This window comes from Pseudomonas sp. MD330_10, assembly GCF_042610415.1.
GTDB classification, from domain to species: domain Bacteria; phylum Pseudomonadota; class Gammaproteobacteria; order Pseudomonadales; family Pseudomonadaceae; genus Aquipseudomonas; species Aquipseudomonas rhodesiae.
On record NZ_JBHGZU010000005.1, the window covers coordinates 175,766 to 233,436 of the forward strand.

The 57,671-nt window shown below is 61.6% G+C and carries 41 protein-coding genes and 1 riboswitch (1 of these 42 cut by a window edge); of the genes, 15 read left to right on the top strand and 26 right to left on the bottom strand.

What is annotated here, in order from left to right; translation table 11 throughout:
• Positions 1 to 128: 128 nt before the first annotated feature.
• Complete coding sequence (thiC, locus tag ACFZPT_RS10200; protein ID WP_034095578.1) at positions 129 to 2,018, bottom strand: phosphomethylpyrimidine synthase ThiC; 1,890 nt, start codon at positions 2,016 to 2,018, stop codon at positions 129 to 131.
• Positions 2,019 to 2,167: 149 nt separating this feature from the next.
• Positions 2,168 to 2,273, bottom strand: a riboswitch (TPP riboswitch).
• A 194-nt stretch (positions 2,274 to 2,467) separates the two neighbouring features.
• Here thiC and ACFZPT_RS10205 point away from each other — a divergent pair.
• Positions 2,468 to 3,907 (top strand): TolC family outer membrane protein, encoded by a 1,440-nt coding sequence (locus tag ACFZPT_RS10205; protein WP_034095577.1) that lies wholly within the window; start codon positions 2,468 to 2,470, stop codon positions 3,905 to 3,907.
• A 139-nt stretch (positions 3,908 to 4,046) separates the two neighbouring features.
• On the opposite strand, the gene waaA is transcribed toward ACFZPT_RS10205, so the two are convergent.
• Both waaA and ACFZPT_RS10215 read right to left on the bottom strand, forming a co-directional pair.
• Positions 4,047 to 5,324 carry a lipid IV(A) 3-deoxy-D-manno-octulosonic acid transferase gene (gene waaA, locus ACFZPT_RS10210; RefSeq protein ID WP_099313053.1) on the bottom strand — a complete coding sequence of 426 codons (1,278 nt, stop codon included), beginning with the start codon at positions 5,322 to 5,324 and terminating at the stop codon, positions 4,047 to 4,049.
• 23 nt (positions 5,325 to 5,347) lie between these two features.
• On the bottom strand, positions 5,348 to 6,238 hold the full coding sequence (locus ACFZPT_RS10215) for a LysR family transcriptional regulator (protein ID WP_099313052.1): 891 nt from the start codon (positions 6,236 to 6,238) through the stop codon (positions 5,348 to 5,350).
• Between the two features lie 101 nt (positions 6,239 to 6,339).
• Between ACFZPT_RS10215 and ACFZPT_RS10220 the strand changes: the two genes are divergently transcribed.
• From ACFZPT_RS10220 to ACFZPT_RS10235, 4 genes are all read left to right on the top strand, one after another.
• A complete protein-coding gene (locus ACFZPT_RS10220; protein ID WP_034095574.1) occupies positions 6,340 to 6,675 on the top strand; it encodes a multidrug efflux SMR transporter in 336 nt (111 codons plus the stop codon).
• An 82-nt stretch (positions 6,676 to 6,757) separates the two neighbouring features.
• Positions 6,758 to 7,927, top strand: a complete 1,170-nt coding sequence (locus tag ACFZPT_RS10225) for an FAD-binding oxidoreductase (protein WP_034111494.1) — start codon at positions 6,758 to 6,760, stop codon at positions 7,925 to 7,927.
• Positions 7,924 to 8,736, top strand: coding sequence for an aldo/keto reductase (locus tag ACFZPT_RS10230; RefSeq protein ID WP_034111492.1), 813 nt, complete (start codon positions 7,924 to 7,926; stop codon positions 8,734 to 8,736). The genes ACFZPT_RS10225 and ACFZPT_RS10230 overlap by 4 nt, the downstream gene beginning before the upstream one ends.
• 41 nt (positions 8,737 to 8,777) lie before the next feature.
• Complete coding sequence (locus tag ACFZPT_RS10235) at positions 8,778 to 9,746, top strand: metal ABC transporter ATPase (RefSeq protein WP_099313051.1); 969 nt, start codon at positions 8,778 to 8,780, stop codon at positions 9,744 to 9,746.
• A 29-nt stretch (positions 9,747 to 9,775) separates the two neighbouring features.
• On the opposite strand, the gene ACFZPT_RS10240 is transcribed toward ACFZPT_RS10235, so the two are convergent.
• From ACFZPT_RS10240 to msbA, 3 genes are all read right to left on the bottom strand, one after another.
• A complete protein-coding gene (locus tag ACFZPT_RS10240) occupies positions 9,776 to 10,711 on the bottom strand; it encodes an NAD-dependent epimerase/dehydratase family protein (protein WP_034095570.1) in 936 nt (311 codons plus the stop codon).
• The gene (gene hldE, locus ACFZPT_RS10245) at positions 10,704 to 12,128 is read right to left on the bottom strand and encodes a bifunctional D-glycero-beta-D-manno-heptose-7-phosphate kinase/D-glycero-beta-D-manno-heptose 1-phosphate adenylyltransferase HldE (RefSeq protein WP_034095569.1); all 1,425 of its coding nucleotides are present in this window, start codon (positions 12,126 to 12,128) and stop codon (positions 10,704 to 10,706) included. The genes ACFZPT_RS10240 and hldE overlap by 8 nt, the downstream gene beginning before the upstream one ends.
• Positions 12,129 to 12,264: 136 nt before the next feature.
• On the bottom strand, positions 12,265 to 14,070 hold the full coding sequence (gene msbA / locus ACFZPT_RS10250; RefSeq protein ID WP_034095568.1) for a lipid A export permease/ATP-binding protein MsbA: 1,806 nt from the start codon (positions 14,068 to 14,070) through the stop codon (positions 12,265 to 12,267).
• Between the two features lie 157 nt (positions 14,071 to 14,227).
• Here msbA and ACFZPT_RS10255 point away from each other — a divergent pair, with 157 nt between their 5' ends.
• A complete protein-coding gene (locus ACFZPT_RS10255; RefSeq protein WP_047881420.1) occupies positions 14,228 to 16,084 on the top strand; it encodes a bifunctional O-antigen ligase/aminoglycoside phosphotransferase family protein in 1,857 nt (618 codons plus the stop codon).
• A gap of 43 nt (positions 16,085 to 16,127) precedes the next feature.
• On the opposite strand, the gene ACFZPT_RS10260 is transcribed toward ACFZPT_RS10255, so the two are convergent.
• From ACFZPT_RS10260 to ACFZPT_RS10285, 6 genes are all read right to left on the bottom strand, one after another.
• Positions 16,128 to 17,009, bottom strand: coding sequence for a glycosyltransferase (locus ACFZPT_RS10260; RefSeq protein WP_034095566.1), 882 nt, complete (start codon positions 17,007 to 17,009; stop codon positions 16,128 to 16,130).
• Positions 17,006 to 18,154 (bottom strand): glycosyltransferase family 4 protein, encoded by a 1,149-nt coding sequence (locus ACFZPT_RS10265; protein ID WP_034095565.1) that lies wholly within the window; start codon positions 18,152 to 18,154, stop codon positions 17,006 to 17,008. The genes ACFZPT_RS10260 and ACFZPT_RS10265 overlap by 4 nt, the downstream gene beginning before the upstream one ends.
• A gap of 59 nt (positions 18,155 to 18,213) precedes the next feature.
• Positions 18,214 to 19,626, bottom strand: coding sequence for a PIG-L deacetylase family protein (locus tag ACFZPT_RS10270; protein WP_047881421.1), 1,413 nt, complete (start codon positions 19,624 to 19,626; stop codon positions 18,214 to 18,216).
• The gene (locus ACFZPT_RS10275) at positions 19,623 to 20,522 is read right to left on the bottom strand and encodes an antimicrobial resistance protein Mig-14 (protein WP_034095563.1); all 900 of its coding nucleotides are present in this window, start codon (positions 20,520 to 20,522) and stop codon (positions 19,623 to 19,625) included. The genes ACFZPT_RS10270 and ACFZPT_RS10275 overlap by 4 nt, the downstream gene beginning before the upstream one ends.
• Complete coding sequence (locus ACFZPT_RS10280) at positions 20,523 to 22,280, bottom strand: carbamoyltransferase (protein ID WP_034095562.1); 1,758 nt, start codon at positions 22,278 to 22,280, stop codon at positions 20,523 to 20,525.
• A gap of 142 nt (positions 22,281 to 22,422) precedes the next feature.
• Positions 22,423 to 22,779 carry a YceK/YidQ family lipoprotein gene (locus ACFZPT_RS10285; RefSeq protein ID WP_034111482.1) on the bottom strand — a complete coding sequence of 119 codons (357 nt, stop codon included), beginning with the start codon at positions 22,777 to 22,779 and terminating at the stop codon, positions 22,423 to 22,425.
• Positions 22,780 to 22,963: 184 nt separating this feature from the next.
• Between ACFZPT_RS10285 and ACFZPT_RS10290 the strand changes: the two genes are divergently transcribed.
• Positions 22,964 to 25,045: a TonB-dependent receptor gene (locus tag ACFZPT_RS10290; protein WP_099313092.1), complete on the top strand. Its 2,082-nt coding sequence runs from the start codon at positions 22,964 to 22,966 to the stop codon at positions 25,043 to 25,045.
• 12 nt (positions 25,046 to 25,057) lie between these two features.
• On the opposite strand, the gene ACFZPT_RS10295 is transcribed toward ACFZPT_RS10290, so the two are convergent.
• From ACFZPT_RS10295 to glnE, 8 genes are read right to left on the bottom strand one after another with little or no spacing between them, the layout of a single operon-like run.
• Positions 25,058 to 26,500, bottom strand: coding sequence for a lipopolysaccharide kinase InaA family protein (locus ACFZPT_RS10295; RefSeq protein ID WP_099313050.1), 1,443 nt, complete (start codon positions 26,498 to 26,500; stop codon positions 25,058 to 25,060).
• A complete protein-coding gene (locus tag ACFZPT_RS10300) occupies positions 26,500 to 27,252 on the bottom strand; it encodes a lipopolysaccharide kinase InaA family protein (RefSeq protein WP_034095559.1) in 753 nt (250 codons plus the stop codon). The genes ACFZPT_RS10295 and ACFZPT_RS10300 overlap by 1 nt, the downstream gene beginning before the upstream one ends.
• Positions 27,249 to 27,983: a lipopolysaccharide kinase InaA family protein gene (locus ACFZPT_RS10305; protein ID WP_034095558.1), complete on the bottom strand. Its 735-nt coding sequence runs from the start codon at positions 27,981 to 27,983 to the stop codon at positions 27,249 to 27,251. The genes ACFZPT_RS10300 and ACFZPT_RS10305 overlap by 4 nt, the downstream gene beginning before the upstream one ends.
• Complete coding sequence (rfaP, locus tag ACFZPT_RS10310; protein WP_034095557.1) at positions 27,983 to 28,789, bottom strand: lipopolysaccharide core heptose(I) kinase RfaP; 807 nt, start codon at positions 28,787 to 28,789, stop codon at positions 27,983 to 27,985. Before rfaP ends, ACFZPT_RS10305 begins: the two co-directional genes overlap by 1 nt.
• The gene (locus ACFZPT_RS10315) at positions 28,786 to 29,910 is read right to left on the bottom strand and encodes a glycosyltransferase family 4 protein (RefSeq protein ID WP_034095556.1); all 1,125 of its coding nucleotides are present in this window, start codon (positions 29,908 to 29,910) and stop codon (positions 28,786 to 28,788) included. Before ACFZPT_RS10315 ends, rfaP begins: the two co-directional genes overlap by 4 nt.
• Positions 29,910 to 30,971 carry a lipopolysaccharide heptosyltransferase I gene (gene waaC / locus ACFZPT_RS10320; protein WP_034095555.1) on the bottom strand — a complete coding sequence of 354 codons (1,062 nt, stop codon included), beginning with the start codon at positions 30,969 to 30,971 and terminating at the stop codon, positions 29,910 to 29,912. The genes ACFZPT_RS10315 and waaC overlap by 1 nt, the downstream gene beginning before the upstream one ends.
• A 1-nt stretch (position 30,972) precedes the next feature.
• Positions 30,973 to 32,007 (bottom strand): lipopolysaccharide heptosyltransferase II, encoded by a 1,035-nt coding sequence (waaF, locus tag ACFZPT_RS10325; protein WP_034095554.1) that lies wholly within the window; start codon positions 32,005 to 32,007, stop codon positions 30,973 to 30,975.
• A 55-nt stretch (positions 32,008 to 32,062) separates the two neighbouring features.
• On the bottom strand, positions 32,063 to 35,002 hold the full coding sequence (glnE, locus tag ACFZPT_RS10330) for a bifunctional [glutamate--ammonia ligase]-adenylyl-L-tyrosine phosphorylase/[glutamate--ammonia-ligase] adenylyltransferase (RefSeq protein WP_034111476.1): 2,940 nt from the start codon (positions 35,000 to 35,002) through the stop codon (positions 32,063 to 32,065).
• Positions 35,003 to 35,385: 383 nt separating this feature from the next.
• Here glnE and aceE point away from each other — a divergent pair, with 383 nt between their 5' ends.
• The 4 genes from aceE to msrA all read left to right on the top strand — a co-directional run bounded on the left by aceE (position 35,386) and on the right by msrA (position 43,423).
• Complete coding sequence (aceE, locus tag ACFZPT_RS10335) at positions 35,386 to 38,031, top strand: pyruvate dehydrogenase (acetyl-transferring), homodimeric type (protein ID WP_003187985.1); 2,646 nt, start codon at positions 35,386 to 35,388, stop codon at positions 38,029 to 38,031.
• 11 nt (positions 38,032 to 38,042) lie between these two features.
• Positions 38,043 to 39,692, top strand: coding sequence for a dihydrolipoyllysine-residue acetyltransferase (aceF, locus tag ACFZPT_RS10340; protein WP_099313048.1), 1,650 nt, complete (start codon positions 38,043 to 38,045; stop codon positions 39,690 to 39,692).
• Positions 39,693 to 40,006: 314 nt separating this feature from the next.
• On the top strand, positions 40,007 to 42,703 hold the full coding sequence (locus tag ACFZPT_RS10345) for a bifunctional diguanylate cyclase/phosphodiesterase (protein WP_047881427.1): 2,697 nt from the start codon (positions 40,007 to 40,009) through the stop codon (positions 42,701 to 42,703).
• Positions 42,704 to 42,775: 72 nt separating this feature from the next.
• Entirely contained in the window at positions 42,776 to 43,423 is a 648-nt protein-coding gene (gene msrA, locus ACFZPT_RS10350) for a peptide-methionine (S)-S-oxide reductase MsrA (RefSeq protein ID WP_034095550.1), read from the top strand.
• 69 nt (positions 43,424 to 43,492) lie between these two features.
• Here msrA and ACFZPT_RS10355 read toward each other — a convergent pair whose 3' ends face one another.
• The gene (locus ACFZPT_RS10355; RefSeq protein ID WP_034095549.1) at positions 43,493 to 44,329 is read right to left on the bottom strand and encodes a 23S rRNA (adenine(2030)-N(6))-methyltransferase RlmJ; all 837 of its coding nucleotides are present in this window, start codon (positions 44,327 to 44,329) and stop codon (positions 43,493 to 43,495) included.
• 175 nt (positions 44,330 to 44,504) lie between these two features.
• Between ACFZPT_RS10355 and ACFZPT_RS10360 the strand changes: the two genes are divergently transcribed.
• On the top strand, positions 44,505 to 45,782 hold the full coding sequence (locus ACFZPT_RS10360) for an O-acetylhomoserine aminocarboxypropyltransferase/cysteine synthase family protein (protein ID WP_034095548.1): 1,278 nt from the start codon (positions 44,505 to 44,507) through the stop codon (positions 45,780 to 45,782).
• On the opposite strand, the gene ACFZPT_RS10365 is transcribed toward ACFZPT_RS10360, so the two are convergent.
• The 3 genes from ACFZPT_RS10365 to putP form a co-directional block, all read right to left on the bottom strand.
• Complete coding sequence (locus ACFZPT_RS10365; RefSeq protein ID WP_099313047.1) at positions 45,768 to 46,493, bottom strand: DUF4123 domain-containing protein; 726 nt, start codon at positions 46,491 to 46,493, stop codon at positions 45,768 to 45,770. The genes ACFZPT_RS10360 and ACFZPT_RS10365 overlap by 15 nt on opposite strands.
• A gap of 33 nt (positions 46,494 to 46,526) precedes the next feature.
• Entirely contained in the window at positions 46,527 to 48,533 is a 2,007-nt protein-coding gene (locus ACFZPT_RS10370; RefSeq protein ID WP_099313046.1) for a type VI secretion system tip protein VgrG, read from the bottom strand.
• A 204-nt stretch (positions 48,534 to 48,737) separates the two neighbouring features.
• Positions 48,738 to 50,222, bottom strand: a complete 1,485-nt coding sequence (gene putP / locus ACFZPT_RS10375; RefSeq protein ID WP_034095545.1) for a sodium/proline symporter PutP — start codon at positions 50,220 to 50,222, stop codon at positions 48,738 to 48,740.
• Positions 50,223 to 50,682: 460 nt separating this feature from the next.
• Between putP and putA the strand changes: the two genes are divergently transcribed.
• Both putA and ACFZPT_RS10385 read left to right on the top strand, forming a co-directional pair.
• Entirely contained in the window at positions 50,683 to 54,636 is a 3,954-nt protein-coding gene (gene putA, locus ACFZPT_RS10380; protein WP_034095544.1) for a trifunctional transcriptional regulator/proline dehydrogenase/L-glutamate gamma-semialdehyde dehydrogenase, read from the top strand.
• A 204-nt stretch (positions 54,637 to 54,840) separates the two neighbouring features.
• On the top strand, positions 54,841 to 56,643 hold the full coding sequence (locus ACFZPT_RS10385) for an acyl-CoA dehydrogenase (RefSeq protein WP_034095543.1): 1,803 nt from the start codon (positions 54,841 to 54,843) through the stop codon (positions 56,641 to 56,643).
• Here the strand turns inward: ACFZPT_RS10385 and ACFZPT_RS10390 are convergent.
• Both ACFZPT_RS10390 and ACFZPT_RS10395 read right to left on the bottom strand, forming a co-directional pair.
• The gene (locus ACFZPT_RS10390) at positions 56,640 to 56,930 is read right to left on the bottom strand and encodes a cell division protein ZapA (RefSeq protein WP_034111467.1); all 291 of its coding nucleotides are present in this window, start codon (positions 56,928 to 56,930) and stop codon (positions 56,640 to 56,642) included. The two genes, ACFZPT_RS10385 and ACFZPT_RS10390, sit on opposite strands and share 4 nt — an antisense overlap.
• Positions 56,927 to 57,157 carry a hypothetical protein gene (locus tag ACFZPT_RS10395; RefSeq protein ID WP_034095541.1) on the bottom strand — a complete coding sequence of 77 codons (231 nt, stop codon included), beginning with the start codon at positions 57,155 to 57,157 and terminating at the stop codon, positions 56,927 to 56,929. The genes ACFZPT_RS10390 and ACFZPT_RS10395 overlap by 4 nt, the downstream gene beginning before the upstream one ends.
• Before the next feature lie 471 nt (positions 57,158 to 57,628).
• Here ACFZPT_RS10395 and ACFZPT_RS10400 point away from each other — a divergent pair, with 471 nt between their 5' ends.
• Positions 57,629 to 57,671 carry the start of a potassium/proton antiporter gene (locus tag ACFZPT_RS10400; RefSeq protein ID WP_034111465.1) on the top strand. It continues 1,700 nt past the right edge of the window, so only the first 43 of its 1,743 coding nucleotides appear in the window; it begins with the start codon at positions 57,629 to 57,631; its stop codon lies beyond the right edge, outside the window.

The window sequence follows — 57,671 nt, forward strand, 5'->3', positions numbered from 1 at the left end:
AGGGGTTTTTTTTTGTGTTTTTTTTTTTTGGGGGGTTTTTTTTTGGGGGGCCCCCCCCCCACACAAATTGGGGGGGGGGGGGGGGTTTCCCCCCCTATAACGGCGGTACAGGCACCGCCGTCTCTGGATCAGACCTTCTTGTACAACTGACTGCCTTCCTGCTTGAACCGCTCCGCCTGCTCCGCCAGGCCCTTGGCCACGTCCACATCCACCGCGTCAATGCGCTGGTTGGCCGCGTACTCACGCACTTCCTGGGTGATTTTCATCGAGCAGAACTTCGGCCCGCACATCGAGCAGAAATGCGCGACTTTGGCCGAGTCCTTGGGCAGGGTTTCGTCGTGGTAGGAGCGCGCGGTGTCCGGGTCCAGGCCGAGGTTGAACTGGTCTTCCCAGCGGAACTCGAAGCGCGCCTTGCTCAAGGCGTTATCGCGGATCTGCGCGCCCGGGTGCCCCTTGGCCAGGTCGGCCGCGTGGGCGGCAATCTTGTAGGTGATGATGCCGGTCTTTACGTCATCCTTGTTCGGCAGGCCCAGGTGCTCCTTCGGCGTCACGTAGCAGAGCATGGCGCAACCGAACCAGCCGATCATCGCCGCACCGATGCCGGAGGTGATGTGGTCGTAGCCAGGCGCAATGTCGGTGGTCAGCGGGCCGAGGGTGTAGAACGGCGCTTCGTCGCAGCATTCGAGCTGCTTGTCCATGTTCTCCTTGATCAGTTGCATCGGCACATGGCCGGGACCTTCGATCATGGTTTGCACGTCGTGCTTCCAGGCGGTCTTGGTCAGTTCGCCGAGGGTTTCCAACTCGCCGAACTGCGCGGCGTCGTTGGCGTCGGCAATCGAACCGGGGCGCAGGCCGTCGCCCAGGGAGAAGCTGACGTCATAGGCCTTCATGATTTCGCAGATTTCGTCGAAATGCGTGTAGGTGAAGTTCTCTTTATGGTGCGCCAGGCACCACTTGGCCATGATCGAACCGCCACGGGACACAATGCCGGTGACGCGCTTGGCGGTCAGCGGCACGTAGCGCAGCAGCACGCCGGCGTGGATGGTGAAGTAGTCGACACCCTGCTCGGCCTGTTCGATCAGGGTGTCGCGGAACAGCTCCCAGGTCAGGTCTTCGGCGGCGCCGCCGACTTTTTCCAGGGCCTGGTAGATCGGCACGGTACCGATCGGCACCGGCGAGTTGCGGATGATCCACTCGCGGGTTTCATGGATGTGTTTGCCGGTGGACAAGTCCATCACCGTGTCCGAGCCCCAGCGGATGCCCCAAGTGAGTTTCGCCACTTCTTCTTCGATGGACGAACCCAGGGCGCTGTTGCCGATATTGCCGTTGATCTTCACTAGGAAGTTACGGCCGATGATCATCGGCTCCAGTTCGGTGTGGTTGATGTTGGCCGGGATGATTGCGCGGCCACGGGCAATTTCTTCGCGCACGAATTCCGGAGTGATGATCTTCGGCACGCTGGCGCCGAAGCTGTGGCCGGCGTGCTGCTGGTCGAGCAAGCCACTGGCCCGGGCTTCTTCGAGCTTCATGTTCTCGCGGATGGCGACGTATTCCATCTCGGCGGTGATGATGCCTTTGCGCGCGTAGTGCATCTGGGTGACGTTGGCACCGGCCTTGGCGCGGCGCGGGTTCTTCACATGGGCAAAACGCAGGGCGGTCAGCTCGGCATCGCTCAGGCGCTGCTGGCCGAAATGCGAGGTCAGGCCGGCCAGCCGTTCGGTGTCGCCACGGGATTCGATCCACGGCGAACGCACATCGGCCAAGCCTTTGCGCACATCGATGATCACATTGGGGTCGGTGTAGGGGCCCGAGGTGTCGTACACGGTGACAGGGGCGTTGATTTCACCGCCGAAATCGGTGGGGGTCACGTCCAGGCTGATTTCGCGCATGGGGACGCGGATATCCGGGCGAGTGCCCTGCACGTAGATTTTTTGCGAGCGGGTAAACGGCTGCACGGAGCCAGAGTCGACCTTGGCCGATTCACTCAAATGCACGGTATTTTTTAGTTTTGTAGTCATCACGGGCTCTCCAACTTATCCAGGCGGTGGATGTTTGTCGGAGCGAACCTGTGACGGACGGACGCACTGGAACCAGTGCTGTGCTTGGCGCACGAGGGCTGCTCGGTAAACGAACAACATCCCGGACGAAGCACAAGAGGACTCGCCGGGTGACGAGAAATCTTGTTCCCTACGCAGGCGCTAACCTGATCAGGTTCAACGGGATCCGGTATTTACCGATCTCAGCCTTCCAACAAGGCACCCCGACAAGAACGCGGCCAGTCTAGACCATGGAATGGGCAAATTGCCAATGGTGCTGCTTTCAGCGTGATGAATGGCATGATTGCAGGATTGTTGCGTCGGGTCGGCGCCACTACACTCGGCTACTGCCCAAGGCTTGACGCTCTGAAACAGTCGCCGTAGCCTTGGCCGTCGAATTATCACCGTAATATTTATTCAGGGATCGCCTCATGCTGCGCAAACTCTCACTGGCTATTGCCGTGTCTTGTGCGACCAACGGAATGGTCTGGGCAGCTGAAGCGCCCTTATCCGCCAGAACCGACCTGGTCAGCGTCTATCAGGAAGCAGTGGATAACAACGCCGACCTGGCCGCCGCCCGCGCGCAATACGGCGCGCAAAAAGAAGTGGTGCCTCAGGCCCGCGCCGGCCTGCTGCCGAACCTCTCAGGCGGCGCCGACATCAACAATGTACGCACCCAGATCGACACACCGGCCGCCACCGCCAACCGCGATGCCCACTCCTGGCGCGCGACCCTCAGCCAGCCGCTGTTCCGCGCCGACCGTTGGTTCCAGTTGCAGGCGGCTGAAGCCACCAATGAACAGGCAGCGCTGCAACTGTCGGCCACCGAACAGAACCTGATTCTGCAGAGCGCCGAGAACTACTTCGCCGTGCTGCGCGCCCAGGACAACCTGGCCTCGACCAAGGCCGAAGAGAACGCTTTCAAACGCCAACTTGATCAGTCCAACGAGCGCTTCGACGTGGGCCTGTCGGACAAGACCGACGTGCTGCAATCCCAAGCCAGCTACGACACCGCGCGGGCCAACCGGATTCTGGCGCAGCGTCAGGTAGAAGATGCGTTTGAAGCACTGATCACCCTGACCAACCGTCAGTACAACTCGATCCAGGGCATTGTCCACACGCTGCCGGTGTTGCCGCCGCTGCCTAACGACGCCAAGGCCTGGGTCGAAACCGCTGGGCGCCAGAACCTCAACCTGCTGGCCAGCAACTATGCCGTCACCGCCGCCGAGGAAGTCCTCAAGCAGCGCAAGGCCGGTCACGCGCCAACCTTGGACGCAGTGGCGCAATACGAAAAAGGCGATAACGATGCGCTGGGGTTCAGCAACCCGAATGCCTTCGGCACGCCCTATCGCGGCGACGTGGAACAACGCACCATCGGCCTGCGCCTGAATATCCCGATCTACAGCGGCGGCCTGACCAGCTCGCAGGTCCGCGAGTCGTACTCGCGCCTGGGCCAGACCGAACAGCAACGCGAAGGCTTGCGCCGCCAGGTGGTGGAAAACACACGCAACCTGCACCGCGCGGTGAACACCGATGTGGAACAGGTACAGGCGCGCCGCCAGTCGATCATCTCCAACCAGAGCGCGGTGGAAGCCACGGAAATCGGCTATCAGGTGGGTACGCGCAATATCGTCGACGTGCTCGACGCCCAGCGCCAGCTCTATGCCTCGGTACGCAACTACAACAACAGCCGCTACGACTACATCCTCGACAACCTGCGTTTGAAGCAGGCCGCGGGCACCTTGAACCCTGGGGATCTGCAGGACCTGGCGCGCTACCTCAAGGCTGACTACAACCCGGACCGCGACTTCCTGCCGCCGGACCTGGCCAAGGCCGCCGCCGAACAGCTCAAGGCCCGCCCGAATAATTAATCACGCTGCTAAATCATGTGTGAGGGGCTTGATCATGCGGGAGGGGCGGTGCGACGATTCGACTTGCCCCCGATAGCGCAAGACAGCCAACACTATTTGGCCTGACAGATCGTCATCAAGGGCAATCCCCTTTCGCCCTTTAAATCGCGATCAATCGGCCCAGACCATTGAGCAAGCGCTCAAGCGCGCCCTGGTTGGCCTGCATCACCTTGAGCCCCGCCTGCGCCATCTTGCGGGCATCCTGGGGCAGCTCGAACAACTGTCGCACGGCTTCGGCCAACCCTTCGGCGTCATCCACTTCGCGCAACGCACCGGCTTCGCGCATCATCGTGGTGATTTCGAGGAAGTTGAATACATGCGGCCCCATGATCACCGGCAGCGCCAACGCTGCCGGCTCCAATGGGTTGTGCCCACCGGTCGCCACCAGGCTACCGCCGACGAAAGCGCTGTCGGCCAGGGCGTACAGAAACAGCAACTCCCCCATGGTGTCGCCCAGCAGCACCGATGTCTGCGCCGTGACGGGCTCGCCGCTGGAGCGCCGAACCGTGGCGAAGCCTTGCTGCTGGCATAGATCGAACATCGGCCCGAAGCGTTCCTGATGGCGCGGCACCAGGATCAACAACGCATTGGGGTAGCTGTCGAGCAGTTGACGATGGGCGGCAAGTACCACTTCATCTTCGCCGGCGTGGGTGCTGGCGGCGATCCACACCGGCCGCTCAGTGGCGCCCCATTGCGCACGCAGCGCGGCGGCGCGGGCCGGCAACTGCGGGTCGATGGTCAGGTCGAACTTGATCGAACCCGTCACTTCCACGGTCTCGGGGCGTGCGCCCAGGTTCAGGAAACGCTGAGCCTCGGCCTGCGTCTGCACGGCAAGCAGGCTCATCTCGGACAACATCGGTGCGGTCAACTTGGCGAAGCGCCCATAGCCCTTGGCCGAACGCGCCGACAGCCGCGCATTGGCCAGCGCCACCGGAATGCCGCGTTGGGCGCAGGCGTGAATATGGTTGGGCCACAGCTCGGTTTCCATGATCACCGCCAGTTTCGGCTGCACGCGATCCAGAAAACGCTTGGCCGCGCACGGCACGTCATAGGGCAAATAGCAGTGCTGGATGCGCGGCTCATTGGCGAACAGGGCCTGGATACGCTCGGAGCCGGTGGGCGTCATGCAGGTGAGCGTGATCGGCAAGTCCGGATAACGCGCCAGCAACCCGCGCACCATGGGCGCGGCCGCGATGCTTTCGCCCACCGAGACGGCGTGCACCCAGATCCCGCCCGGCTGCATCGCCGGCAAACCGTAGGAAAACCGCTCGCCCACGCGCTGGGCATAGGCTGGCGCCTTGCGCGCGCGCAGCCACAGACGTAAAGCCACCAAGGGCAGCGCCAGGTAAAACAGGCAGGTGTAGAGAGTTCTATTCATGGCGGCGGAGTTTATCGGCTTTTTCAGTCGATCGCCCGCAGGCACTCGGCAAAACGTTCAGCGAGAAATCTCGCGGCGGGCCCCAGGGGTTCATCGCGCCGCCAGACCAGCTCCACCACCAGCGCCGGCGGGGTCCATTCACTATCGAGTTCGACCATCAGGTTCTGATACGCGGGGTATTGCACCACATGCCTGGGCAGCCAGGCCCAACCCAGGCCACGGATCAGCCATTCGGCCAGCACGTAGAAGCTGTCGGCCCGCCAGACCTGCGGGCTGGCGGCTTCACTGCCGGGGTAGACACTGGTCTGGGTCGACATCAGCAACTGACGGTATTGCGCCAGGCCCTGACAATCCACGCGATTCTGCGCCGCCAGCGGGTGGTGGCGCCCGCAGACCGTGACCATTTCCACACTGCCCACCACGCGGCGCTCCAGCGCTTCGGGAATTTGATCGTGATAGAACAGCATGCCCAGGTCAGCCTTGCGCTCCACCAGTTTGCGTGCGACATCGCCCTGGGCTGCACTGGAAAGCTGCACTTCCAGATTGGGAAATTGCCCGGCCAAGGCGTCCAAGCTGTCGAGCACTGGCTGGTACAGCATGGCCTCGTCCTGAGCCAGGCGCAGGCAGGCTTCTTCGCCGCGCATCAATGACAAGGCACGACCGTTAAGGCGTTCGCACTGGCGCAACACTTCCCGGGCCTCTTCGAGCAACACCGCGCCGGCTTCGGTCAGCCGCGGCTGGCGGCCGCTGCTGCGCTCGAACAAGCTCACGCCCAGGTCAGCCTCCAGCATTGCAATCCCACTGCTGACCGCCGACTGCGCCTTGCGCTGCCCCCGCGCCACCGCCGAAAAAGAACGCTGCTCGGCAACGTTCACAAATAAGCGCATTTGTTCCAGATTCCATTGAATGCTCATGGAGCAACCTATCTCTCACACTGATAGGTAATGACTTTACCCCATCTAAGCAGCCGCTAAAATGCCGGCCTATTGACCCGCCCTACGCCGAGGATTGACCTATGAATGCCGCCTACTGCTACCTGGCCATCGCCATCTGCTCGGAAGTGATCGCCACGGTATCCATGAAAGCCATTAAGGGCTGGAGCACGCCGATCCCACTGCTGTTGGTGATCGTCGGCTACGGCGTGGCGTTCTGGATGCTGACCCTGGTGGTGCGCACGGTGCCGGTGGGCGTGGCCTATGCCGTGTGGGCCGGGATGGGGATCGTGATGGTCAGCGTGGCGGCGCTGTTTATCTACGGGCAGAAGCTCGACCTGCCGGCGATGCTGGGCATGGGCCTGATTGTGCTGGGGGTGGTGGTGATTCAGCTGTTCTCGAAAACGGCTGGGCATTGAGTCGCGGCCAACGTGTCGCACTGATGAGGCAGCGCAGCGCGCTATACTAGGCGCCCATTTCCAACGCAGAGGTCCCGCGCGCATGCCTATTTCCACCGACGTTCTGATAGTCGGCGCCGGGGTTGCCGGCCTCTGGCTCAACGCGCGCCTGCGCCGCCAGGGGTTTTCCACGGTGCTGGTGGAAAGCGCCACCCTCGGCGGCGGACAAAGTGTGAAGTCCCAGGGGATCATTCACGGCGGCGCCAAATACGCCCTGCACGGCGCCCTCACCGGCGCCTCCGAAGCCATCGCCGACATGCCGCGCCGCTGGCGCGAGGCCCTGGCCGGCAGCGGCGAGCTGGACCTGTCCGGGGTGCGCGTACTGTCCCAGGCGCACTACCTGTGGTCCCCCGGCACCCTCGCCGGCAATCTCACCAGCTTCTTCGCCAGCAAGGCTGTGCGTGGCCGTGTGGATCAGGTCAAAGGCGACGATTTGCCGCCGGCTCTGCAAGACAAGCGCTTCAAAGGCAAGGTCTATCGCCTGGCCGAACTGGTGGTGGACGTGCCGAGCGTGATCGAGCGCCTGGCACAACTGGGCGGTGACAGCCTGCTCGCCGGGCAGCACATCGAACCGCTGCACGACGGCGGCACCTTGGTGGGCCTGAAGGTGGACGGCCGCGAGATTCGCGCCCAACGCATCGTATTGAGCGCGGGCGCCGGCACTGCCGACTTGCTCAGCGCCCTGGGCTTGAGCCAGCCGGCCATGCAGACGCGGCCACTGCATATGATCCTCGCCAAGGGCCCCGGCCTGAAGCCGCTGTATGCCCATTGCCTGGGCGGCGGCACGAAGCCGCGCCTGACCATCACCACGCACCCGGCCGCCAATGGCGAATGGGTGTGGTACATGGGCGGCGACATCGCCGAGGCCGACGGCGTGGCGCGCACGCCGGAAGCACAAATCGCCACCGCACAGAAAGAGCTGGCGCATTTACTGCCCTGGATCGACATGCACCAGACCCGCTGGGCCACACTGCGAGTCGACCGTGCCGAACCGCTGCAGTCGGGCCTGAGCCGTCCCGACAATGCCTTCCTCGCCGAACAGGGCCGCCTGCTGGTGGGCTGGCCGACCAAATTGGCCCTGGCGCCGGATTTCGCCGACCGCGTGCTGCACAGCCTGGAACGCGACGGCATCCAGCCAGGCCCCACGCAACCGCTGCCGGAATTGCCCAAACCCGCCCTCGGCGTACCCGTCTGGGAGACCCTGTTGCCATGAGCCTGCCGACCCTGCACGACCTGCATCGCCCGCTGGGCAACACCGGCCTGCTTGTTTCGCCGCTGGGCCTGGGCACCGTAAAACTGGGGCGCGATCAAGGGGTGAAATACCCCAACGGCTTTCAGATTCCAGGGGATGACGAGGCGCGCATGCTGTTGCGCCAGGCTCGCGAGCTGGGGATCAACCTGATCGACACCGCGCCGGCCTATGGCATGAGTGAAGAACGCCTGGGGCCGCTGTTGCGTGGTCAGCGCCAGGACTGGGTGATCGTCAGCAAGGTGGGTGAAGAGTTCGAAGCGGGTGTCTCCCGTCACGATTTCAGTGCAGCGCATACGCGCCTGTCGATAGAACGCAGCTTGAAACGACTTGAAACGGATTTTATCGACCTGGTGCTGGTGCATTCCGACGGCAACGACTTGCACATCCTCAACGACTGCGAGGTGTACCAGACCCTGGCGCAGCTCAAGCAAGAGGGCAAGATTCGCGGTTTCGGTTTCTCCGGCAAAACCGTCGAAGGTGGCTTGAAGGCCCTGGAGCAAGGCGACTGCGCGATGGTCACCTACAATCTGAACGAACAGGCCGAGAAAGCCGTCATTGATTATGCAGCGGCCCACGGCAAAGGCATCCTGGTCAAAAAAGCCTTGGCCAGCGGCCATGTCTGCCTGGAACCCGGAATGGATCCAATACGCGCCAGTTTCACGTTGTTGTTTGCGCAAACGGGCGTCGCCAGTGCTATTGTCGGGACCATTAACCCGCTGCACCTGGCCCATAACGTGGCGACCGCTGCCCAGGTCATTCGTCAACGCTGATGCCGCCCACGCGGCCGACCCCGTCGCAAGAAGGAGCCGACATGCCGCGCACGCTCATAAGAAAAAACCCCAGCAACTTCAAGACACTGCCGCTGCACGTTGAAGCCACCCCCGAAGGCCTGAGTTACCAGAGCGTCGGCATGCCGCTCAACTTCGCCCAGACCCTGCAACGGCGCAAACCGGTGGATGTGCCGGACGCCGAGCGCTTCGCGGTGGAGCTGGCCAACCTTGGGGTCTCGGTGCGTCTGACCTTGCACTGGCAGAACCGCGACTATTGGGTGCTGGTGCGCCAGCGCCGCCAGGACCGGGGCGACGTGGTGCTCAAGCTGATTTCCGGCTACGTCCCGGCTCACGAATTGAACCTGCCGCTGCACACCGCCATCCAGGAAATCGCCGAAGAGTGCCTACTGGAAACCCCCGAAGGCTGGCTCGGCGGGCGCTTCAACGATACCTGGCTGCCGGCGCCCTACTCCGCCGCCCTGCATTACCGCGAGGCGCTGCCGTTTCGCCTCAGCCCGCTGTCCGGCGCCGCGCGCCCGGTCCGCTGCGCCACCACCCAGTTGATCGAACGCCCACGGGCTTATGTGCACCTGCCCACCGCTTCGCTGCAATTGATTTACGACCTGCGCCTTGAAGTGCCCAAGGAGGCAAAGTCCCTGAGCCTGTTCCATGTGGATGAACGCCTGGAAGGCGACCAGCTGGTGGCGCGCCTTAACCGACAACGCCCTGACCTGTATCTGATGCCGCTCAAGGACGGCCAGCCCTTGGCCGAGCTGTACACAGTCAAGAAAGACCAACTGCACCCCGCCAGCACACGGGGCCTGTTCCTGGCGGAGAGCTTCGCCCAGCAGGACGGCTGGGTGGTGCGAGAAGAGCGGATTCGCTGGAAGGATTGGCTGCGCCAGCAAGGGCTGGCGCAGCCGGAGAAAGAGTCGAAACTCAAACGCCTGACTGGCAGGGCGCGGCAGATGCTGGGCAAGATTGTGCCGAGGAAAAAGGCCAGCCGCTAATCAAGCAATTAGCGTACTGGCCTCAGGATTCAGCCGTTAAGCAGGCGCTGCAAACCGACCTTCAACGGCGTGGGTTCAGGCAGGGTGAAGCTGGCCAGCAGCCGCTGATTGTTCGCCCGCGAATGTCGGATATCTCCCGAACGCGCTGGCCCGTAAGTCACGGCGGGCAACGAGCCCACCGCTTCTTCCAATGCCTGCAAGACCTGCTTGAGGGTGGTAGTGCGGTTCCAGCCCACATTGATCGCACCCAGCGGCGCATCCGGCGCTTCGATGGCCTGCACCAATACGTCCACCAGGTCTTCCACGTACATGAAATCGCGAGTCTGCTCACCATCGCCGAACACGCTGATGGGCAGACCCTGCTGGGCACGTTCGCAGAAGATGCTGATTACGCCGGAGTACGGCGAGGACGGGTCCTGACGCGGCCCGAAGATATTGAAGAAACGGAACATCACCGGCTCCAGACCATGCTGGCGACGGTAGAAATCAAAGTAGTATTCGCCGGCCAACTTGTCGGACGCGTAGGGCGTCAGCGGCGCCTTGGTGGTCTCTTCGTCGATCGAGGCCCCTTCGCCATTGTTGCCATACACCGCCGCGCTGGACGCAAACACCACGCGTTTGACCCCGGCCTTGCGCATGGCTTCGCACACATTCAAGGTGCCGACGAAATTGCTCTGGTGCGTGCTGACCGGGTCGTCCACCGACGCCTGCACCGAGGCCACGGCGGCCAGGTGCACGACCGCCGTCGCGCCGAAGGCAGCCTGACCAACCAGTTCGGCGTCGGCCACATCGCCTTCGAGCAGCTCCACGCGCGGATTGTCCAGGGGCAGGTTGCTGCGTTTGCCGGTGGACAGATTATCCAGCACCCGCACGGCATAGCCTTTGGCAAGCAGTGCATCGACCAGATGCGAGCCGATAAAGCCCGCGCCCCCGGTGATCAAAACCAACGGTTCAGCCTTATTCATTGTTGCGGATCTTCTCGACGATTGCCGTGGTCGAGCTGTTCTCCACCAGGCCCAGCACTTTAACCGTACCGCCGTAGGCGCTGACGATATCGGCGCCGACCACCTGATCGACGGAGTAGTCACCGCCCTTGACCAGCACATCGGGTTTGACCTGGGCCAACAGATTTTCAGGGGTCGCTTCAGGGAAGCTGATCACCCAGTCCACTGCGCCCAAACCGGCCAGAACCGCCATGCGCCGGTCGACGCTATTGATCGGACGGCCGGGGCCCTTCAGACGGCTGACCGACGCATCGTCATTGACCGCGACGATCAGACGATCGCCTTGGGCGCGGGCCTGCTCCAGGTACGTCACATGACCGGCGTGGAGGATGTCGAAGCAGCCGTTGGTGAACACAATGCTTTCGTTGTGGGCACGGGCGTCGTCAATCGCCAGCAGCAATTGCTCGATGCTCAGCACACCGCGCTCCGAGCCTTCGGAACGCTGGATCGCGCGACGCAATTCCGGAGCACTGATGGCCGCGGTGCCCAACTTGCCAACCACGATGCCCGCCGCCAGATTGGCCAGGGCCACCGCGTGGGGCAGTTCTTCGCCAGCGGCGATGGAGGCGGCCAGGGTGGAGATCACTGTGTCGCCGGCGCCGGTGACATCGAACACTTCACGGGCACGCGCCGGCAGATGCATCGCCGGGTGGCCCGGGCGCAGCAGGGTCATGCCGTGCTCGCCACGGGTGACCAGCAAGGCGCCCAGATCAAGGTCGGCCATCAGCGTGGCGCCCTTGCTCACCAAGTCGTGCTCATCGGCACAACCGCCGACGATAGCTTCGAACTCGCTGAGATTCGGCGTGATCAGGCTGGCACCTCGATAAATCGAGAAGTCCTTGCCCTTGGGATCGGCCAATACGGGGATGCCCTTGGCTTTGGCGGCCTGGATCAGCATTTGGTGGTTCTTCAACGCGCCTTTGCCGTAGTCGGACAGCACCAGCACCTTGATGCCTTCGAGCAGTTCGTCGACCTGACCGCTGAGGGCCAGGGCGTCGGTGGCGAAGGGCTCTTCGAAATCGATTCGCAGCAACTGCTGGTGACGGCTCATGACCCGCAGCTTGACGATGGTCGGCTGATGGGCGATGCGCTGGAACAGCGCACGCACGCCGGCACCGCGCAGGCTGTTGGCCAGGCTGTCGGCGGCTTCATCGTCGCCGGTCACACCAACCAGCGAGGCCGGAGCGCCGAGGGCGGCAATATTAAGGGCAACGTTGGCAGCGCCACCTGGACGGTCTTCGATTTGCTCGACCTTGACTACCGGTACCGGTGCCTCAGGGGAAATCCGTGAGGTACCACCATGCCAGTAACGGTCGAGCATGACATCGCCGACCACCAAGACAGGGGCTTGATCGAATCGCGGCATGGACAACTTCATGGAGCAACCCACATACAAAATGAACAGGGGCGCGATATTAGCACAGGGTTACAGCAGGCTTGTGGGGGGTGTGACAGAAGATGGTATGGCGAGGGAGCGCACTCCCCCGCCATCGTCAGCCGTAGCGCAGGCGGGCTTAAGTGATATCCGCCGAGACCGGCGCATCCAGGCCCATGGCATGCAGACGGGCGTAATAGCCGTTCTGGGCCAGCAACTCGGCATGGGTGCCGCGCTCGACGATCCGACCGTCGTCCATCACCAGAATCAAGTCGGCCTTCTCGATGGTGGACAGACGATGGGCGATCACCAGGGTGGTGCGGCCCTGCATGACTTTGTCCAGCGCGCCCTGGATATGCCGCTCCGATTCGGTGTCGAGGGCCGATGTGGCCTCATCCAGAATCAGCAATGGCGCGTTCTTCAACAAGGCACGGGCAATTGCCAGACGCTGGCGCTGGCCGCCGGACAGCAGCACACCGTTTTCACCCACCTGGGTATCGAAGCCTTTGGGCAACTGATCGATGAAGTCCTTGGCATAGGCATCCGCCGCCGCCGCTTCAACATCGGCCCGTGGCGCGCCGGCCAAATCGCCGTAGGCGATGTTGTTGGTGACGGTGTCGCTGAACAGGGTTACGTGCTGAGTCACCTGGGCGATGTGCTTGCGCAGGTTGAGCAGCTTGTAATCTTCGATCTCTACGCCGTCGAGCAGGATTTCACCGCTTTCATGGTGATAGAAACGCGGGATCAGGCTGGCCAGCGTCGATTTGCCGCTGCCGGAACGTCCCACCAGGGCAACCATCTGCCCAGGCTCGGCGGTAAAGCTGATGTCCTTGAGCACATGGCGATCGGTGCCTGGGTAAGTGAAGTTCAGCTGACGCACTTCCAGGCGGCCGCTGACCTTGTCACGCTCGACAGTACCGCGGTCGACTTCCGGTGTTTCGTCGAGCTGTTCGAAAATGCTCTCGGCACCGGCCACGCCTTTCTGGATGGTCGAGCTGACTTCCGACAGTTGGCGGATCGGCTTGGGCAACAGACCGGCCAAGGTGATGTAAGCCACCATGTCGCCCGCCGACGCATCGCCACGCAGGTACAGCACCAGGAACATCAACACGGCCATGGCGGTGTAGATCACCAGTTGCAGCGCCGGTGTATAGATGGCCCCGGTACGGGTCATGCGCAGTTGCTTGTCGGTGTTGCTCTGGCTGGCCTTGAGGAAACGCTTCTCCTCGTAGACCTCGCCGCCGAAGCTGCGCACGACGCGGTAACCCTGGATAGTCTCAGAAGCCACATGGGTCACATCGCCCATGGCGACTTGGATCTTCTTGCTCTGCTTGCGGAATTTTTTGCTGGCCGTGCTGACCATCACCGCGATCAACGGCAGGATGGCGATCATCACCAACGTCAGGCGCCAGTTCATGAACAGCAGGGAGGCGAACAGGAAGATCACCGTCATGCCTTCGCGGATCACCACCTTGATCGCGTCTGTCGCCGCACCGGTGACCATGGTCACGTTGAAGGTGATGCGAGAGATCAGGTGCCCGGAGTTGTGGTTGTCGAAGTAGCGGTTGGGCAGCGTCAACAGGTTGTTGAACAGCTGCACCCGCAAGTCGTGAACCAGCCCCAGAGAGACCTTGGCCAACAGATAGTTACCCAGAAAAGACCCCAGGCCCTGCCAGGCCGCGATCAGGATGATCAGCAGCGGCACAGCCTGCAGCAACTGCAGGTCACGCAGGAACGGAACGCTGGGGAACAGCACGGCTTCCGGGTTGGAAAGGCCATCGACAAAATATTTGAGGATGTAACCCAGCATCGGCTGAGTCGACGCGAAAATCAGAAATCCGACGATACTCAACGCGAACAAGCCCGCGTAGGGCTTCACATAGCTGAGCAGGCGGAAATATATTTTCAAGCTCGAAGGGCTTGCGCTCGGACTGGAGTCGGTCATATCACGCGGCGTTTTAAAAAAGGAGGCTGACTTTAGCACAGCTTCTCTGTTGTACTTGCACCCGGCATGACCCAACGCTTAGCCGGCCTCAACCGGCGACATTATATAGCCACTACTTTAAGATGGTCGGCTTTCTCTTTCTGGAATGGCTTTTTGTATGCACTCCAAACGCCTCAGCTATGGCGCAAATCGCGTTTTCGACTTCCTGGTCCTATGGATTCTGCCCATAGGCTTATTGCTGCTTTTGAGTTCGCTGTTCTTCGTGACCAATCGCAATGTGCTGCACAAGTTCTACTACGGCCTTTTCAGCGCGCCGACCTTGCTGTTGCTGTGCCTGCGCCCCAGGGAAATCAAGGAATTATTGCGCGAGCCGCTGGTGATCGCCTTTCTGGTGTTTTGTGCGTGGGCGTTGACCAGCCTGTTATGGAGCCCGGAGCAACACCCTGACACCGACCTGTTCAAACGCCCCCTGCATACCTTCATGCTGTTCGCCGGCTGCGGGCTGTTGCTGCATTACCGCAATGAACTGTTCAAGCCGATTTTCTTCAGTGCGGCGGTGATCGCACTGGTGGTGTGCCTGTTCAATCTGGTGGCATTCATCAAGGGCTTCGAGCCGGGCATGCGTATGATCGGCGGCCGCGGCGCCCTGGATAACCCGCTGCTCAGTTCCCATGTATTCGGTTTCTTCTGCGTCTATTGGTTGTATGTCTGCGTAACCACCCAGCGCTTGCACGTCCTGTGGTTCAGCGTACCGGCCATGGCGATCATGACCGCGGCGGTCCTTGCAACCGGTTCGCGCACGCCCCTGGTGGCCCTGACTCTGACCATCCTGTGGATAACCTTTGTCAGCCGCAATCGCCGTTCGGCCCTGCTGATTGCGGGCTTGGTGGTGGGCGCTGCAGGTCTGTTGCTGATCTATCCGGAGCTGATCACCAGCCGTGGCAGCTCGTTCCGCTTTGAGCTGTGGAGCATGTCCCTGCAACGCATTGCCGATCACCCTTGGATCGGCCACAGCTACGATTCAGAGCTATACCTGACTCTGGCCGATGGCAACGAGCTGCGCGAACCCCACAGTTTTGCCTTGGGCGTGCTGTATTACGTAGGCATCATCGGCTTTATCCCATGGATTTTCATGCTCGCCTGGGGCCTTTTCAAAGGCTTCAAGCAACGGGCGCAACCGCTGTTTATTCTGGCTTCGTCCCTGTTGATGTACGGCATTGGTGCCGGCCTGACCGAAGGCGGGGGGATTCTGTCCCGCCCCAAGGAGCACTGGTTCCTGCTCTGGATCCCACTGGCAATCATCGCGGGCTTGAGCGTTGCCCAGCGGCGGCGCAGCGTACTGAGCATGCCGGTGCAATCCCTGAAAACCGAAACCTTCGAGCAACTGTGCAGCGATGCTCACGTCATCGAAGCAGACGGCCTCGGCCCGAAAGTCCTGCGCTTGGCTGATGGGCGTTTCCTCAAGGTTTTCCGCCCACGCCGCTGGTACACCTCGGGCAGTTTCAACCCCTACTCCGAGCGTTTTGCCAGCAACGCGGAACAATTGCGCGCCATGGGCATACCCACACCGCAGATTCTTGGCGTGTATGGTCTGAGCGATGGCAGCAGCGCCGTCATTTACTCACCACTGTCCGGTTTGACTCTGCGCCAGGCGCTTCAAAGTCTGGACAGCAGCCTGCGCGAATCCCTGATAGAACGCTTCGGCCAGTTCATGGCTCAACTGCATGAACGCGGCGTGTATTTCCGTTCATTGCATCAGGGCAACGTGTTGCTGATGGATGATGGGGAGTTCGGCCTAATCGACATTGCTGACCTGCGCATATTCCCTTCGCCGCTGCGCAACGCCTTGCGACAACGCAACCTGCGGCACATGCAACGCTATCCGCAGGACCGCGCCTGGCTGTTCGAGACACACTTTGAGCAACTGGCCAAGGGTTACGCATCCGTTGCGGGGCAGGCCGCCACCGCAACAATCCGTGCCCATGTATTGAAATTGGCGAGTCCAGCCGCCTGAAAAAAAGGCGACTATCGTTGCCGATAGTCGCCTTCTTCGACGCTTAGCCTTTGAGCGGCGTTAGGTACAACCGAACCAGACCGCGCCAGGTCTTGCGCCCCCAGAACTTCAAAGGGATCTGCTTCAGAATCTCCCGCGCCAACGCGCGATCACGGTTGGCCGTCTTCAGGAACATCGAGTTCAGAAAGTTGTAACGCACCGCGTCGTACGCAGGGTGCTCACTGAACTTGGCGTATGTCTTGAGGATGTTCTGGATCATGTAGCGGTGATTCTTGTAAGTGTTGCTGGCGTGTTGCCGATAGCGCGCCATTACCACATCAAGGGCATCAATGGTGTAGCCCGCAGCGGTGATCTTCAGTTGGATCAGCAAGTCCTCCAACGGGATCAGCGGGTCGAAGCCACCGACTTCCTCCAGCGCTTCGCGGCGGATCAGCATGGTCGGCGCCGGCGGGAACGGTTTGCGATCCATGAACATGTCGTCGAAATCCAGGCTGCGAAACGGCACATCGCGACGCTGTTTTTTCTCCGGATGCAGATTACCGTCGCCATCGATCAGCTCGATGTTGCCGGCGCAGATCCCCACTTTCGGCTTGTCCTGCATGTACGCGACCTGAATCGAGATGCGCTCCGGCAGCATGATGTCGTCGGAGCCGAACGGGGCAATCAGGCTGCCCTTGGCACGCGCGATGGCGCCATTGAGGGTGGCGGTCAGCCCCTGGTTCTGCTGCACCTGGAAATCAAAACCGTGCTCGGCCTGCAGGCGACGGATGCGCTCAACGCTGTCGTCCTTGGAACCGTCATCCACCACCAACAGCTCGATATTGGGGTATGTCTGGCCGAGCACGCTGAGGATGCTCTCTTCGATATAACGGCCATGGTTGTAGGACGCGATAATCACCGAGACCAGGGGTTGCTGCTGAGTCATGCTCTTCCTACTTCCTTTAAGCCGGTGTCGATCAGGTTCAGGTATTTCTGTTGGAATTCGGCCAGGGCGTGGTTTTGTTCCAAGTAACGGAATACCTGTTCGCCCTTGGCACGCAGTTGTTCGTCGCTCATTGCCAGGTAAGTGTCCAGGGCGGCCGTCAGTTGCTCGACATTGCCAGGCTCATGGGACAAACCGCCCGCCCCTTGCACCAACGGCAGCATGGCCGGGCCATTGGACGCAATGACCGGCAAGCGCCCGCTCATGCCTTCCAACAAGGCAAGACCAAGCCCCTCCATCAATGAAGGCATGGTCCAGATATCGAACGCACGCACGTATTGCAGACCATCCTCGCGAAAACCCAGCAAGTGCGCCCGCCCTGTGAGGCCGAGGCGCTCGATATCTGCGCGCAGGTCGCCCTCGGCACGGCCAGAGCCGATGATGCCGACCTGGGCGTTAGGGTATTTGTCCTTGAGACGAGCGAAAGCCTGCAGCAGATGCGTATGCCCTTTGATCGGCACCAGGCGCCCCAGCGCGCCGATGATGCGCGCATCCTGGGGTAGCCCGAGGGCCTCGCGCGCCTGCACGCGAGGCAGCTGCAAGGCTTCGGCCTGGGGGATGTCGATCGCATTGGTGACGAAGGTGGTGTTCTGGTGAGTAAAGCCGCAATTAAGCCCTACCAGATAATCCCTGACCGCCGCCGACACCCCGACAAAACGCCAGGCCGGACTCACCAGCCGACGCGTCTGGCGCCGGCGATACGCCCGTTCATACTCGCCAAACCCGTGGGAGATGCCGATGCACAGCGGAATTTTCAACCATCGGTTGAGCGACAGCATCATGTTCACCGACTTGAAGCGGTTACAGATGACCACGTCGAACTTCTGCTCTCGGCAATATTTGTAGATTTGCCACATCGCGCCCAGACGTATGCCCTTGAGGGCCTTGTCCGGAAACTCGAAATACTTGGAGTGATCAGCCACGCTCAGCGGCTGGCCCGGTTGCGGCCGCCCACTGAGAAAGGCCGAGGTGACCTCGAAACGCTCAACCGGCAACGACTTGACGATCTGCTCACCGAGATCGGCGAAGTCATGGATCTTGACGTTGTAGTCCGGCTGCAATTGCAAAACCTTGAAACGAGGTTTCATATCACTCCATGAGGCAATCGGCCTGCTGCACGTGAGCAGTCCGACGAAAAAGGTCAATTTCAGTCCTGCTTGAGGACCCAAAGCAGCTCGTGCCGACGTACGGCCTTACGGAAAAATTCGTTCTCACCGTAAGGCGATGGACCGCGCCCTGCCAGCCATTGCTGCAACAGGCGACGCACCCGGCGCTTGAACGGTGCGCGCGGCTGTAGGTCATGCATCATGCCCAATGCCATGGCCTTGTCCCGCTGCTGGCTCAGGCTCAGTAACCGGCAGTAAGGCTTGAGTACCTGGGCATGGTCGAACTGCGGCGGCAACGCTACGCCGGCGCCGGCGTCGCCCATGGGCCAGCGGTCGTTATCATGCAAGTGGTTGGCATAGCCAAGCAATGTGCTCGGTTGCCATGCCAGCCCGTGCAAGGCTTGCACGACGGCTTCATGTGCGCAGATGTGGTCCGGGTGCGGGTCAAGCACTGGGGTCGGCATGACGATGACCTCGGGGCGAGCTTTAAGCAGCAACTCCCGCAGGTCAGCAATCAGGTTGTTCCAGGTCGGAGCGCCATCCACATCGCTGGGCAGTGCCAAGCTGTTGAACTGGCGGAACACACGAGTATCGTCCAACTGCGCTTCGCGGGACGGCTGGGGCTGGTCCGGCGTAGCGCGCATGGCTGGCAATTGCAGGCAGAAGTACCCCAATTGAACGCACTGCGCTTCTGGCACCCCGGCCCAACGTGGCACCGCGATACTGTCCCAAGCGCGCAAACGCCCTTTGAGCTGCGCCGCTTCGGCCTTGGGCAAGCCCATTTGCTGATAGTGCTCGGCCTCGATCTCCCCCGCCGTCAAGGTCACGATCCAGCTTTCATGCGCCTGGCCATACAAACCAAACGCCGCCAGTTCCGCGTCGTCGGCATGGGGCGCGATCACCATCACCCGCTGGCCTGCAGCGTCCGGCTGGCGGAACACCCACAGCACCGGCCGACCGATCACCCGACAATGGCAGCCGCGCAAGCGCAACTCACCGCCGAGCAACGCCTGCGCCGAGCCAGTGAGATTGAGGTAGCGTGTGCCAGCCACACCGCGTTCGAACGCTTGACGATCAGGCTGCTCGCTTGCTGACAGCTCAACTGCAGGGTCCAGAAAGCGGCCCAGCCAGTTGCTTTTGAGTTGTACCTGGACGATCAGCGTTTCGTCACCGACCAGTTCCACGGTCTCCTGAAGCACCAGGCGTCCGCCCTCCAGGCTTAACGCCAGCTGCTGGCTGTCGGGGGCGAAGCGGTATTGGTAGTCGTCCTTGGGCGAATAGAAAAGATGGTCGGCAAACCAGGCTTCATGCGCCACCCACAGCAGCACCGCCAGGATCAGCGGCAGCCACCAAGCCACCAGCACGCCGCACACGATCAACGCCAGCGCGCCAATCAACAGCACCATGCGCTTATTGCGCCGATGACGTTTGAGCAGTTGCTGTTTGCGGCTCATAGGCTGAACACCGGCACCGGGTTGCACCAGCGCTCTTTGTACTCACGGTCGGCGCGGCCGAACGAAAAACGCAGCGGCTTATCCACTGCACGAGCCTGTTCCCAGGCGCTTTGGGTGTTGAGGAAGCTCAATACGCTCCCAGGGCTGAACGCGCGGGTTTCGGGGTCAACCCCACCATTGACGTACTCGACGCTGATCCACTCGGGCGACTCGACGCGATACACCAACTGCACCGCGATCGGGGCATCGTTGAGAAACAGCACCGACCCGATCAGAAACTCTTCGAGCAGCGCCAGCACGTCAGCCAAACGCTCCGCCCCGGTCGCCGGGAAACCCCAACGACGCTGGAACAGATCGCAATAAATCGCCGCCAACTCGGTGCTGGAAAACTCGCTGACCGCACGCACCACACCGCCCGCCTCCTCCAGCAGGCGCAATTCGCGGCGCTGGTTATAGCGAAACTTTTTCGACAAGTCTTCAGGGGTGCGTGCCATGGCCAATTGCTCAACCTGAGGCTTGAGCGTACTGACACGCCCTTGATTCAGGGCCGACAGATAGCGCCCGCGATGGCGCACCGGCAGCTGCGCATCAACGGCAATCGGCAGAATGATCTCGGCATTGCCCAGATCGAACAGGCCTTTCTTGCCGCTGCGCTTGAGCACGTCTTTGGACAGGGCGAGGTCGCGTCCCCAAGTGGCTATCGCGCCCTTGAGTTCGCCGCCCTGCTGCCAGCCCAGGTAACGCACCGGAATTCGCGCCAGGTCGGCCAAGCGCTCCACGACCTGCGGATGGGTCGCGACGCTGCCACCGAAGCGCTGCCAGGCTTGAGCGTAAACCTCGGCCTCTACAGGCTGCCAGCCGCCACGTTCACGCCATGCCTGGAGGCGATTCAGCATTTAGACCACAGCGTCATAAGGATCCACACCGTCCTTGACCACGAGGATGTCTTCCATGATCAGGTATTGCAGGTCGGAGCCGAAGAACATGTTCAGCGCGTCGGTCGGCGAGCAGATCATCGCTTCGCCACGGCGGTTGAGCGAGGTGTTCAGGGACACGCCGTTGCCGGTCAGTACTTCCAGCTCTTTCATCATGTCGTAATAGCGCGGGTTGTATTCGCGCTTGAGCACCTGGGCGCGGGAGGTGCCATCTTCATGGACCACTTCCGGCACGCGGGTCTTCCACTCTTCAGCCACTTCGAAGGTGAAGGTCATGAACGGCGCCGGGTGATCGACCTTGATCATTTGCGGGGCCACGGTGTCGAGCATCGACGGGCAGAAAGGCCTCCAACGCTCGCGGAATTTGATCTGGTGGTTGATGCGGTCGGCCACGCCGGTGGCGCTCGGGCAACCGATGATCGAACGACCGCCCAGCGCACGCGGGCCAAACTCCATGCGGCCCTGGAACCAGGCCACCGGGTTGCCGTCGACCATGATCTTGGCGATGCGCTGGGGCATGTTTTCGATCTTGCGCCAGTTCGGCTTGCTCTCGTGCTTGGCGCACGCGGCAATCACATCTTCGTTGCTGTAGGACGGGCCGAGGTAGACGTGTTCCATCTTCTCCACCGGCACACCACGAGCGTGGGATACATAGGCGGCCGCACCGACGGCGGTGCCGGCATCGCCGGACGCAGGCTGCACGAACAGCTCTTTCACGTCATCACGGGCGATGATTTTCTGGTTCAGTTTGACGTTCAGCGCGCAGCCGCCGGCGAAGGCCAGCTTGCCGGTATCCTTGAGGATGTCGCCCAGGTAATGGTCGATCATCTGCAGGGCCAGCTTCTCGAACAGCGCCTGCATGCTGGCGGCGTAGTGGATGTACGGCTCGTCGGCGATGTCGCCTTCGCGCTTGGGCCCCAGCCACTCGATCAGTTTCGGCGAGAAGTAGAAGCCCTTGCCCTTCTCTTTGTAGCGGCGCAGGCCGATGACGTTGGCGTAGTCGGTGTTGATCACCAGCTCGCCGTTTTCAAAGGAAGCCAAACGCGAGAAATCATATTTGCTGGCATCGCCATAAGGCGCCATGCCCATGACCTTGAATTCGCCGTCGAGCATCTCGAAACCGAGAAACTCGGTGATCGCGCCGTACAGGCCGCCTAGGGAATCCGGGTCGTAGAATTCTTTGATTTTGTGGATCTTGCCGTTCTCGCCGTAGCCGAAGAACGTGGTGGCGTACTCACCCTTGCCGTCGATGCCAAGAATCGCGGTTTTTTCCTGAAAGCCCGAGCAGTGGTAGGCACTGGAGGCGTGAGCCAGGTGGTGCTCGACCGGCTCGATCTTGATCTTCTTCGGATCGAAGCCCAGCTGCTCCAGGCACCACACGATCTTGTTGCGGTAGCGCTTGTAGCGGCGGTTGCCCATCAGGATCGCGTCGAGGGCGCGGTCCGGGGCGTACCAGTAACGCTTGGCGTAGTGCCAGCGCGCCTCGCCGAACAGGCTGATCGGGGCGAACGGAATCGCCACTACGTCAACGTCGGAAGGCTTGATGCCGGCCTGTTCCAGGCAGAACTTCGCCGATTCGTAGGGCATGCGGTTCTTTGCATGTTTGTCGCGTACGAAGCGCTCTTCTTCGGCGGCCGCGATCAGCTTGCCGTCGATATACAGGGCTGCGGAAGGATCATGGCTAAGGGCGCCGGACAGGCCAAGAATCGTCAATGCCACAGGGGTCTAGCCTCTTTTAGTCTGCATGCAGGCGGGTCGCGCCTGAAAAAAGTGTGCCTCCCGCGCGGGCGGGAAACAGCTAAAGGGCGGGATTATAGCGTAAAAGCAGTGGGAAGCTGTTAGCGGCAAGCGGCAAGTGGGCCTAGCGGTAGATCTCGATGCTGCCGTCTTTGTTCTGGCGGTAGATCGTGTAAGGCAGGACCAGGGTGTCCAGCACGCCGGACCCCAGGAATTCGATGGCGATGATCGGTAGAGCGTTGCCGCTACTGTTCGACAGGCTTGGATCGTTCAGGCTTCTTTCAGGCTTGGGTTCACCGTTGAGCGTACAAAACCCGTACATCACGCCGCTGTAGATGCGCGGCACGTTTTCGCAATGGCTGCGCGAGTCCTTGAGATTCTGACTGGCCACGGCGTCGGGGCGGAACACGGTGTTGATCGTGCCGCAACCGGCCAATGCCAGTATCGCGACCAGCCAGATGACCCTCGATAGATGCCGCATGTCCGCTCCTTTGATCTATTTACTCAGGAACAGCCACGCTAGCACCGCCCACCATGAAGTCCCAGTACGGACGCGTCGATTAGCCGCGTAGGAAGATTCCCGAATGATAAAAATCGCCCGACTCACTAAACTCGCGCCCCTTTGCGCGTTTACTTCCCAAGCGCCACTGATTTTCGGCCGATTGATGAACCACCTCACCCGCTTTACCCTGCTGCTGCCCGGCCTGCTTGCCCTGTGCGACACCGCCCAGGCAGACGACACTGTTCTGATCCTCGACCCCAGCGTCGTCACCGGCTCGCGCAGCGCCAGCCCGACGTTTGAGCTGCCGTATTCCGTGGACGGCATCAGCCGCGAACAGATCAGCGACGGCCAACTGGGCATCAATGCTTCCGAAGCCCTGGCCCGCGTGCCCGGCCTGGTGGTGCAGAACCGCCAGAACTACGCCCAGGACCTGCAGATTTCCTCACGCGGCTTTGGCGCCCGTTCGGCGTTCGGCGTGCGCGGCCTCAAACTCATCGCCGACGGCATCCCTGCCAGCACCCCAGACGGCCAGGGCCAAGCCGCCACGTTCAACCTCGACACCGCCGAACGCATCGAAGTGCTGCGCGGCCCGGCAGCGACCCTGTACGGCAGCAACGCCGGCGGCGTGATCCAGATGTTCTCCCGCGACGGCGAAGGCCCACCGCGCATTGGCGCCGAAACCCTGGTAGGCAGCGACGGCTTGAGCAAAAACCACCTCAGCGCCGAGGGCGCGACCGACGGCGCCGGCTTCGTGCTGGATGCCTCGCGCATGGACACCGACGGCTACCGCGACCACAGCAGCGCCCGGCGCGACCAGACCTTCGCCAAACTCAATGTCCAGCCCGACGACGACAGCAAACTGGCGCTGATCTACAGCAGCCTGGAACAAAACGGCACGCAAGATCCGCTAGGGCAGACGTGGGCCGCCTACAAAGCCGATCCACGCTCGGTGAGCGCCAACGCACTCACGTACAACACGCGCAAGAGCATCGACCATCAGCAATTGGGGATGAATTACGAACGGTATTTCGGCGATGCGACATTGCAGGTAAATGGGTATACGGGGCGGCGCAGCGTGATTCAGTACCTGTCGATCCCTGCCGGAACCCCCTCTGACAAACGCGGCGGCGTCGTGGACTTCGACCGCACGTTCTACGGCGGCTCCATCCACTGGCTGCAACCCATCACCAGCGCCCCGGGCGACCTGACCCTGATTGCCGGCCTCGACTACGACCGCAGCGAGGATGACCGCCAAGGCTATTCCAACACCCTCAACGGCGTGCATGGCGTCAAAGGTGCGTTGGGCCGCAATGAAATCGACACCGCTACCAGCCTCGACCCATTCTTACAAGCCAACTGGCTGCTGGGCGACTGGACTCTGCAAGCCGGCGTACGCCATAGCACCATGAAGATGGAGGTGGACGACCATTTCCTCAGCGACGGTAACGACAGCGGCAGCAAGACCTACCAGAAGAACACTCCGTCGGTCAGCGTGATGTATGCCTTCACACCCGACCTGCACGGTTATGTGAGCGCCGGCAAAGGCTTCGAAACCCCGACACAAGCGGAGTCGGCGTATTCCAGCGGTTCAAATGGTTTCAATTTCGCGCTCAAGCCATCGGTGAGTACGCAATATGAAGTGGGCCTGAAAGCACGGGTAGGCGAGGACACCCGCCTTAACGCTGCGGTATTCCAGATCACCACCGAAGACGAGTTGGTGGTCCAGCAATCCAGCGGCGGGCGCACCACTTACCAAAACGCCGGGCGCACCCTCCGCCGTGGCTTCGAGCTGGGCATCGAAAGCCAGCTGACGCAACAGTGGAGCACCCAACTCGCGTATACGCGCCTGCAAGCCACCTACGACAGCGACTTCACGGGCGGCGGCAACCCCGTGGATAAAGGTAACTACCTCCCCGGTGTACCGCAGACCACGCTGTTTGCCGAGCTGAACTGGAAACCGCGAGACTGGGTCAGCACCGCCATCGAAGGGCTGTACCGCAGCAAGGTCTACGTCGAAGACACCAACCAGCAACGCGCCGCACCGGCTTACAGCGTGTTCAACTGGCGAGCGCGCTTCGAGCAGAAGGCCGAGCACTGGACCTTCCATCAGACCCTGCGCCTGGACAACCTGCTGGACCGTCAGTACGTCGGTTCGGTGATCGTCGGCGACAGCAACAACCGCTACTACGAAGCCGCGCCTGGCCGTTCGTGGTACGCCGGCGCCGGCGCCGAGTATCAATTCTGATAGTCAGAGCGGTCAGGTGGGTTGCTTGGGCAACCGCTGGTCGATCAGTTGATATAACGCACTGTCCTGCGGCCAGTTGCGCATAAACCGCGCGCGGTCCTTGGCGTAGGCCGGGGCGAAGCTGGCGAGACTGCGGTGCTGGCACATCGCATCGAGGTCGATCAGGGCCCAACGGTCTTCGTGCCAAAACAGGTTATGGCCCTTGAAATCCCCGTGGCTGATGCGCTCGCGGATCAGCTCAGCGAATAAATGATCCAGCGCCTGCAGTTCGTTTTCCGGCGCGCCGCCGTGTTCAACGTAGGGCGCGAAACGCTCGATGATGTCTGGGCCCGGCAGGTATTCGGTGATCAGGTACGCACGGCTGCGCAGCCAGAGAAAGCGCTTCTCCAACACCGCCAGCGGCTTGGGCGTGGCGATGCCGAGGAAGGCCAGGCGATTGCCTTCGCGCCAGGAATGCCAGGCTCGGCTCGGGCGCCAAAAACGCTTGAGCCAATGGGCGAAGCCCTTGATGTTGTAACGCTTGATTACCAGCGGCCGACCGGCCACCTCGACTTTGGCCACACTGGCCGCACCGCCGGTCTTGTACAAATGGCCCTGGTCCAGCAATACATCGGCCTGCTCCAGCACCGGCAGCATTGCGGGCACTTCCTCGCGCCTGATCGCGCGCAAGGCAAAAGCACCGCGCACGACGCTAAACAGCGTGCATTCGCGGCCGACCTTTTCCAGAAAGTCCTTCAAACGCCAGGCACTGACCTTGCGTACTTGTTTTTCCAGGGCTTCCAGGGGCAAGGCATGTTCGCTGTTGCTCAGCAGGTAATACACCAGCAACTCTTCGGTAAACGGCTCAAGATTCTTCGGCAATTGCGCAAAAAACACCCCGAGGTTTTCCAGCACCCGGTTGCGCGACAGCGGCTTGCCGGCTTCTTCGACGCGAATTCCGGCGCCATCGATCAGGTACAACTTGCCGTCCTTGCGCAGCAGGTTGTCCAGGTGCAGGTCTTCCTGCCACAAGCCTTTGGCGTGCATCTGCGCAATCGCGCCCAGTGCTTCGGCGAGCACCGCGGTTTGTTCATCAGCCAAGGGCGGCAAACCTTCGACCGCCTGCCAGGCATCGGCCAGGCTTTCGGCACCCTCGATAAACTCGAACAGCAACCAGCCACCCTCGCCTTGCTGCAAACCGTCGGCGAGCAGCAACGGCGTGGTCAGACCCTGTTCGGCCAACAGGCGAACACCGCTGAGCTCACGCTGAAAATGCCGCGCCGCCTTACTGCCTACCAGCAACTTGGCCAGCACTGCGCGACCGCGCCAGACGGCCGCGCCGACATAGCGCTCGCCCGGCAACACGCGCAACAGGCTCAACAGTTGCAGTTGACCGGGGCCGGCGGCGTCCGCCAGGTCCAGGGTCAGGGGCAGGCTCGGGGTGCGGCCGGCGTTTTTCAGCTCCGACAGACGCATCAGCGCTTCTCCTTATGGCTGCGCCGGGTCGTCAGGCGTTGCAGCCAAGTGGCGACCTCTGCGCTGTCTTCTGGTTGGTCCAGGTAGGCCGCCAGCAGCTGGCGCACCTGTGCGTCGGACCATTGCGGGGAACGGCGCAGCAACGGCTCCAGGTCCTTGACCCGATCCCGCCAGCCAAACAACAACGGGCGGGTTTTCTCCAGATCGATCAACTGCGCGGCATAACCGTCGCCGGTGGCCTGCAGGAAAATATGCTTGGGGTAGAAACAGCCATGCACCTGGCCGACGCCGTGCAGCCGGCGCGCCAGTTCGCCGCACGCCCGCAGAATAGCGCGGTGCTGGGCATCGCTGAGCGAAGGCCACTGCTCAAGCAGCGAATCCAAGTCGTTCCAGCCGTCAAGGGCACGGGTCAGCAGCATCGCGCGGTACTCGCCGGCCACTTTGCGTTCGCCATAGAACGCCGCCTGCAAGGCCGGGATACCCAAAGTGCGGTAACGGCTGATATTGCGAAACTCGCGGGAGAAACTCGGCTCGCCCAATGGGCGATGAAGGCTGCGAGTCAGGTAGTTGCTCTGACGCTTGAGGTAATACCCCTGCCCCTCCAGCTCCAGGCGAAACACGCTGCTCCAGCCGCCGCGACTGGTGTTCGGTTCGTCCACTGCGTCGAGCTGTTTGGCCCACAAGGCGTCGAACGTGGCCAGACCGTTGCGTTCCAACAAAACCCGGTCTTCAGCCGCCACAAAATCACTCATTCGCGCCCCTCAAAAAACTTCACCACATGGCGAATACGCTGTTTGTCCGATGCACTCAGGTGCTGGCGCTGACGGTATTGCAGATAGAACCGCAGGCGCTGAGTGGCCGACAGGTGATATTTGGCCACCTTGTCCAGGCAGGCCAGATCCTTGGTAATACGGTACTTGAGCCAGAACCCGCGCCAGAAATCGCCGTTGGGGCAATCGATCAGGTACAGGGTCTGCTGGTCGTCGATCAACAGGTTGCGCCACTTCAAGTCGTTATGAGTAAAGCGGTGATCGTGCATGGTGCGGGTGTATTCGGCGAGCTGGCGGCTGACCCCATCGACCCAGCGCGGATCGCGCAGGCGGGGGTCGTTGCGCTCGGCCAGCGCCGACAAGTCTTCGGTCTTGGGCAATTCACGGGTGATCATCGCGCCGCGATCATAGGCCAGGCCATTGCGCTCCAAGCCCCAGGCCACCACATCGGCAGTAGGAATGCCCCACTTGGCAAAGCGCTTGAGGTTCTGCCATTCGGACTTGACCCGCGGCTTGCCCAAGTAGCGACGCAAGCCCTTGCCGGCGCCGACGTAGCGCTTGACGTAATAATTGACCCCACCGCGCTCTACCCGGATCACTTCGGACAACGGATCGCGGGTCAGCCGCTCGCCTTGCAGGGCGAACACCGCGTCGAGGCTGCCAAAGTCATCCGCCAGGCCGGCGTAGGCCGGTTCCAGGTTCCAGCCCGCCATCAGAGCGCATCCCCGTATCGCTGTTTACGCGCGTAGAGTTTGTCGGCCTTGCCTTGCAGCCACTGCAACAAAGCGCTTTCTTCGGCCAGGATCTGGCGCAACGGCTGCTGGAAGTAGCCCTTGAGGAACCGCAGCTTGTCGCGACGGGTCAGGCCGATGTCCAGCGCCGAGAAGTACAGCGCGGCCAGGTCTTTGTTGCGCCAGCGCAGGCTGATTTTCGGCCGGGTCTGGGCACGGTGCAGGTCGATCACCGACAACTTGAAGCGATCAGGCGTGATCGGCGTGTCGGTGTGCAGCAGGAAGTGGCAGATATAGCAGTCACGATGGTTCACCCCGCCGCGATGCATCATGCCGGTCATGCGCGCCACTTCGGCGATCAGCGCGCGCTTGAGGCGCGGCTGCGGTGGCTGCTTGACCCAATCAATGCTGAAGTCTTCCAGGCTGACCGTGGGCGCCAGCTCTTCGGTGATGATGAACGAGTGCTGGTCCGCCGGGTTGCTGCCGCGCTCGCCGTAGGCCACGGCGGTCATGGTCGGCACGCCGATTTCCTGCAGGCGCTGGATCGCCAGCCATTCCTGCCCGGCGCCGAGCACCGGCAGCTTGGCGGTGACCAGGTTCTTGACGATCTCACCCCAGCCGATGCCCCGGTGGATCTTCACAAAGTAGCCACGGCCGTCCACCTCGGTGCGCAAGGTGCGTCGGGCTTCCAGTTCGCGGTACACCTCGCCTTCCAGCCGCTCTACTTCGGCGAACGCATCGCGTCCGGCCCAGAGGCTCTTGAAGGGTTCGGCAAGCATCAACTTCATGGCTTTGGCTCCGCCAGAATCACATCCGCAGCGTGCTGCGGCATGCTGTAGAGGTCGGCCGTCTCAGCGAAAGCCAACCCGTTGCGGCTCCAGGCCGCGCGCTGTGCAGAATCGGTCAGCATGCGCGCCAGGTACTGGTTCAACTGAGCCTGTTCGAACGGCTCATCCAGCACCAGGCCGCTGTCGGCCTCGGCAATGTAATGGGCATAACCACACACCGCCGAGACCAGTACCGGCAACCCGGCCACCAGCGCCTCAAGCAGCACGGTGCCGGTGTTTTCGTTATACGCCGGGTGGATCAACAGGTCGGCGCCCAGCAGGAAACGCGGGATATCGCTGCGCCCTTTAAGAAACTGCACGTTATCGCCCAGCCCCAATGTGGCGCTTTGCAATTGGAATACTTTGGGGTCGTCCTGGCCGATTACAAACAGACGCGTGCGTTTTTTCAGCTCCGAGGGCAACGCGGCCAGCGCCTTGAGGCTGCGGTCGACGCCCTTGGTCTTGAAGCCGGAGCCGATCTGCACCAGCAGCAGGTCGTCCTCGCCCAGGTTGAATTCCTTGCGGAACCCTGCGCGGATTTCGGCGGCGTTCGGCGGTGCGCGACGGTCCTGGGCGATGCCCGGCGGCAGCAGATGAAAGCGCTCCACCGGGGTGTCGTAGTACTTGATGAACAGCGGCTGCTGCACTTCGGAAATCATCAGGATTTCGGTCTTGGCGTCCTTGGCGAACACCGCACGTTCGTATTCGGCGAAGTGGCGGTAACGACCAAAACTGCGGTACAGCGAATGGCGCAGGTTCTGTGCCTTGTCTTCAAAACAACCGTCGGCAGCGTAGTACACGTCCAGGCCGGGCATCTTGTTGAACCCGATCAAACGGTCCACCGGGCGCTTGGCCAGGTCGGCCTCCATCCAGGCACTGAGTTTTTCGTTGCGCCGATGGTTGAAGAACGCTTTGACCGGCGCCACCAGCACTTCAAAACCGGGCGGAATATCGCCCTCCCAGATCAGGGTGTAGACGCGAATCTGATGGCCGCGCCGCTGGCACTCCAGGGCGATGCGCATGAAGTCACGCTGCAGGCCGCCGAAGGGGAAGTATTTGTACAGAACAAAAGCCAGTTGCATCAGTGCAGTTCCTCAGCCAGTAACAACGTGCTCAGTCGGCTTGCCACACGCTCAGGGTTCAGGCGCGTGAAGCACAGGGGCGATTCGCGCGCGATGTCGAATCGACGCAGGTCGTCGGCCGTCGGTTGATAGGTACAGTGTTTTTGCAGGCACGGCGCGCAGGACCAATCGCTGGCCAGGTGAATCTGCGCCTTGCCGTAGGCGCCGGTCAGGCCCGGATTGGTGGGGCCGAACAGGGAGATGGTCGGCACATCCAGCGCCGCCGCCAGGTGCCCCAGGCCGGTATCCACCGCCACGCAAGCGCGGGCGCCGGCCAATACCCGAGCCACGCCGGCCAGGTTCAACTTGGGCAATACTTCGGCGTTCGCCAGGCCTTGAGCCAGGCGTTCGGCGCGGGCTTTTTCCGTGGCGTTGCCCCAGGGCAGCTTCACGTCCACGCCCAGGCGCCCCATGCGTTCGGCCAGCTCGCGCCAGTAGGCTTCCGGCCAGTGCTTGGTGTCCCAAGTGGTGCCGTGCAGCAGTAGCACGAAGGGCTTTTTCGGTGGCAGGCCGAGCAACTTGTCGACGCTCAGGCCGTAGTCGCCCAAGCCTTTGGGCAAGTCATAACCCAGGGCCACGGCGAACAACTGACGCAAGCGTTCCACCGCGTGCTGCCCACGAGCCACGGCCAGACGTCGGGAGTAAAAACGCGCCGCGATGGGTTCACGGGCGGAGTTTTTATCAAAGCCGGCCACCGGCGCCCGTACGTAACGGGTCAGCCAGGCGCTTTTGAACAGGCCCTGAGCGTCAATCACCAAGTCATACTTGGTCGCTTGGATGCGCTGCTTGAAGCGCCGCCATTCACCGCTCTTGAAGGTTTGCCAGAGGTTCTTGCGCCAGCGGCGGATCGCCACCGGGATCACCTTGTCTACCGCTGGGTGCCAGGTGGGGATTTCGGCAAAGCCCTCTTCCACGACCCAGTCGAATTGAATGCCGGGGATCGCCCGCGCCGCGTCGGTCAGTGCCGGCAAGGCGTGGATCACGTCGCCCAGGGATGAGGTCTTGACTACCAGTACCCGCAACTCAGTGAACCTCGACCACGTCGCCCTGCAACCGCTGCAAGGCTTCGCTGACCGACTGCGGCAACAACTGGCGCAGGCAATTGTAGTGGCCGAAACGGCAGGTGCGCTCGAAACACGGGCTGCAATCGAGCCCCAGGCGCACCACTTCCACTTTGTCGGCCAACGGCGGGGTGAAGCCCGGCGAGGTGGACCCATACACCGCCACCAACGGGCGGTTCAGCGCCGCGGCCACGTGCATCAGGCCGGAGTCGTTGGACACCACCGCATCGGCGCAGGACAGCAGGTCGATCGCCTCGGCCAGCGAGGTGTCGCCGCTCAGATTCACCGCCTCTTCGCGCAGGCCCGGGATCAGACGCTGGCGGATGTCTTCGCCCACCGAGTGGTCGTTCTTCGAGCCGAACAACCACACTTGCCAGCCTTCGCGGATCTTCATCTCAGCGACCTTGGCGTAATGCTCCGAAGGCCAGCGCTTGGACTCGCCGAACTCGGCGCCGGGGCACAGCGCCAGCACCGGGCGATCCAGGCTAAGGCCGAACTTGGCCAGCGCCGCGTCGCGGGTGACCGGGTCGATCCGCAGGCTCGGGCGCGGATAGGGTTTGGGCAACTCGGCACCCGGCGCGTACGCCAGCGCCATAAAGCGTTCGATCATCAGCGGATAGCGGGTTTTGTCCAACGTGCGCACGTCGTTGAGCAGCACATAGCGAAATTCGCCGCGCCAGCCGGTGCGCTTGGGGATGCCGGCAAAGTACGGCACCAGCGCCGACTTGAGCGAATTGGGCAGCAGGATCGCCTGGTCGTACTCGCCGGCCATGGATTTGCCGATGCGACGACGGGTCGCCAGCTCCAGGGCGCCGTGGCCGAGCGGAAAGCTCAAGGCCTTGCGCACTTCGGGCATGCGCTCAAGGATCGGCCGGCTCCACTCAGGGGCGAGCACGTCGATCTGGCAATCTGGATGGCGAGCGCGCAGGCACTGGAACAGTGTCTGTGCCATCACCATGTCACCGACCCAACTGGGCCCAACGATCAGAATATTCATGTAGTTTCCACAAACGATGCGGGGAGGCTTATGCCTCCCCGCCCTAATAGTGTCTTCAGCTCAATCCCAGTTCCTGCCAGATTCGCATCACCTGGCGCCGCTCCTCGACGAACTGATCCCCGGCCACCGTACCGGCCTCGTTCTGCAAGGCCTGACGATGCGCGGCGGAACGGTAGGCTTTATACACCTCACGCAGCAGATGAGCATCGGCGGCGGGCATCAACCCCACCTGCTCCAGGCCTTCCAGAATGCGGATATTGTCGGTGTAGCGCAGCAACGATGGATGTTGCGCAGACCACGCCAAAGCCGCGTATTGCACCATAAATTCAATATCGACGATACCTCCGGCGTCCTGCTTGAGGTCGAACAGCGCCGTGGCTTCGAAGGCATTGGCGCCCGTGCCGGCCGCAGTGCTCTTGGTGCCCAGGTTGTCGCGCATCTTGGCGCGCATCTCGCTGACCTCCTGGCGCAGCGTCGCCAGGTCACGCTCGCGCCCCAACACCCTGGCCCGCACTTGCTCGAACGCCTGGCCAACGTCCTGGCTACCGACCAGCACGCGGGCGCGGACCAACGCCTGATGTTCCCAGGTCCAGGCTTCATTTTGCTGATAGCGGTCGAAGGCCCCCAACGAACTCACCAACAGCCCGGATGCGCCAGACGGGCGCAGGCGCATGTCCACTTCATATAACTGGCCGGAGTTGGTCTGGGTCGTCAGCAAATGAATGATGCGCTGACCCAGGCGCGTAAAGAACTGCGCACCGTCGATCGGCTTGGCGCCATCGGTTTCGGCATGCGGGTCGCCGTCGTGGATAAACACCAGGTCCAAGTCGGAACCATGCCCCAGCTCGATGCCGCCGACTTTCCCGTAGCCGACAATGATGAACCCAGGATCGCACAAGGTGCCGTCCAGCCGTTGCGGCGAGCCGTGGCGCGCCACGGTCTGGCGCCAAGCCAGGGCGAGGACTTGTTCGAGGATCGCCTCGGCAAGCCAGGTCAGGTAATCGCTGACTTTCATCAACGGCAGGCTGCCGGCGATTTCCGAGGCGGCCACACGCAGGCGATGCGCCAACTTGAAATGGCGCAGGGCTTCCATCTGCTGTTCAAGGTCATCTTCGGGGATGCGTGTAAGGCGTTCGCGCAGTTCGGCGGCCAGTTCCGGCGCCAACGGCGGCTTGAACAGGCGCCCTTCATTGAGCAATTCATCCAGCAACAGCGGGAAACGCGTGATCTGCTCGGCGATCCAGGGGCTGGCGGCGCACAGGGTCAACAGGCGACGCAGGGCGTCAGGGTTTTCGGTGAGCAGCACCAGATATGCCGAACGCCGCGCGACGGCTTCGACCAGCGGCAACACGCGCTCCAGCACCAGGTCCGGGTTGGCATGCTCGACGGCCTGGGCCAGCAGGCGCGGAATAAACGCATCCAACCGTTCACGGCCCAGGCGCTGCATGGCGCGCAGTTGCGGGCTGCCGCGCAGGCTGGCCAGGGCTTTGAGTGCCTTGGGTGCATCGGTGAAACCGCCTTCGGCCAACTGCCGGCAGGCGGCGTCTTCGTCCTGGGACTCTTCCCACAGCGGCAACCACTCACCGCCTACCACCAGCTCGCTTTCTTCGCCTTCATCTTCATCCGGGTCGGCGATCACTTGGCGAAAGTGCCAGTCAATCCGGCCACGCCAATACATCAGGCGCTCATGGAACGCGGCCCAATCGGCAAAACCCAACATAAAGGCAATGCGCGCCTGATCCTGCGGACTGTCGGGGAGCATCTGGGTCTGGCGATCGGCAATCGCTTGGATCGCATGCTCGGTGTAACGCAGGAACTCATAACCGTTGCGCAACTCGGCGATCACCGCCGGCGGCAGGTAGCCCTGGCCCTCCAGAGTGCCGAGCACTTTAAGCAATGGGCGCTGCTGCAAGCTCAAGTCGCGGCCGCCGTGGATCAGCTGGAACGCCTGGGCGATGAATTCCACTTCGCGAATGCCGCCCGAGCCCAGCTTGATGTTGTCGGCCATGCCTTTGCGCCGCACTTCCTGCTGGATCAGTTGCTTCATGGTGCGCAGCGCTTCGATGGCGGAAAAATCCAGGTAACGCCGGTAAACGAACGGCCGCAGCATGTCGAGCAATTGCGCGCCCGCCACCTGATCGCCAGCCACCACCCGCGCCTTGATCATGGCGTAGCGCTCCCAGTCGCGGCCCTGGTCCTGGTAATACTGTTCCAGCGCATTGAAGCTCAGTACCAGCGCACCGGCCGAACCGTATGGGCGCAAACGCATATCAACGCGGAAGACAAAGCCGTCGACCGTCATCGGGTCGAGCGCCTTGATCAATTTTTGACCAAGGCGGATGAAAAATTCCTGGTTATCCAGCGCACGCTTCACCCCCACGGTTTCGCCGCCTTCGGGGTAGGCGAAGATCAGGTCGATGTCCGACGAGAGGTTCAGCTCAACCGCGCCGAGCTTGCCCATGCCGAGGATCACCATGTGCTGGGCCTCGCCGCTGCGGCGCCCGGTGGGCGTGCCGAATTGCACACAGTGGCGCTGGTACAGCCACTGGTAGGCCTGGTCGATGCTGGCATCGGCCATATCGGATAGGTCGCGGCAGGTTTGCACCAGATCGGCCTGGCGCGTCAGGTCACGCCAGATAATGCGCACTTGCTGGCGGGTACGCTGGCGACGCAGCACACGGCCCAGCTCATCTTCTGTTTCGGCTTGTTGCACCGCGCCAGCAATTTGCCCGCATAGCTCGCCAGGTGCGAAACCACGGTCCAGCTCGCCCCAGGCCGCCAGTTCGAGCAACATCAAAGGGTCACGAAGGCTCTGTTCAATAACGAAATCACTGGCGGCGCACACCCGGGCGAAGTCGGCCCAGCGTTGCGGCGTCCACTCAGAAAGGCCATGATCGTCATCCAGCGCGGCCACTGCGTCACGAAATGACTGCTCGGCCCGCTGGGCAGCTGGGAGCAGAATGGCCGGCAATTCGGCCAGCGTTGGAAGGCTCATGGTCTATCCTTGGTCGGCGCGTAAAAGGCTTGTAGCGAGACGTGCAGGGACCACGCTGAATGAAGGACTGTCGAACAAAAGTTAGAAATAGCTGAAAACACTTTAATTTTGGCAGGCAACATTAAAATTCTACCTTTTCTTGTTCGCAAAAGATCAACAATAACGATTATGCTCACCAGCCAGACCGAGCCATACGCTCAGTCTTGTGTAGTTTTACTACTCGTATATACATTCGAAAGGCTGAAATGGCCGACGATTTGTAGTAAAACTACAGGACGCCGAAGCAACCTTCGGCCATCCAAGAATTTATGTCGTCTGCCCACAAGGCCAGTCGCAAACTTCAGGCAACCGATTCTGGTAGCCTTTCCGCCCTGGAGCAAGCCATGCAAGACCTCGATCCCGTCGAAACCCAGGAATGGCTGGACGCCCTGGAATCGGTTCTCGACAAAGAAGGCGAAGACCGTGCTCACTACCTGATGACCCGTATGGGCGAACTCGCGACCCGCAGCGGCTCGCAACTGCCTTACGCCATCACCACGCCATACCGCAACACCATCCCCGTTACCCACGAAGCACGCATGCCTGGCGACCTGTTCATGGAACGCCGCATTCGCTCGCTGGTACGTTGGAACGCCATGGCGATGGTAATGCGCACGAATTTGAAAGATTCGGACCTGGGCGGTCACATCTCCAGCTTCGCTTCCAGCGCAACCCTGTATGACATCGGCTTCAACTACTTCTTCCAGGCCCCGACCGACGAACACGGCGGCGACCTGATCTACTTCCAGGGCCACACCTCCCCAGGCGTTTACGCCCGTGCGTTCATGGAAGGCCGCATCAGCGAAGAGCAAATGAACAACTTCCGCCAGGAAGTCGACGGTCAGGGCCTGTCGTCCTACCCGCACCCTTGGCTGATGCCGGACTTCTGGCAGTTCCCGACCGTATCCATGGGTCTGGGCCCGATCCAGGCGATCTACCAGGCGCGCTTCATGAAGTACCTGGAAGCCCGCGGTTTCATCCCTGAAGGCAAGCAGAAGGTCTGGTGTTTCCTGGGCGACGGCGAGTGTGACGAGCCGGAATCCCTGGGCGCCATCTCCCTGGCCGGCCGCGAAAAACTGGACAACCTGATCTTCGTCATCAACTGCAACCTGCAGCGCCTCGATGGCCCGGTTCGCGGCAACGGCAAAATCATCCAGGAACTCGAAGGCGTGTTCCGCGGTGCGCAGTGGAACGTGACCAAAGTCATCTGGGGCCGTTTCTGGGACCCACTGCTGGCCAAGGACGTCGACGGCATCCTGCAACGTCGCATGGACGAAGTCATCGACGGCGAGTACCAGAACTACAAAGCCAAAGACGGCGCGTTCGTGCGTGAACACTTCTTCAACACGCCTGAACTCAAGGCGATGGTTGCCGACCTGTCCGACGACGAGATTTGGAAGCTCAACCGTGGCGGCCACGACCCGTACAAGGTCTATGCGGCGTACCACGAAGCGGTCAACCACAAAGAACAACCGACCGTCATCCTGGCCAAGACCATCAAAGGTTATGGCACCGGTGCCGGCGAAGCGAAAAACACCGCGCACAACACCAAGAAAGTCGATGTCGACAGCCTGAAGTTGTTCCGCGACCGCTTCGACATCCCGGTCAAGGATGAAGAACTGGAGAACCTGCCGTTCTTCAAGCCGGAGCCGAACAGCGCCGAAGCCCGTTACCTGAGCGAGCGCCGCTCCGCACTGGGCGGTTTCGTGCCACAGCGCCGCGCCAACAGCTTCAGCGTACCGACGCCTGACCTCAGCACCCTCAAGGCCATCCTTGACGGCTCGGGCGACCGTGAAATCTCCACCACCATGGCCTTCGTGCGGATTCTCGCGCAGCTGGTCAAGGACAAGGACATCGGCCCGCGCATCGTCCCGATCATCCCGGACGAAGCCCGTACCTTCGGTATGGAAGGCATGTTCCGTCAGTTGGGCATCTACTCCTCCGTCGGCCAACTCTACGAGCCAGTCGATAAAGACCAGGTGATGTTCTACAAGGAAGACAAGAAGGGCCAGATCCTCGAAGAAGGCATCAACGAAGCGGGCGCCATGAGCTCCTTCATTGCGGCCGGTACTTCGTACTCCAGCCATAACCAGCCGATGCTGCCGTTCTACATCTTCTACTCGATGTTCGGCTTCCAGCGTATTGGCGACCTGGCCTGGGCAGCGGGCGACAGCCGTACCCGTGGCTTCCTGATCGGCGGCACCGCCGGCCGTACCACGCTCAACGGCGAAGGCCTGCAACACGAAGACGGTCACAGCCACATCCTGGCTGCCACCATCCCGAACTGCCGCACCTTTGATCCAACCTACGGCTACGAGCTGGCGGTGATCATCCAGGACGGCATGAAGAAGATGACCGAAGAGCAGCAGGACGTTTTCTACTACATCACCGTGATGAACGAGTCCTACCAGCAGCCAGCCATGCCGGCCGGTGTCGAGGAAGGCATCATCAAGGGCATGTACCTGCTCGAAGAAGACACCAAGGAAGCGGCGCACCACGTCCAACTGATGGGCTCCGGCACCATCCTGCGCGAAGTGCGTGAAGCGGCGAAGATCCTGCGTGACGAATTCAACGTCGGCGCCGACGTGTGGAGCGTTACCAGCTTCAACGAACTGCGTCGCGACGGCCTGGCCGTAGAGCGCAGCAACCGCCTGCATCCGGGTCAGAAACCAGCGAAGAGCTACGTCGAAGAATGCCTGGCCGGCCGCAAGGGCCCGGTCATCGCCTCTACCGACTACATGAAGCTGTTTGCCGAACAAATTCGCCAGTGGGTCCCGTCCAAGGAATTCAAAGTCCTGGGCACCGACGGTTTCGGCCGCAGTGACAGCCGTAAGAAGCTGCGTCACTTCTTCGAAGTCGACCGTCACTTCGTGGTGTTGGCAGCCCTGGAAGCCTTGGCTGACCGTGGTGAGATCGAACCCAAGGTGGTGGCTGACGCCATCGTCAAGTTCGGGATCAACCCGGAAAAACGCAACCCACTGGACTGCTGAGGAGACTTTTTGTGAGCGAACTCATTCGCGTACCTGACATCGGCAGCGGTGAAGGTGAAGTAATCGAGCTGTTTGTGAAGGTCGGCGACACCGTCGAAGCCGACCAGAGCATCCTGACCCTTGAATCGGACAAGGCGAGCATGGAAATTCCTGCTCCCAAGGCCGGTGTGGTCAAGAGCCTGAAGGTCAAGCTGGGCGACCGCCTGAAAGAAGGCGACGAACTGCTGGAGCTGGAAATCGAAGGTGCCGCCGATGCGGCGCCTGCGGCGGCCCCTGCTGCCGCTGCCGCACCCGCGCCGGCCGAAAAGCCTGCCGCCGCCGAGGCCCCAGCAGCACCGGCCCCGGCCGCTGCACCGGCTGCCGCCAGCGTTCAGGACATTCACGTTCCGGACATCGGCTCGTCGGGCAAAGCCAAGATCATCGAGCTGCTGGTCAAGGTCGGCGACACCGTCGAAGCCGATCAGTCGCTGATCACCCTGGAGTCCGACAAAGCCTCCATGGAGATCCCATCGCCGGCTGCCGGCGTGGTAGAAAGCATCGCGGTCAAACTGGAAGACGAAGTCGGCACCGGTGACTTCATCCTCAAGCTCAAAGTACAAGGCGCCGCGCCTGCCGCTGCTGCAGCACCGGCCGCCGCTCCGGCTGCCAAAGCTGACGCCGCGCCGGCTCCGGCTGCTGCACCCGCACCGGCTGCCAAAGCCGAGGCCGCCCCAGCCCCAGCCGCCGCGCCTGCGCCAAGTGGTGCCAAGGTTCACGCCGGCCCGGCCGTGCGTCAGTTGGCCCGTGAATTCGGCGTTGAACTGAGTGCCGTCGCGGCCACCGGCCCTCACGGTCGCGTGCTGAAGGAAGACGTGCAGGCTTACGTCAAAGCCATGATGCAAAAGGCCAAGGAAGCGCCAGCTGCCGGCGGCGCGACCGGTGGTTCGGGCATCCCGCCGATCCGTACCGTGGACTTCAGCCGCTTCGGCGAAACCGAAGAAGTGCCGATGACCCGCCTGATGCAAATCGGTGCGGCAGGTCTGCACGCCAGCTGGCTGAACATCCCACACGTCACTCAGTTCGACCAGGCCGACATCACCGACCTGGAAGCATTCCGCGTTGCGCAGAAAGCCGTGGCCGAAAAGGCTGGCGTCAAGCTGACCGTACTGCCGTTGCTGCTCAAGGCCTGTGCACACTTGCTCAAGGAGCTGCCGGACTTCAACAGTTCGTTGGCACCAAGCGGCAAGGCGATCATTCGCAAGAAGTACGTGCACATCGGCTTTGCCGTCGACACGCCTGATGGCCTGCTGGTGCCGGTCATCAAGAACGTCGACCAAAAGAGCCTGCTGCAACTGGCTGCCGAAGCGGCTGCCCTGGCCGCCAAGGCCCGCGACAAGAAGCTCACCCCGGACGATATGCAGGGCGCCTGCTTCACCATCTCCAGCCTCGGGCACATTGGCGGTACTGGCTTCACGCCAATCGTCAACGCGCCGGAAGTGGCGATCCTGGGTGTATCCAAGGCCACTATCCAGCCGGTCTGGGACGGTAAAGCGTTCCAGCCGAAGCTGATGCTGCCATTGTCGCTGTCCTACGATCACCGTGTGATCAACGGCGCCGCCGCTGCACGTTTCACGCAGCGCCTGAGCCAATTGCTGAACGACATCCGCACCATTCTGCTGTAAGCCGCAACGGGCCTTCTTTTACTCGGAAGGCCCGTTTGCATCGATTTCCGAGCGCCACGCTCGTACCTCAACCCCGCCACTTGGCGGGGCTTTTTTTGCGCGTCCAACGGCAAAAATTGGACAGAGAGAACAGGTTTGTACACCTTCTGTCAGCACGACTGTAGAAATCCCCCACGCGGCCGATAACACCCATATAGCACTTAGCCTTCATCCTCTCTTGTCAGCCCGCGCCGCATGATGCAACCTTGCCGCAAGCGACAGAAAAGAGGGCGTGAGCCCGGCGCCGTGCGCGTTATTTCAAGTGAGTTTCCCCCATGAAAAGCCAACCCGATGTCGCCCGTACGGCGGCCGAGGTAGTCACGCAATTACCGGTGCCTTCGCGCCTCGGTATGCTGCGTTTCGAGCGGCTTAATGAGGCAAGCTGGGCCCTGCTGTACCTCGACCCCAACTGCGAGCGCCAATTCGGTCTGCCGGCGGTCGAATTGTGTGCCCTGATCGGCACCCCCTACGCCAGCCTGATGGAGCCCCAGGCCCGCTATCAATTGCACGACAACATCCAGCAGCAGTTGACCCTGAGCCCCCACTATCTGGTGCGCTACACCCTGCACACCAACGACGGCCCTCTAAGCCTGCTGGAAATGGGCGAAGCCTACAAACAACACAATCGTCACTTGTTGCGCGGCTACCTGATGGTGGTCGACGGTCTGTTCAGTGAAGTGCCTTCGCCGCTGCCCTCCTCGGATGACCTGGAGAGCCAGAACAGCCGCCTGCAGATCGCCCTGGAACTCAACCAGCGGGCCCAGCAGGAACAATTGCAGCACCTGGAACGGGTGCGCGCCCAGCAGGAGCTGATCCTGCTGCTGGCCCGCCAACGCTACACCGCCAACAATTCGCTGCAGGAAGCCGCCGAGCTGATCACCCGCAGCGCCTGCGAAATCTATCAGCTCGACTGCGCCAGTATCTGGAACCTTGAAGGCCAGCGCCTGGTGCCGATTTCGGCCTATCACCGCGCCGACCAGCAGCACCATTTGCCCGACCCTATCGACGCCAGTTGCTTCCCGGATTATCTGGAAGCCTTGCACACCAGCCGCGCCATCGATGCCACCAACGCCATGCGCGACCCGCGCACCCGTGAAATGGCCGAAAACCTGCGCGCCAAAGATATACACGCCATGCTCGACGCCAGTATCCGCGTCGATGGCCAGGTGGTCGGCGTACTGTGCCTCGAACAGGGCGGCAGTTCCCGCGCCTGGCAGGCCGACGAAATCGCGTTTGCCGGCGAGCTGGCAGACCAGTTTGCACAAGTGATCAACAACCATAACCGCCGTACCGCCACCAGCGCCCTGCACCTGTTCCAGCGCGCGGTGGAGCAAAGCGCCAACGCCTTCCTGCTGGTCAATTGCGACGGCGTAGTGGAGTACGTCAACCCCAGCTTCACCGCGATCACCCAATACAGCGCCGAAGAAGTCCACGGCCACCGCCTGGCGCAGTTACCGGCCCTGGAGAACCTCAGCGAATTGTTGTTCGACGCGCCGTCGAGCCTGGCCAAGAGCAACAGCTGGCAGGGCGAGTTCAAGAGCCGCCGTAAGAACCTGGAGCCCTACTGGGGGCAGTTGTCGATCTCCAAGGTATATGGCGACAACCGTGAGCTGACGCACTACATCGGCATCTACGAAGACATCACCCAGACCAAGCTGGCCCAGCAGCGCATCGAGCGTCTGGCGTACACCGACAACCTGACCAACCTGGGCAACCGCCCGGCGTTCATCCGCAACCTCGACGAACGCTTCGCCCGCGACAGCGACAGCCCGATCAGCCTGCTGCTGGTGGATATCGACAATTTCAAGCGCATCAATGACAGCCTCGGTCACCAGACCGGCGACAAGTTGCTGATCAGCCTGGCCCGGCGCCTGCGCAACAGCTTGACCAGCAGCGGCAGCCTGGCGCGTTTTGCCAGTAACGAGTTCGCGGTGCTGCTGGATGAAACCGATCTGGAGGCCGGTCAACAAGTGGCCAGCCAGTTACTGGCGACCCTCGACAAACCGATGTTCGTCGACAACCAGTTGATCAGCGTTACCGGCTCCGTGGGCCTGGCCTGCGCGCCGCTGCATGGCCGCGACCCGCAGACCCTTATGCGTAACGCCGGCTTGGCACTGCATAAGGCCAAAGCCAACGGCAAACATCAGGTGCAGGTGTTCACCGAGGCCCTCAATGCCGAAGCCAGTTACAAACTGTTCGTCGAAAACAACCTGCGCCGCGCCCTGACGCAGAACGAGCTGGACGTGTTCTATCAGCCAAAGCTGTGCCTGCGCAGCGGTCGCTTACTGGGCATGGAGGCGTTACTGCGCTGGAACCATCCGGAAAAGGGCATGATCCGCCCGGACCAGTTCATCAGCGTGGCCGAAGAGACCGGCCTGATCATCCCCATCGGCAAATGGATCGCCCGCCAGGCCTGCCGCATGAGCAAGCAACTGAGCGCTGCCGGCCTGGGCGACTTACAGGTGGCGATCAATCTGTCGCCCAAGCAGTTCTCCGACCCGGATCTGGTAGCCTCGATCGCCACAATCCTCAAGGAAGAAGAGTTGCCGGCCAACCTGTTGGAGCTGGAACTGACCGAAGGCCTGCTGCTGGAAGCCACCGAAGACACGCGCCTGCAACTGGACCAATTGAAGAGTCTTGGCCTGACCCTGGCCATGGACGACTTCGGCACCGGTTACTCGTCCCTCAGTTACCTGAAAAAATTCCCCATCGACATCATCAAGATCGATCGCAGCTTTATCCACGAGATCCCGGACAACCAGGACGACATGGAAATTACCTCCGCCGTGATCGCCATGGCGCACAACCTCAAGCTCAAGGTGGTCGCCGAAGGCATCGAGACCGCCGAGCAACTGGCCTTTCTGCGGCGGCACCGCTGCGATGTTGGCCAGGGGTACCTGTTCGATCGGCCGATCCCCGGGGCAGAGCTGCCGGCGATGCTCAAACGCTACCCGCGCGGCCCAATCGCCTGACATCGCTGTAACACTCGGGCACACTGGCTGTCTGAATTTTTACCATCACTCAACCTGACGAGAGGACTGATCATGGTCTTGCGCTCGGAAATTCTGGTGAACAAAAACGTGCTGCCTACTCAAGAACAAGCATTGCCTGGTCGTGACACCCCGATGAGCCTGCCAGAGACGCATTTCGTCAATGGCAACCCGCTGCTGGGCCCATTCCTCGATGACGTAGGCTTTGCGATCTTCGGCCTGGGTTGCTTCTGGGGCGCGGAACGCAAATTCTGGCAGCGCGACGGCGTGGTCAGCACCGTGGTGGGTTATGCCGGCGGCTTCACGCCCAACCCGACTTACGAAGAAGTGTGCTCCGGCCTGACCGGCCACAGCGAAGTAGTGCTGGTGGTCTATGACCAAGCCAAGGTCAAGTACGAAGACCTGCTGAAGATGTTCTGGGAATTGCACAACCCGACCCAGGGCATGCGCCAGGGCAACGACATCGGCAGCCAATACCGTTCGGTGATCTACGCGACCACACCGGAACAACTGGAGGCTGCAAAGGCCAGTGCCGAGGCGTATCAGGCCGAACTGAACAAGGCCGGCCTGGGCCAGATCACCACCGAAATCGACCAGGCGCCGACGGTGTATTTCGCCGAGGCGTATCACCAGCAGTACCTGGCGAAAAACCCGCAGGGCTATTGCGGCATTGGCGGAACAGGCGTGGTTTGCCCGATCTGACGTTCGGAGCGGCAAGCTGCAAGTGGTGTTTTCTGCTCTCACTTGCAGCTTGAAGCTTGCAACTCACAGCTACTCAGCTATAAGCCAATCCATCTGCCACCCGCCCTGGGTCTGACCCAGTTGCTTGGACAGCCACGGCAACAGCTCACGCAGTTCTTCCTCCAAGCCCCATGGCGGGTTGGCAATCGCCAGGCCCGAGCCGGTCAGGGTGTTGGGCGTGTCCAGGGGATGCACCAGCAGTTCCACGCGCAGCAGTTTCGGCGCCCCCGTGCCGGCCAGGTCCTGATAGAAGCGACGCAACATGCGCTGGTCCTTGACCGGGTACCAGATCGCCGCCACGGTCTGGCGCATGCGGCCGACCGCCTCCTTGAGGGATGCCGCGCAGCGTTGCATCTCGTCGAGTTTTTCGAACGGCGGGTCGATCAGCATCAACGCGCGTTTTTCCGGCACTGGCAGCAACGCTCGCGGCACATGCCAGCCTTCGCCCAAATGCACTTTGACCCGACGGTCGCCCTTCATGTTGTCCTTGAGCAACACACCGTCTTCGGGGTGTTTTTCATTGAGCAACACACGGTCCTGCGCGCGCGTGAGGCGTCGGGCCAGCTCCGGCGAACCGGGGTAGTAGCGCAACTGGCCGTCCGGGTTCATCTCGTGCAGCACGCGCATGTAGTCGGCGGTCAGCGGCGGCAGATCGTTCCGGCCCCATAGGCGCGCGATGCCTTCGAGGTATTCGCCGGTGCGGTTGGCCTGATCGCCCTGCAGGTCGTACAGGCCGATGCCCGCGTGGGTATCGAGGTAGGCAAACGGCTGCTCCTTGCGCGACATCAGGGCGATGAGGCGGGTCAAGGTCAGGTGTTTGAAGACATCGGCGTGGTTGCCGGCGTGAAAGGCGTGACGATAATTCATGGTTGCTCCTGCGCAGGGGGCGAAGTTTACCTTCTACACGGGCAAAGGTGCAGGCCGGCATGCCGGGCGGTGCTTATGCCCTAAAAGCAGGGAGCGGACTGAAAAAAATCTAAATGTCTCCATGAGCGCGGATTTATTGTGGCGAGCACCCAATCCAAGGAGGTCAATTGCCATCATGAAAGACGCCACCCTCGCCCTGCACCACGGCTTCAAGTCGGACCCGACCACCAAGGCCGTGGCCGTGCCGATCTACCAAAACGTGGCTTTCGAATTCGATAACGCCCAGCACGGGGCCGACCTGTTCAACCTGGATGTGCCCGGCAACATTTACACGCGCATCATGAACCCTACCAATGACGTACTGGAGCAACGTATCGCCGCCCTCGAAGGTGGCATCGCGGGCCTGGCGGTGTCGGCGGGCAGCGCGGCGATTCACTACGCAATCCAGACCCTGACCCGCGCTGGCGACAACATCGTCACCACGCCGCAGCTCTACGGCGGCACCTACACCTTATTCGCCCACCTATTGCCCAGCTTCGGTGTGGACGTGCGGTTCGCCCGGGACGACTCCGCCGAGGCCATTGCCGAGCTGATCGACGACCAGACCAAAGTGGTGTATTGCGAAAGCATCGGCAATCCGGCGGGCAATATTATCGATCTGGAAGCCCTGGCCAAGGTGGCCCACGCCCGAGGCGTGCCGCTGATGGTCGACAATACCGTAGCCACCCCGATCCTGTGCAAACCCATCCAGTTCGGCGCCGATATCGTGGTGCACTCGGTGACCAAGTACATCGGCGGACATGGCAACTCCCTCGGCGGTGTGATCGTCGACAGTGGCACTTTCCCCTGGACCCAGTACCCGGAAAAATTCCCCGGTCTCAACCAGCCCGAGCCGGCTTATCACGGCGTGGTCTACACCGAAAAATTCGGCCCCGCCGCGTTCATCGCCCGCGCGCGTACCGTGCCATTACGCAATACCGGTGCGGCCCTGGCGCCGATGAATGCCTTCCTGTTGCTGCAAGGCTTGGAAACCCTGGCCCTGCGCATGGAACGCCATACCGAGAACGCGCTCAAGGTTGCACAGTTTCTACAGGAGCATGCCGAGGTGGAATGGGTCAGCTACGCGGGCCTGCCAGAACATCCGCACCATGGGCTGGCGCAAAAATACATGCAGGGCAAACCCTCGGCGATCCTGTCTTTCGGCCTGAAGGGTGGCTATGACGCGGGTGTGCGCTTCTACGACGCGCTGCAGATTTTCAAACGTTTGGTGAATATCGGCGACGCCAAATCCCTGGCCTGCCATCCGGCCTCCACCACCCATCGGCAGATGAATGAGCAGGAGCAAGCCAAGGCTGGCGTGAAACCGGAGATGATTCGCCTGTCGGTCGGTATTGAAGCCATTGAAGACCTGATCGACGACTTGCAGCAGGCACTGGCCTCAACTCGCCTCTGAGGCGAGGTAGTCCGTCAGCGCTGCATAGGTCACCGTCGAACCACGAGCGAAGTAAGCGACCTTGTGCTGCAAGGTCGCAGGCGTGAAGGCGGTGTAGAGGTCCGGGCGCTGCTCCTCAAGCCATTGCAGCAGGTTGTCGATCAGGGTTTGCGGCGATTGTTCGGCCAGATGCTCCAGTAACGATGCTGGCACCTGCCACCAGGGGCTGGCCTTGGCGGTAGTAACCGGCCCCGTTGCAACGGCCTGGGGTTGCCCATTGATCAGATAGCGCTGAAACACCGGCAGCACCTGCCCCGCCTCACCGCCCAATTGCCGCAACAGCGGCAAGAACTGCGTGCCGTCCCAAAAGCGCAGGAACACCGGCGGCCCCTCGGGCAGTTTCACTTGGGTCAAGCCTTGCAGATGAGCGAGTACCACGTCCGCCGGGCTGGACGACACCGCCAGCCAACCCCAGTCCTCGGTCTGGGTGTTCGCCACCCAATCGAGAAAGGCGCTGCCGGACTCGACTTGTGCGAGATAAGGCATAACCTGCGTCCAATCCGCATAAGCCGTGCCCGCCCAGACCGAGCGCGGTCGCGCACCCGCCGCCACACCTTGCCAAGCCTCGAACGGCTGGGCATCGCTGGCATTGCCCAGCACCGCGAACAGTTGCTCATGGGGTTGCAGAGGCCACTGTGCTAGCCAAGCACTGGGCGATAGAGGTTGATCCATTGGGGCGAAACTCCTTGGGTTGAAAAACACTGATCAATGGGGTTGGTGAGTGACATCACACTGGCCGCTCTTGCAGCGTTCACACTCTTCGCAGAACGGCGCGCTGCGCTTCAAACTGGCGATCTGCACGCGGCTCAGAGGCGCCGGGATCACCGCCAGCACCTTGTCCTGCAGCCCGGGCAACAACGGTGCCGCAGCGGGGGCGGGAGCACCACCGAGCTGGATCGCCACACTGCTGAAGATGCCTGCGGCTGACAGGGTGATCGACTGCCCACCGGCCTGGATCGTGACGCTGGCACCCGCATCGATGACGACGCTTTGGCCGGCGCCGATCTGAATCACCTGCTCCGCGCGGACCTGCTGCGAACCGCCGACCGCCAAGTGGTCGTCCTGCTTGAGTTCGGTCAGGCGATTGCCGTGGGTGATGCGCTGCTCGTCGCCCTGCAGCTCATGGTGCGACTCGCCACCCACGGTGATCCGACGCCGGTTATCCACCTGCACCTGCTGGTCATGCAGCACATGCTGGGTCCAATCGCGCTGGGCGCGCAGGTAGATCTCTTCGGCGCCCTTGCGATCCTCAATGCGCAGTTCGTTGTAACCGCCACCACCGGGGCTGCTTTGGCTGCGCAGGATGCTGCGGGTCTTGTCCGCCGGCAGGTCCAGGGGCACCGGCGTCGCGGCATTGGCCAGGCAACCGACCACCACGGGCATATCCATGTCGCCATTCACAAAACCCACCAACACTTCCATGCCCACCCGGGGGATCAGCACCGCGCCGTAGCGATCATGGGCCCAGCCGCTGGCGACCCGCAGCCAGCAACTGGAATGCTCGTTATGTTCGCCGTGGCGATCCCAGGCCAATTGCACTTTGACACGGCCGTATTCGTCGCAATGGATTTCACTGTCGGCGGGCCCGGTCACCACCGCGTTCTGGTAACCCGTCATCGGTCTGCGCGGCGCCAAGGGCGGGCGGAAAACTACATCCCAGGGCGTCGCGACGAAGTGGTTGGAGTAACCCTGGCGCATGTCCCCACCCGCCACCTCGGTCACCGCCTCTTCGAGTACCTGGGGTTGGCTGCCCTCGTGAGTGACTTGGGTCACGAGCCACAAGTCGTTCCATTCCTGGCGAGGATGCCCGGCCAGCTTGAGGAAGCGTCCACAGGCCAACGCCGGCTCATCCCCGCTGCCCAAGGCGAGGCGATGCTCGCTGCGGTGACGCTCCAGACCGCGCCGTGCCAGGTGCTTACCCTCCACGCGGTCAGTGAAATGGCCGGGGTAACCCTGCTCTTCAAGGCACAGGGTCTGCTGGTCGGACACTGCGCTTTCCAGCGCCAGGCGCGGCTTGCGCCAATCGTAATCGCGCAGGCTCAGCGCCGTGGTGCGGGTTTGCAGTTGTACGGTGAAGCGCTTGATGGCCGGAGTGTCCGCTACCATCCCGGAGCCTGCGGTGTAAGGCGTTGCGTGCTCGGCCTGGGCAAACACGCTCTGGTCGTCGCCAAATACCAGTAAATGGCCGTCGGGCGAATGCCGAAAATGATAATGAATGCCCTGCTCGGCACACAGGCGCTGGATAAATGCCAGGTCGGTCTCGCCGAACTGCACGCAATACTCACGCTCCGGGTACGTACCGCTTAGATGAAATTCGAATCGATCCGCCTGGATGCCTTGCTCTTTGAGCACCTGCGCAACGATCTGCGGCACGCTTTTGTGCTGGAAAATACGCGGATGGCTGCTGTGGGCCAGATAAGCCAACTGAGGGACGAGACGAACGCTATAGCGCGTCAGCCGCCGACCGGAATCGCCCTGCGCCACATGGTCGACCAGGCCATGCACACCGTGGCCCTGATCATCGAAACCCAGATAGGCCTGGCGATGCAGCAAGTTGCCCAGATCCAGGTCCGGCTGTTCGCCGACCAGTTCCAGGTCAAAACGATAGGGTTGGCTGAGTGTTTCCTGACCGTTGAAGCGGTAGACCTTGAGATCGCTGGGCACCCCGTCCAGGGTCAGGGTGAAAGCACTTTGATTGGCAGGCGCGAACATCCGATGTTTCTCTGCGAAGGCTGGGGGGCCGATTCTGCACCAGTGCCCAGGCTTGCCGAGCAGCGCGCGCGTAAATCAGTAAAACCCTACGAACGAGCGTGCGAATCTTCAGTTTGTCCGACCCAATTCACACATAAAAAAGGCCCGCTATCCGTAGGATGCGGGCCTTTCGTTTAACTCATCAGGCGCAGCGCGCCCGGCGAATTACTTGTTGAGGTTGTAGTCTTTTTCCGCCGCATCAAAACGCTCGACCATACCCGCAGTCGGCGCGCCCAGCTTGCTGACGATGTAGATCGCCAGACTGGCGAAGATGAAGCCAGGGATGATTTCGTACAGACCCAGCAGCGCGAAGTGTTTCCACACAATCACGGTGATCGCACCGACCAGGATGCCGGCCAGAGCGCCATTGCGGGTCATGTGCTTCCAGATCACCGAGATCAGCACCACAGGGCCGAACGCAGCGCCGAAGCCGGCCCAGGCGTAACTCACCAGGCCCAGTACGCGGTTTTCCGGGTTGGCGGCCATGGCGATGGCGATCAAGGCCACCAGCAGCACCATCAAGCGACCGACCCAGACCAGCTCAACCTGGGAGGCGTTTTTACGCAGGAAGGTTTTGTAGAAGTCTTCGGTCAATGCACTGGAGCACACCAGCAGTTGGCAGCTCAAAGTACTCATGACCGCCGCCAGGATGGCCGACAACAGCACGCCCGCAATCCATGGGTTGAACAGCAGCTTGGCCAGCTCGATAAACACACGCTCGTGGTTTTCGGTAACCGGGCCGGCCACTTCCGGGTGCGCCGAGAAGTAAGCAATACCGAAGAAACCCACGGCCACGGTGCCGCCCAGGCACAGGATCATCCAGGTCATGGAGATGCGACGCGCTTTGGCGATCGACTTCACCGAATCCGCCGCCATGAAGCGCGCGAGGATGTGCGGCTGGCCGAAGTAGCCCAGGCCCCAGCCCATCAGCGAAATGATGCCGATGAAGGTGGTGTTCTTGAGCATGTTGAAGTTGTCGGGGTTCTTGGCTTCGATGGCCAGGAACGTGGTGTCGACGCCGCCGGTGGCCAGCAGCACGATGATCGGCGTGAGAATCAGCGCGAAGATCATCAGCGTGGCTTGTACGGTGTCCGTCCAGCTCACCGCAAGGAAACCGCCAACGAAGGTGTAGGCAATGGTCGCTGCGGCACCGGCCCACAGCGCGGTCTCGTAGGACATGCCAAAGGTGCTTTCGAACAGACGGGCGCCGGCCACGATGCCGGAGGCGCAATAGATGGTGAAGAACACCAGGATCACCACCGCGGAGATGATCCGCAGCAGGCCGCTTTTATCTTCGAAGCGGCTGGAGAAGTAGTCGGGCAGCGTCAGGGCGTCGCCGTTGTGTTCGGTCTGTACCCGCAGGCGACCGGCCACGAACAGCCAGTTGAGGTAGGCACCGACGATCAGGCCGATGGCGATCCAGCTTTCCGACAGACCGGACATGTAGATAGCGCCCGGCAGGCCCATCAACAACCAGCCGCTCATATCGGACGCGCCGGCCGACAAGGCAGTGACCACGCTACCGAGGCTGCGACCGCCGAGGATGTAATCGGAAAGGTTATTGGTGGAGCGATAGGCCATGAAGCCGATCAGCACCATTGCTGCGATATAGATCACGAACGTGATCAGGGTTGGATTGCTAACGCTCATAAGAAGTGACGCCCTGGCTTTGTTTTTATGTAGCGGCGGTCTGTCAGGCGCCGACCCTTTTGCAAGGGTAGACGAACCCGCGTGCCGCGCATTTATGACTGGCGTTTCCCCAGGAAAGCCGCCAGCCGATGCCCCAAACCCGAAAGCTGGTTGCACCTTGGCCGCGAATGCTATTCAACAAAGCAAATCAGGTGCAACCAGTTTCTCGCGAATAAGTTGCACCTTGAGTGAATTTGCGGAAAACACCCTGTTTTTGCTCCCTTTCGGAGCAAAAACAGCCGATCTCAGAAGCAAATGCACCAGCACGCAGCACATTACGCTGAGGGCTTAAATATTTCCGACGAACCATCGAAAATTTCATTAACAAAAAAGGTTGCACCCGGTTGCACCTGCGCATGTGCACAGCTAATCTTGCCGCCAGCTAATGCCACTCGGTAGTGGCACCCATGAGGATAAGAAAATGGCGACGACCACCCTTGGGGTCAAACTCGACGACCCGACCCGCGAACGCCTGAAGGCTGCCGCGACCTCCATTGATCGCACGCCGCACTGGCTGATCAAGCAGGCGATTTTCAATTACCTGGAGAAACTGGAGGGTGGTGCAACCCTGACCGAACTCAATGGTTTGAGCAGCAAAGACGCAGACGACGTAGGCGAGGTCCAGACCGACCACGCTCACCAGTGCTTCCTTGAGTTCGCCGAAAGCATCCTGCCGCAGTCCGTACTGCGCGCGTCGATCACCGCCGCTTACCGTCGCCCCGAGCCGGAAGTGGTGCCGATGCTGATCGAACAGGCCCGCCTCCCGGCGCCAATGGCCGAAGCCACCAACAAACTGGCCGCTACCATTGCCGAGAAATTGCGCAATCAGAAGAGTGTCGGCGGCCGTGCCGGGATTGTTCAGGGCCTGCTGCAGGAGTTTTCCCTGTCCTCCCAGGAAGGCGTGGCGCTGATGTGCCTGGCCGAAGCGCTGCTGCGCATCCCGGACAAGGGCACCCGCGACGCACTGATCCGCGACAAGATCAGCACCGGCAACTGGCAGCCGCACCTGGGCAACAGCCCGTCGCTGTTCGTCAACGCCGCCACCTGGGGCCTGCTGCTGACCGGCAAACTGGTCTCTACCCATAACGAAGCCGGCCTGACCTCTTCCCTGAGCCGCATCATCGGCAAGAGCGGCGAACCGATGATCCGCAAGGGCGTCGACATGGCCATGCGCTTGATGGGCGAACAGTTCGTCACCGGCGAGACCATCGCCGAAGCGTTAGCCAACGCCAGCAAGTTCGAAGCCAAGGGCTTCCGTTACTCCTACGACATGCTCGGTGAAGCCGCACTCACCGAACACGACGCCCAGAAATATCTGGCCTCGTACGAACAAGCTATTCACTCCATCGGCAAAGCCTCCCACGGCCGTGGAATTTATGAAGGCCCGGGCATCTCCATCAAGCTGTCGGCGCTGCACCCGCGTTACAGCCGTGCGCAGTACGAGCGCGTGATGGACGAGCTGTACCCGCGCCTGCTGTCCCTGACTCTGCTGGCCAAGCAGTACGACATCGGCCTGAACATCGATGCCGAAGAAGCCGACCGCCTGGAATTGTCCCTGGATCTGCTGGAACGCCTGTGCTTCGAGCCGCAACTGACCGGCTGGAACGGCATCGGCTTCGTGATCCAGGCTTATCAGAAGCGTTGCCCGTACGTGATCGATTACGTGATCGACCTGGCCCGCCGCAGCCGCCACCGCCTGATGATCCGCCTGGTAAAAGGCGCGTACTGGGACAGCGAAATCAAGCGCGCCCAGGTCGAAGGCCTGGAAGGCTACCCGGTATACACCCGCAAGGTGTACACCGACGTTTCCTACATCGCTTGCGCGCGCAAACTGCTGTCGGTGCCGGAAGTCATCTACCCGCAGTTCGCCACGCATAACGCCCACACCTTGTCGGCCATCTACCATATCGCCGGTCAGAACTATTACCCCGGCCAGTACGAGTTCCAGTGCCTGCACGGCATGGGCGAACCGTTGTACGAGCAGGTAGTCGGTAAGGTTGCCGACGGCAAGCTGAACCGTCCGTGCCGCGTGTACGCCCCGGTCGGCACCCATGAAACACTCTTGGCCTACCTGGTACGTCGCCTGTTGGAAAACGGCGCGAACACCTCGTTCGTCAACCGCATCGCCGACCAGTCGATTTCGATCCAGGAACTGGTGGCCGACCCAGTGGCCAGCATCGAGCAAATGGCGACGGTGGAAGGCGGCTTCGGCTTGCCGCACCCACGCATTCCGCTGCCGCGCGACCTGTATGGCAGCGACCGCGCCAACTCGGCCGGTATCGACCTGGCCAACGAACACCGCCTGGCCTCGTTGTCCTGCGCCCTGCTGGCCACCGCCCACAACAACTGGAAAGCCGCACCGATGCTTGGTTGCGCGTCCAGCGAGCAAACGTCGACCGCGGTATTGAACCCATCCGACCTGCGCGATGTGGTCGGTCAGGTTCAGGAAGCCACTGTCGAAGACGTCGACAACGCCATCCAATGCGCGATCAATGCCGGCCCGATCTGGCAGGCCACCCCGCCGGCCGAGCGCGCCGCGATTCTGGAACGCGCCGCCGACCTGATGGAAGGCGAGATCCAGCCATTGATGGGGCTGCTGGCCCGCGAAGCCGGCAAGACCTTTGCCAACGCCATCGCCGAAGTGCGTGAAGCCGTGGACTTCCTGCGCTACTACGCGGTGCAGGCGCGCAACGATTTCACCAACGACGCCCACCGCCCACTGGGCCCGGTGGTGTGCATCAGCCCGTGGAACTTCCCGCTGGCGATCTTCAGTGGTCAAGTCGCCGCGGCACTGGCCGCCGGCAACCCGGTACTGGCCAAACCTGCCGAGCAAACCCCGCTGGTGGCAGCCCAGGCCGTGCGCATCCTGCTGGAAGCCGGTATTCCGGAAGGCGTGCTGCAACTGCTGCCGGGCCAGGGCGAAACCGTCGGTGCCCGCCTGGTGGGTGATGATCGCGTCAAAGGCGTGATGTTCACCGGTTCCACCGAAGTGGCGCGCCTGCTGCAGCGCAATGTGGCCGGGCGTCTGGATGCCCAGGGTCGTCCGATTCCGCTGATCGCCGAAACCGGTGGCCAGAACGCGATGATCGTCGACTCCTCCGCACTCACTGAACAAGTAGTGATCGATGTGGTGTCGTCGGCCTTCGACAGCGCCGGTCAGCGTTGCTCGGCCCTGCGCGTGCTGTGCCTGCAGGAAGACTCCGCAGACCGCGTCATCGAAATGCTCAAAGGAGCCATGGCTGAATGCCGCCTGGGCAACCCGGAGCGCTTGTCCGTGGACATCGGCCCGGTGATCGACGCCGAAGCCAAGGCCGGCATCGAGAAGCACATCCAGGCCATGCGCGACAAAGGCCGCAACGTGTACCAGGTGGCGATCGCCGACGCCGAAGAAATCAAGCGCGGCACCTTTGTGATGCCCACCCTGATCGAACTGGAAAGCTTCGACGAGCTGCAACGCGAGATCTTCGGCCCGGTACTGCACGTAGTCCGCTACAAGCGTAAAGAGATCGACCAGTTGATCGGCCAGATCAATGCGTCCGGCTACGGCCTGACCCTGGGTGTGCACACGCGCATCGACGAGACCATCGCCAAAGTGATCGACAACGTTCACGCCGGTAACGTCTACGTCAACCGCAACATCGTGGGTGCTGTGGTCGGCGTGCAGCCGTTCGGCGGTGAAGGCCTGTCGGGGACTGGCCCGAAAGCCGGTGGCCCGCTGTACCTGTACCGTTTGCTGTCGACTCGTCCTACCGATGCAATCGAGCAATCCTTCGTGCGCGCCGACAAGTTGGCGGCGCCGGACGTACGTCTGCGCGATGCCATGAGCCAACCGCTGACAGCCCTTAAAGCCTGGGCCGACAGCCAAAAGTTCAGCGAGCTGAGCGTGCTGTGCAGCCAGTTCGCCGCGCAATCGCAAAGCGGTATCACCCGCCAACTGACGGGCCCGACCGGCGAGCGCAACAGCTACGCCATCCTGCCCCGCGAGCATGTGCTGTGCCTGGCGGACGTGGAAGGTGACCTGCTGACTCAGTTGGCTGCGGTACTGGCGGTGGGTGGCTCGGCGGTATGGCCGGAAACCGACCTGACCAAGGCCTTGTTCCCACGCCTGCCGAAAGACATTCAGGCGAAGATCAAGCGCGTGGCCGATTGGACCAAGGACGATGTGGTGTTTGATGCCGTTCTGCACCACGGCGACTCTGACCAATTGCGCGCGGTGTGCCAGCAAGTGGCGCAGCGTGGTGGGGCGATCGTCGGCGTGCATGGTTTGTCCCAGGGCGAAACTTCCATTGCGTTGGAGCGCCTGGTGATCGAGCGAGCGTTGAGCGTCAACACCGCTGCGGCGGGCGGTAACGCCAGCCTGATGACCATCGGCTAACCCTGAAAGAAATACCGCTAGACATTGTGGGAGGGGGCTTGCCCCCGATAGTGGAGTATCAGTCAGTACCTCGGGCACTGACACACTGCTATCGGGGGCAAGCCCCCTCCCACATTCTGCCGCTCCATCACTTAGATCAATCTTGCTATTCACCCTTAATTCGCACGCTTAGACTCGGGCCAATTCCTCTAAAGGTAATCCGCCATGTCCGAGACGCTGCTCAGTTCCCGCAATCTGGCTTTCGAGCTGTACGAAGTCCTCGATGCCGAGGGCCTGACCCAGCGCGAGCGGTTTGCCGAGCACAACCGCGAAACCTTCGATGCGGCCATCAGCACCGCGCGCAGCATCGCCGAAAAGTACTTCGCGCCCCATAACCGTAAAAACGACGAAAACGAACCGCGCTACGAGGACGGCAAGGCCATCCTGATCCCGGAGGTCAAACCGGCCGTGGATGCGTTTCTGGAGGCCGGTTTTCTCAACGCGGCGCGTAGCTTCGAGGCCGGCGGCATGCAATTGCCGACCCTGCTGTCCCAAGCCTGTTTTGCGCACTTTCAGTCGGCCAACGCGGCGTCCACGTCGTATCCGTTCCTGACCATGGGCGCGGCCAACCTGATCGAAAGCTTCGGTACTGAAGAGCAGAAACAGCGCTTCTTGCAGCCCATGATCGAGGGGCGCTTCTTCGGCACCATGGCGTTGACCGAGCCCCATGCAGGCTCGTCGCTGTCGGATATTCGTACACGCGCCGAGCCCGCGGCCGACGGCACCTATCGCCTCAAAGGCAACAAGATCTTTATTTCCGGCGGCGATCATCCGTTGTCGGAAAACATCGTGCACATGGTGCTGGCCAAGTTGCCGGATGCGCCGCCGGGGGTGAAGGGCATTTCGCTGTTTATCGTGCCTAAATTCCTGGTCAACGACGACGGTAGCCTGGGCGCGCGTAACGATGTGTTGCTGGCGGGGCTATTTCACAAGATGGGCTGGCGTGGCACCACGTCCACGGCGCTGAATTTCGGCGACAACGGCAACTGCGTGGGCTATTTGGTGGGCAAGCCGCACCAGGGCCTGAGCTGCATGTTCCAGATGATGAACGAGGCGCGCATCGGCGTGGGCATGGGCGCGGTGATGCTCGGCTACGCCGGCTACCTGTACTCGCTGGAATACGCCCGCGAACGCCCGCAAGGTCGTCTACCTGACAGTAAAGATCCTACGACTGCGCCGGTCTCGATCATTCAGCACGCGGACATCAAGCGCATGCTGCTGACGCAAAAATCCTACGTGGAAGGTGCCTTCGATCTGGGCCTCTACGCGGCGCGCTTGTTCGATGACACCACCACCCTGGCCGATGAAGCGGAACGCAAACAGGCCCACGAATTGCTGGACCTGCTCACCCCTATCGTCAAATCCTGGCCATCGGAGTTCTGCCTCAAGGCCAACGAGCTGGCGATCCAGATTCTCGGCGGCCACGGCTACACCCGTGAATACCCGGTGGAGCAATATTACCGTGACAACCGTTTGAACCCGATCCACGAGGGCACCCATGGCATCCAGTCCCTGGACTTGCTGGGGCGCAAGCTGGCGCAGAACGGCGGCGCGGGGCTCAAGCAACTGATCCGCCTGATCGCCGACACCGGCGCGCGGGCCCAGCAGTACCCGTCACTCACCGCGTTGCGTGAACCGCTGGAACACCTGCTTAACAGACTGCAAAGCGTCACCCTCGGTTTGTTGACGGATCTCGCCCAAGGCAAGGTCAACAGCAGCCTGGCGAACTCGGCGCTGTACTTGAAGGTGTTCGGGCATACGGTGATTGGCTGGCGCTGGCTGGAACAAGCGATTCGCGCCGAAGAAGGACTGGCCAAGGGCAATGCAGCGGATGCAGGGTTCTATAAAGGCAAGCTCCAGGCCGCCCGGTACTTCCTGACCTGGGAAGTACCGAGCTGCCATCATGAACTGGCGATTCTGGAAGCACGGGACGATACGTGCCTGGGGATGCAGGATGAATGGTTCTAAGGCTGGATCGCCTTGGAAATCACCTCGACCGTGGCGCTGACTTGCTCTTGGTAACGGTCGAGTTCCTGCTGATGAGCCTGCTGCATTTCGATCTGCTCGGCGCACAGGTTCAGCGCCGCCAGCACCAGTAATTTGTCACCGATCAGGGTCGGGTACTTTTTCTTGGTGGTGGCCAGGGAAGCCTTGAGCATGGTCACGGCGTGCATCAGGGTTTTGTCTTCCCCGGGCGGCGCCTTGATCGAGTAATCCTCTCCGAGAATCGAAACGACCTTTATCCCTTCGTTCATGCGCCCACAGGACCTGCGCTCACGCGCTCAACCAATGCCTGAATACGCGCGGCAGTAGCACCGTGTTTTTCTTCCTGCTCCATCAGGTTCAGTTGCAGGCTGTCGTTTTCATCCTTGGCGCGGGCAAGTTCTGCCTTGAGGGATTCATTGCTGCCCAGCAGGTCCTGGTTTTGCTGTACCAGGTCATTGACCAGTTGTTCCAATTGGCTGAGGGATGCTTCTAACATTTTGATTTCTCGAGCGTTTTAAAAGGGCGGTGACGATAAAGAAAATTCACCTCGGATGCCAGGCTTATCCCCGGCGCGCAGCCCGGTTCTTCAGGGTGGAGCCACGCTTTCGAGCCTTAGTGACTGCATTTCCCCCATCTGGTTCCTGAATCCGCTAACCCCTCGTCAGGTGCGACAAAAACCCAAGGCACTCTTCACTGCTTTGGTCGTACCACCGATAGCGATGCAAGCTCGTTCATCACAGAAGCTAGCCAGTTTTTTGTGGTGAGCAGGCTTGCCCTGCGCTGGGCCGCGAAGCGCGCCCTTGGATTTTTCGGTGAACCTGTCGGGGCGGCAACCCCCCTTCCACATTTAAACGCCATGAAAAGCTTTTTGACAGGGCGGCAATTCAACAGGTTAGAATCCCTGGCACGCAGACTGCATGGTCAGTTTGCGCCCCGTCTTTTTGTATCTACTCATGGAGTACTGCCTTTGAATGCGACGACCATCAACAGCCTGTTCTTGATCGGCGCGT

Bases quoted from the DNA above. Each gene is read 5' to 3' on its own strand.
- thiC (WP_034095578.1), bottom strand. From the start codon at position 2,018: ATGACTACAAAACTAAAAAATACCGTGCATTTGAGTGAATCGGCCAAG.
- ACFZPT_RS10205 (WP_034095577.1), top strand. From the start codon at position 2,468: ATGCTGCGCAAACTCTCACTGGCTATTGCCGTGTCTTGTGCGACCAAC.
- waaA (WP_099313053.1), bottom strand. From the start codon at position 5,324: ATGAATAGAACTCTCTACACCTGCCTGTTTTACCTGGCGCTGCCCTTG.
- ACFZPT_RS10215 (WP_099313052.1), bottom strand. From the start codon at position 6,238: ATGAGCATTCAATGGAATCTGGAACAAATGCGCTTATTTGTGAACGTT.
- ACFZPT_RS10220 (WP_034095574.1), top strand. From the start codon at position 6,340: ATGAATGCCGCCTACTGCTACCTGGCCATCGCCATCTGCTCGGAAGTG.
- ACFZPT_RS10225 (WP_034111494.1), top strand. From the start codon at position 6,758: ATGCCTATTTCCACCGACGTTCTGATAGTCGGCGCCGGGGTTGCCGGC.
- ACFZPT_RS10230 (WP_034111492.1), top strand. From the start codon at position 7,924: ATGAGCCTGCCGACCCTGCACGACCTGCATCGCCCGCTGGGCAACACC.
- ACFZPT_RS10235 (WP_099313051.1), top strand. From the start codon at position 8,778: ATGCCGCGCACGCTCATAAGAAAAAACCCCAGCAACTTCAAGACACTG.
- ACFZPT_RS10240 (WP_034095570.1), bottom strand. From the start codon at position 10,711: ATGAATAAGGCTGAACCGTTGGTTTTGATCACCGGGGGCGCGGGCTTT.
- hldE (WP_034095569.1), bottom strand. From the start codon at position 12,128: ATGAAGTTGTCCATGCCGCGATTCGATCAAGCCCCTGTCTTGGTGGTC.
- msbA (WP_034095568.1), bottom strand. From the start codon at position 14,070: ATGACCGACTCCAGTCCGAGCGCAAGCCCTTCGAGCTTGAAAATATAT.
- ACFZPT_RS10255 (WP_047881420.1), top strand. From the start codon at position 14,228: ATGCACTCCAAACGCCTCAGCTATGGCGCAAATCGCGTTTTCGACTTC.
- ACFZPT_RS10260 (WP_034095566.1), bottom strand. From the start codon at position 17,009: ATGACTCAGCAGCAACCCCTGGTCTCGGTGATTATCGCGTCCTACAAC.
- ACFZPT_RS10265 (WP_034095565.1), bottom strand. From the start codon at position 18,154: ATGAAACCTCGTTTCAAGGTTTTGCAATTGCAGCCGGACTACAACGTC.
- ACFZPT_RS10270 (WP_047881421.1), bottom strand. From the start codon at position 19,626: ATGAGCCGCAAACAGCAACTGCTCAAACGTCATCGGCGCAATAAGCGC.
- ACFZPT_RS10275 (WP_034095563.1), bottom strand. From the start codon at position 20,522: ATGCTGAATCGCCTCCAGGCATGGCGTGAACGTGGCGGCTGGCAGCCT.
- ACFZPT_RS10285 (WP_034111482.1), bottom strand. From the start codon at position 22,779: ATGCGGCATCTATCGAGGGTCATCTGGCTGGTCGCGATACTGGCATTG.
- ACFZPT_RS10290 (WP_099313092.1), top strand. From the start codon at position 22,964: ATGAACCACCTCACCCGCTTTACCCTGCTGCTGCCCGGCCTGCTTGCC.
- ACFZPT_RS10295 (WP_099313050.1), bottom strand. From the start codon at position 26,500: ATGCGTCTGTCGGAGCTGAAAAACGCCGGCCGCACCCCGAGCCTGCCC.
- ACFZPT_RS10300 (WP_034095559.1), bottom strand. From the start codon at position 27,252: ATGAGTGATTTTGTGGCGGCTGAAGACCGGGTTTTGTTGGAACGCAAC.
- ACFZPT_RS10305 (WP_034095558.1), bottom strand. From the start codon at position 27,983: ATGGCGGGCTGGAACCTGGAACCGGCCTACGCCGGCCTGGCGGATGAC.
- rfaP (WP_034095557.1), bottom strand. From the start codon at position 28,789: ATGAAGTTGATGCTTGCCGAACCCTTCAAGAGCCTCTGGGCCGGACGC.
- ACFZPT_RS10315 (WP_034095556.1), bottom strand. From the start codon at position 29,910: ATGCAACTGGCTTTTGTTCTGTACAAATACTTCCCCTTCGGCGGCCTG.
- waaF (WP_034095554.1), bottom strand. From the start codon at position 32,007: ATGAATATTCTGATCGTTGGGCCCAGTTGGGTCGGTGACATGGTGATG.
- glnE (WP_034111476.1), bottom strand. From the start codon at position 35,002: ATGAGCCTTCCAACGCTGGCCGAATTGCCGGCCATTCTGCTCCCAGCT.
- aceE (WP_003187985.1), top strand. From the start codon at position 35,386: ATGCAAGACCTCGATCCCGTCGAAACCCAGGAATGGCTGGACGCCCTG.
- ACFZPT_RS10345 (WP_047881427.1), top strand. From the start codon at position 40,007: ATGAAAAGCCAACCCGATGTCGCCCGTACGGCGGCCGAGGTAGTCACG.
- msrA (WP_034095550.1), top strand. From the start codon at position 42,776: ATGGTCTTGCGCTCGGAAATTCTGGTGAACAAAAACGTGCTGCCTACT.
- ACFZPT_RS10355 (WP_034095549.1), bottom strand. From the start codon at position 44,329: ATGAATTATCGTCACGCCTTTCACGCCGGCAACCACGCCGATGTCTTC.
- ACFZPT_RS10360 (WP_034095548.1), top strand. From the start codon at position 44,505: ATGAAAGACGCCACCCTCGCCCTGCACCACGGCTTCAAGTCGGACCCG.
- ACFZPT_RS10365 (WP_099313047.1), bottom strand. From the start codon at position 46,493: ATGGATCAACCTCTATCGCCCAGTGCTTGGCTAGCACAGTGGCCTCTG.
- ACFZPT_RS10370 (WP_099313046.1), bottom strand. From the start codon at position 48,533: ATGTTCGCGCCTGCCAATCAAAGTGCTTTCACCCTGACCCTGGACGGG.
- putP (WP_034095545.1), bottom strand. From the start codon at position 50,222: ATGAGCGTTAGCAATCCAACCCTGATCACGTTCGTGATCTATATCGCA.
- putA (WP_034095544.1), top strand. From the start codon at position 50,683: ATGGCGACGACCACCCTTGGGGTCAAACTCGACGACCCGACCCGCGAA.
- ACFZPT_RS10385 (WP_034095543.1), top strand. From the start codon at position 54,841: ATGTCCGAGACGCTGCTCAGTTCCCGCAATCTGGCTTTCGAGCTGTAC.
- ACFZPT_RS10390 (WP_034111467.1), bottom strand. From the start codon at position 56,930: ATGAACGAAGGGATAAAGGTCGTTTCGATTCTCGGAGAGGATTACTCG.
- ACFZPT_RS10395 (WP_034095541.1), bottom strand. From the start codon at position 57,157: ATGTTAGAAGCATCCCTCAGCCAATTGGAACAACTGGTCAATGACCTG.